Source organism: Pseudonocardia hispaniensis (genome assembly GCF_042658695.1).
Taxonomy (GTDB): domain Bacteria; phylum Actinomycetota; class Actinomycetes; order Mycobacteriales; family Pseudonocardiaceae; genus Pseudonocardia; species Pseudonocardia hispaniensis.
Genome location: NZ_JBHSQW010000035.1, coordinates 353118 through 410141, shown reverse-complemented (window position 1 = coordinate 410141; position 57024 = coordinate 353118). Strand labels below are relative to the sequence as shown.

52 protein-coding genes, 3 tRNA genes and 1 pseudogene (1 of these 56 cut by a window edge) are annotated in these 57024 nt (G+C 70.8%); 23 read left to right on the top strand and 33 right to left on the bottom strand.

Going from position 1 to position 57024, the window contains the following annotated elements; all coding sequences use genetic code 11:
- The 3 genes from alr to ACFQE5_RS18970 form a co-directional block, all read right to left on the bottom strand.
- Positions 1-351, bottom strand: partial view of an alanine racemase gene (alr, locus tag ACFQE5_RS18980; protein ID WP_379586832.1) — the 5' portion only. It extends 810 nt beyond the left edge of the window; the window shows 351 of its 1161 coding nt (coding positions 1-351); the start codon lies at positions 349-351; its stop codon lies off the left edge, out of view.
- A complete protein-coding gene (locus ACFQE5_RS18975) occupies positions 351-1610 on the bottom strand; it encodes an NAD(P)/FAD-dependent oxidoreductase (RefSeq protein WP_379586831.1) in 1260 nt (419 codons plus the stop codon). Before ACFQE5_RS18975 ends, alr begins: the two co-directional genes overlap by 1 nt.
- A 171-nt stretch (positions 1611-1781) precedes the next feature.
- Positions 1782-2546 carry an HAD-IA family hydrolase gene (locus ACFQE5_RS18970; RefSeq protein WP_379586829.1) on the bottom strand — a complete coding sequence of 255 codons (765 nt, stop codon included), beginning with the start codon at positions 2544-2546 and terminating at the stop codon, positions 1782-1784.
- A gap of 234 nt (positions 2547-2780) precedes the next feature.
- On the opposite strand from ACFQE5_RS18970, the gene ACFQE5_RS18965 reads away from it, so the two are divergent.
- From ACFQE5_RS18965 to ACFQE5_RS18950, 4 genes are all read left to right on the top strand, one after another.
- Complete coding sequence (locus tag ACFQE5_RS18965) at positions 2781-3674, top strand: LysR family transcriptional regulator (RefSeq protein ID WP_379586827.1); 894 nt, start codon at positions 2781-2783, stop codon at positions 3672-3674.
- 98 nt (positions 3675-3772) lie between these two features.
- A complete protein-coding gene (locus tag ACFQE5_RS18960) occupies positions 3773-3979 on the top strand; it encodes a heavy-metal-associated domain-containing protein (protein WP_379586826.1) in 207 nt (68 codons plus the stop codon).
- A 43-nt stretch (positions 3980-4022) separates the two neighbouring features.
- Positions 4023-4982: a hypothetical protein gene (locus tag ACFQE5_RS18955; RefSeq protein WP_379586825.1), complete on the top strand. Its 960-nt coding sequence runs from the start codon at positions 4023-4025 to the stop codon at positions 4980-4982.
- Between the two features lie 21 nt (positions 4983-5003).
- The gene (locus ACFQE5_RS18950; RefSeq protein WP_379586824.1) at positions 5004-7280 is read left to right on the top strand and encodes a heavy metal translocating P-type ATPase; all 2277 of its coding nucleotides are present in this window, start codon (positions 5004-5006) and stop codon (positions 7278-7280) included.
- A 39-nt stretch (positions 7281-7319) separates the two neighbouring features.
- Here the strand turns inward: ACFQE5_RS18950 and ACFQE5_RS18945 are convergent, their stop codons facing one another.
- Positions 7320-8018 (bottom strand): winged helix-turn-helix transcriptional regulator, encoded by a 699-nt coding sequence (locus ACFQE5_RS18945; RefSeq protein ID WP_379586823.1) that lies wholly within the window; start codon positions 8016-8018, stop codon positions 7320-7322.
- Positions 8019-8131: 113 nt separating this feature from the next.
- Between ACFQE5_RS18945 and ACFQE5_RS18940 the strand changes: the two genes are divergently transcribed.
- The 3 genes from ACFQE5_RS18940 to ACFQE5_RS18930 all read left to right on the top strand — a co-directional run bounded on the left by ACFQE5_RS18940 (position 8132) and on the right by ACFQE5_RS18930 (position 11411).
- On the top strand, positions 8132-9298 hold the full coding sequence (locus tag ACFQE5_RS18940) for an acyl-CoA dehydrogenase family protein (protein WP_379586821.1): 1167 nt from the start codon (positions 8132-8134) through the stop codon (positions 9296-9298).
- A 123-nt stretch (positions 9299-9421) separates the two neighbouring features.
- Positions 9422-10057, top strand: a complete 636-nt coding sequence (locus ACFQE5_RS18935) for a peroxiredoxin (RefSeq protein WP_379586820.1) — start codon at positions 9422-9424, stop codon at positions 10055-10057.
- Between the two features lie 364 nt (positions 10058-10421).
- Positions 10422-11411 carry a DUF389 domain-containing protein gene (locus ACFQE5_RS18930; RefSeq protein ID WP_379586818.1) on the top strand — a complete coding sequence of 330 codons (990 nt, stop codon included), beginning with the start codon at positions 10422-10424 and terminating at the stop codon, positions 11409-11411.
- A gap of 10 nt (positions 11412-11421) precedes the next feature.
- Here the strand turns inward: ACFQE5_RS18930 and ACFQE5_RS18925 are convergent, their stop codons facing one another.
- From ACFQE5_RS18925 to ACFQE5_RS18900, 6 genes are all read right to left on the bottom strand, one after another.
- The gene (locus ACFQE5_RS18925; RefSeq protein ID WP_379586817.1) at positions 11422-13773 is read right to left on the bottom strand and encodes an arylsulfatase; all 2352 of its coding nucleotides are present in this window, start codon (positions 13771-13773) and stop codon (positions 11422-11424) included.
- 168 nt (positions 13774-13941) lie between these two features.
- Entirely contained in the window at positions 13942-14589 is a 648-nt protein-coding gene (locus tag ACFQE5_RS18920) for an ABC transporter ATP-binding protein (RefSeq protein WP_379586816.1), read from the bottom strand.
- On the bottom strand, positions 14589-15395 hold the full coding sequence (locus ACFQE5_RS18915) for an ATP-binding cassette domain-containing protein (RefSeq protein ID WP_379586814.1): 807 nt from the start codon (positions 15393-15395) through the stop codon (positions 14589-14591). The genes ACFQE5_RS18920 and ACFQE5_RS18915 overlap by 1 nt, the downstream gene beginning before the upstream one ends.
- The gene (locus ACFQE5_RS18910; RefSeq protein WP_379586813.1) at positions 15392-16246 is read right to left on the bottom strand and encodes an ABC transporter permease; all 855 of its coding nucleotides are present in this window, start codon (positions 16244-16246) and stop codon (positions 15392-15394) included. Before ACFQE5_RS18910 ends, ACFQE5_RS18915 begins: the two co-directional genes overlap by 4 nt.
- Positions 16243-17292, bottom strand: coding sequence for an ABC transporter permease (locus tag ACFQE5_RS18905; RefSeq protein ID WP_379586812.1), 1050 nt, complete (start codon positions 17290-17292; stop codon positions 16243-16245). The genes ACFQE5_RS18910 and ACFQE5_RS18905 overlap by 4 nt, the downstream gene beginning before the upstream one ends.
- Before the next feature lies 1 nt (position 17293).
- Positions 17294-18904 (bottom strand): ABC transporter substrate-binding protein, encoded by a 1611-nt coding sequence (locus tag ACFQE5_RS18900; RefSeq protein WP_379586811.1) that lies wholly within the window; start codon positions 18902-18904, stop codon positions 17294-17296.
- A gap of 261 nt (positions 18905-19165) precedes the next feature.
- Here ACFQE5_RS18900 and ACFQE5_RS18895 point away from each other — a divergent pair, with 261 nt between their 5' ends.
- From ACFQE5_RS18895 to ACFQE5_RS18865, 7 genes are all read left to right on the top strand, one after another.
- Positions 19166-20035: an amidohydrolase family protein gene (locus ACFQE5_RS18895; protein WP_379586809.1), complete on the top strand. Its 870-nt coding sequence runs from the start codon at positions 19166-19168 to the stop codon at positions 20033-20035.
- Between the two features lie 95 nt (positions 20036-20130).
- On the top strand, positions 20131-20691 hold the full coding sequence (locus tag ACFQE5_RS18890; RefSeq protein ID WP_379586807.1) for a nuclear transport factor 2 family protein: 561 nt from the start codon (positions 20131-20133) through the stop codon (positions 20689-20691).
- 240 nt (positions 20692-20931) lie between these two features.
- Positions 20932-21450: a hypothetical protein gene (locus tag ACFQE5_RS18885; protein WP_379586806.1), complete on the top strand. Its 519-nt coding sequence runs from the start codon at positions 20932-20934 to the stop codon at positions 21448-21450.
- A 192-nt stretch (positions 21451-21642) separates the two neighbouring features.
- Positions 21643-21951 carry a DUF6907 domain-containing protein gene (locus ACFQE5_RS18880; RefSeq protein ID WP_379586804.1) on the top strand — a complete coding sequence of 103 codons (309 nt, stop codon included), beginning with the start codon at positions 21643-21645 and terminating at the stop codon, positions 21949-21951.
- An 11-nt stretch (positions 21952-21962) separates the two neighbouring features.
- Complete coding sequence (locus ACFQE5_RS18875) at positions 21963-22229, top strand: hypothetical protein (RefSeq protein WP_379586803.1); 267 nt, start codon at positions 21963-21965, stop codon at positions 22227-22229.
- A complete protein-coding gene (locus ACFQE5_RS18870; protein ID WP_379586802.1) occupies positions 22226-22384 on the top strand; it encodes a hypothetical protein in 159 nt (52 codons plus the stop codon). Before ACFQE5_RS18875 ends, ACFQE5_RS18870 begins: the two co-directional genes overlap by 4 nt.
- Before the next feature lie 50 nt (positions 22385-22434).
- Positions 22435-24492 carry an FtsK/SpoIIIE domain-containing protein gene (locus tag ACFQE5_RS18865; RefSeq protein WP_379586801.1) on the top strand — a complete coding sequence of 686 codons (2058 nt, stop codon included), beginning with the start codon at positions 22435-22437 and terminating at the stop codon, positions 24490-24492.
- Between the two features lie 214 nt (positions 24493-24706).
- Here the strand turns inward: ACFQE5_RS18865 and ACFQE5_RS18860 are convergent, their stop codons facing one another.
- The 8 genes from ACFQE5_RS18860 to ACFQE5_RS18825 form a co-directional block, all read right to left on the bottom strand.
- Positions 24707-25528, bottom strand: a complete 822-nt coding sequence (locus ACFQE5_RS18860; protein ID WP_379586800.1) for a hypothetical protein — start codon at positions 25526-25528, stop codon at positions 24707-24709.
- Between the two features lie 75 nt (positions 25529-25603).
- The gene (locus ACFQE5_RS18855) at positions 25604-27070 is read right to left on the bottom strand and encodes a terminase large subunit domain-containing protein (protein WP_379586798.1); all 1467 of its coding nucleotides are present in this window, start codon (positions 27068-27070) and stop codon (positions 25604-25606) included.
- On the bottom strand, positions 27067-27663 hold the full coding sequence (locus ACFQE5_RS18850; RefSeq protein ID WP_379586796.1) for a hypothetical protein: 597 nt from the start codon (positions 27661-27663) through the stop codon (positions 27067-27069). The genes ACFQE5_RS18855 and ACFQE5_RS18850 overlap by 4 nt, the downstream gene beginning before the upstream one ends.
- Positions 27656-27970 carry a hypothetical protein gene (locus ACFQE5_RS18845; protein ID WP_379586795.1) on the bottom strand — a complete coding sequence of 105 codons (315 nt, stop codon included), beginning with the start codon at positions 27968-27970 and terminating at the stop codon, positions 27656-27658. Before ACFQE5_RS18845 ends, ACFQE5_RS18850 begins: the two co-directional genes overlap by 8 nt.
- A 7-nt stretch (positions 27971-27977) precedes the next feature.
- Complete coding sequence (locus ACFQE5_RS18840) at positions 27978-28355, bottom strand: hypothetical protein (protein WP_379586794.1); 378 nt, start codon at positions 28353-28355, stop codon at positions 27978-27980.
- The gene (locus tag ACFQE5_RS18835; protein WP_379586793.1) at positions 28352-30601 is read right to left on the bottom strand and encodes a bifunctional DNA primase/polymerase; all 2250 of its coding nucleotides are present in this window, start codon (positions 30599-30601) and stop codon (positions 28352-28354) included. The genes ACFQE5_RS18840 and ACFQE5_RS18835 overlap by 4 nt, the downstream gene beginning before the upstream one ends.
- The gene (locus ACFQE5_RS18830; RefSeq protein WP_379586792.1) at positions 30598-31179 is read right to left on the bottom strand and encodes a hypothetical protein; all 582 of its coding nucleotides are present in this window, start codon (positions 31177-31179) and stop codon (positions 30598-30600) included. Before ACFQE5_RS18830 ends, ACFQE5_RS18835 begins: the two co-directional genes overlap by 4 nt.
- Before the next feature lie 70 nt (positions 31180-31249).
- Positions 31250-31489, bottom strand: a complete 240-nt coding sequence (locus ACFQE5_RS18825; protein WP_379586791.1) for a DNA-binding protein — start codon at positions 31487-31489, stop codon at positions 31250-31252.
- Between the two features lie 145 nt (positions 31490-31634).
- Here ACFQE5_RS18825 and ACFQE5_RS18820 point away from each other — a divergent pair, with 145 nt between their 5' ends.
- The gene (locus ACFQE5_RS18820; protein WP_379586789.1) at positions 31635-32381 is read left to right on the top strand and encodes a helix-turn-helix domain-containing protein; all 747 of its coding nucleotides are present in this window, start codon (positions 31635-31637) and stop codon (positions 32379-32381) included.
- Entirely contained in the window at positions 32374-33531 is a 1158-nt protein-coding gene (locus ACFQE5_RS18815; protein WP_379586788.1) for a tyrosine-type recombinase/integrase, read from the top strand. Before ACFQE5_RS18820 ends, ACFQE5_RS18815 begins: the two co-directional genes overlap by 8 nt.
- Positions 33532-33625: 94 nt before the next feature.
- Here the strand turns inward: ACFQE5_RS18815 and ACFQE5_RS18810 are convergent.
- The 4 genes from ACFQE5_RS18810 to ACFQE5_RS18795 all read right to left on the bottom strand — a co-directional run bounded on the left by ACFQE5_RS18810 (position 33626) and on the right by ACFQE5_RS18795 (position 36650).
- Positions 33626-33698: transfer RNA gene (locus tag ACFQE5_RS18810), tRNA-Arg, on the bottom strand.
- A 52-nt stretch (positions 33699-33750) separates the two neighbouring features.
- A tRNA-Ser gene (locus ACFQE5_RS18805) sits at positions 33751-33839 on the bottom strand.
- Positions 33840-33922: 83 nt separating this feature from the next.
- Positions 33923-35893, bottom strand: coding sequence for an acetoacetate--CoA ligase (locus ACFQE5_RS18800; RefSeq protein ID WP_379586787.1), 1971 nt, complete (start codon positions 35891-35893; stop codon positions 33923-33925).
- A 52-nt stretch (positions 35894-35945) separates the two neighbouring features.
- Positions 35946-36650, bottom strand: a complete 705-nt coding sequence (locus tag ACFQE5_RS18795; RefSeq protein WP_379586786.1) for a dienelactone hydrolase family protein — start codon at positions 36648-36650, stop codon at positions 35946-35948.
- 57 nt (positions 36651-36707) lie between these two features.
- Here ACFQE5_RS18795 and hisC point away from each other — a divergent pair, with 57 nt between their 5' ends.
- Positions 36708-37760, top strand: a complete 1053-nt coding sequence (hisC, locus tag ACFQE5_RS18790) for a histidinol-phosphate transaminase (protein ID WP_379586785.1) — start codon at positions 36708-36710, stop codon at positions 37758-37760.
- 82 nt (positions 37761-37842) lie between these two features.
- Here the strand turns inward: hisC and ACFQE5_RS18785 are convergent, their stop codons facing one another.
- Both ACFQE5_RS18785 and ACFQE5_RS18780 read right to left on the bottom strand, forming a co-directional pair.
- On the bottom strand, positions 37843-38115 hold the full coding sequence (locus ACFQE5_RS18785; RefSeq protein ID WP_379586784.1) for a GlsB/YeaQ/YmgE family stress response membrane protein: 273 nt from the start codon (positions 38113-38115) through the stop codon (positions 37843-37845).
- Positions 38116-38250: 135 nt separating this feature from the next.
- Positions 38251-38943, bottom strand: a complete 693-nt coding sequence (locus ACFQE5_RS18780; RefSeq protein ID WP_379586783.1) for a response regulator transcription factor — start codon at positions 38941-38943, stop codon at positions 38251-38253.
- A gap of 484 nt (positions 38944-39427) precedes the next feature.
- Here ACFQE5_RS18780 and ACFQE5_RS18775 point away from each other — a divergent pair, with 484 nt between their 5' ends.
- Positions 39428-40366: a glycoside hydrolase family 16 protein gene (locus tag ACFQE5_RS18775; RefSeq protein ID WP_379586782.1), complete on the top strand. Its 939-nt coding sequence runs from the start codon at positions 39428-39430 to the stop codon at positions 40364-40366.
- A 66-nt stretch (positions 40367-40432) separates the two neighbouring features.
- Here the strand turns inward: ACFQE5_RS18775 and ACFQE5_RS18770 are convergent, their stop codons facing one another.
- Together ACFQE5_RS18770 and ACFQE5_RS18765 are read right to left on the bottom strand one after the other, a co-directional pair.
- Positions 40433-41185, bottom strand: a complete 753-nt coding sequence (locus tag ACFQE5_RS18770; protein ID WP_379586781.1) for an IclR family transcriptional regulator — start codon at positions 41183-41185, stop codon at positions 40433-40435.
- Positions 41182-42648, bottom strand: coding sequence for an APC family permease (locus ACFQE5_RS18765; RefSeq protein ID WP_379586780.1), 1467 nt, complete (start codon positions 42646-42648; stop codon positions 41182-41184). Before ACFQE5_RS18765 ends, ACFQE5_RS18770 begins: the two co-directional genes overlap by 4 nt.
- 215 nt (positions 42649-42863) lie before the next feature.
- On the opposite strand from ACFQE5_RS18765, the pseudogene ACFQE5_RS18760 reads away from it, so the two are divergent.
- The 3 genes and pseudogenes from ACFQE5_RS18760 (at position 42864) to ACFQE5_RS18750 (ending at position 47352) form a co-directional block, all read left to right on the top strand.
- Positions 42864-44809 (top strand): annotated as a pseudogene (locus ACFQE5_RS18760) (primary-amine oxidase).
- Positions 44799-46334, top strand: a complete 1536-nt coding sequence (locus ACFQE5_RS18755; protein ID WP_379586778.1) for an APC family permease — start codon at positions 44799-44801, stop codon at positions 46332-46334. Before ACFQE5_RS18760 ends, ACFQE5_RS18755 begins: the two are co-directional and overlap by 11 nt.
- Before the next feature lie 124 nt (positions 46335-46458).
- A complete protein-coding gene (locus ACFQE5_RS18750; RefSeq protein ID WP_379586776.1) occupies positions 46459-47352 on the top strand; it encodes a slipin family protein in 894 nt (297 codons plus the stop codon).
- Here the strand turns inward: ACFQE5_RS18750 and fmdA are convergent.
- The 4 genes from fmdA to mftG all read right to left on the bottom strand — a co-directional run bounded on the left by fmdA (position 47325) and on the right by mftG (position 53513).
- Positions 47325-48578 carry a formamidase gene (gene fmdA, locus ACFQE5_RS18745; protein ID WP_379586775.1) on the bottom strand — a complete coding sequence of 418 codons (1254 nt, stop codon included), beginning with the start codon at positions 48576-48578 and terminating at the stop codon, positions 47325-47327. The two genes, ACFQE5_RS18750 and fmdA, sit on opposite strands and share 28 nt — an antisense overlap.
- A 125-nt stretch (positions 48579-48703) precedes the next feature.
- Entirely contained in the window at positions 48704-49345 is a 642-nt protein-coding gene (locus ACFQE5_RS18740; RefSeq protein WP_379586774.1) for an AmiS/UreI family transporter, read from the bottom strand.
- 638 nt (positions 49346-49983) lie between these two features.
- Positions 49984-52032 (bottom strand): M3 family metallopeptidase, encoded by a 2049-nt coding sequence (locus tag ACFQE5_RS18735; protein WP_379586773.1) that lies wholly within the window; start codon positions 52030-52032, stop codon positions 49984-49986.
- The gene (gene mftG, locus ACFQE5_RS18730) at positions 52029-53513 is read right to left on the bottom strand and encodes a mycofactocin dehydrogenase MftG (RefSeq protein WP_379586771.1); all 1485 of its coding nucleotides are present in this window, start codon (positions 53511-53513) and stop codon (positions 52029-52031) included. Before mftG ends, ACFQE5_RS18735 begins: the two co-directional genes overlap by 4 nt.
- Positions 53514-53531: 18 nt before the next feature.
- Here mftG and ACFQE5_RS18725 point away from each other — a divergent pair, with 18 nt between their 5' ends.
- A complete protein-coding gene (locus ACFQE5_RS18725) occupies positions 53532-54785 on the top strand; it encodes a M18 family aminopeptidase (RefSeq protein ID WP_379586770.1) in 1254 nt (417 codons plus the stop codon).
- A gap of 310 nt (positions 54786-55095) precedes the next feature.
- On the opposite strand, the gene ACFQE5_RS18720 is transcribed toward ACFQE5_RS18725, so the two are convergent.
- The 3 genes from ACFQE5_RS18720 to ACFQE5_RS18710 form a co-directional block, all read right to left on the bottom strand.
- Positions 55096-55183 (bottom strand) — tRNA-Ser (locus tag ACFQE5_RS18720).
- 120 nt (positions 55184-55303) lie between these two features.
- Positions 55304-55501 (bottom strand): hypothetical protein, encoded by a 198-nt coding sequence (locus ACFQE5_RS18715; protein WP_379586768.1) that lies wholly within the window; start codon positions 55499-55501, stop codon positions 55304-55306.
- A gap of 344 nt (positions 55502-55845) precedes the next feature.
- Entirely contained in the window at positions 55846-55995 is a 150-nt protein-coding gene (locus ACFQE5_RS18710; protein WP_379586766.1) for a hypothetical protein, read from the bottom strand.
- Between the two features lie 121 nt (positions 55996-56116).
- On the opposite strand from ACFQE5_RS18710, the gene ypfJ reads away from it, so the two are divergent.
- Positions 56117-57024: KPN_02809 family neutral zinc metallopeptidase (ypfJ, locus tag ACFQE5_RS18705; protein ID WP_379586764.1), on the top strand; the 908-nt coding region annotated here is incomplete at its 3' end.

Genomic DNA, 57024 nt, shown 5'->3' with positions numbered 1-57024 from the left:
GATCTCGGCGAGCTGCTCCACGCTGTAGGCGGCCACGTCGACGTGCTCCGCGATCGCTCGGCGGAAGTCGGCCCCGGGCGCCGCCAGCCAGGCGAACACGGGGACGGTCACGCCCGCGGCACGCAGTGCGAACGCCTCTGCGAGCACGCTCACCCCAAGGCTCGTGGCGCCCCCGTCGAGGGCGGCCCCGGCGGCCGGGACGAGGCCGTGTCCGTAGCCGTCGGCCTTCACCACGGCCATCAGCTCGGCCGCGCCCGCCCGGCCCCGCAGTGCCGCCACGTTCTCCCGGATCGCGTCGAGATCGACGGTGCAGAATGCCTGCGGCGCCCCGGCGGCCTCGTCCGGCACCATCAGCGCAGCGGGTCGAACGGCACCAGCTCCGTCGGACGACGGCCGGTGGCGATTCGCTCGGCGAGCAGGTGGCCGGTCGCCGGCCCCAGGGTGATGCCCCACATGCCATGGCCACCGGCCACGAACACCCGCGGCGAGCGGCTGGCACCGATCAGCGGCAGCCCGTCGGGGGTGCAGGGTCGGGCCCCGACCCATTCGTCGAGCCGGGCGTCGAAGTCCGCCCCACGCAGCAGCGGACGGGCGGCCTCGACGATGGCGCGGATCCGCCGGGGATCCAGCGGCGCGTCCGGGGCGCGGAACTCCATCATCCCGGCGACCCGGAGCCGGTCCCCGATCGGCGTGCAGGCGACCCGTTGCGACGGGAAGTAGACCGGCCCGGCGGGGACGTGCTCGATCGGAACGCTGAAGCTGTAGCCGCGGCCGGCCTGCACGACGGTGCGGACCCCGAACGGCCGGACGAGATCACTCAGCCAGGCCCCGTTGGCGACCACCACGGCATCGAACGGCTCGGCTCCCGTGGCCATCTCGACCTCGACCCGGCGGCCGGCGTCGCGGATCCCGGTGACCGTGACGCCCTCCCGGATCTCGCCGCCACGCCGACGGACCGACTCGGCGAGCGTGTGCACGTACCGGCCCGGGTCGATGAACCGCTGCCCGTGCAGCCGGATCGCGCAGCCGATCTCGTCGGACAGCGAGGGCTCGACCTCGCGAGCCTCGTCGCCGGTGAGCACCTCGAACTCGATGCCCTGGCCGGCGGCATGGATGTGCTCGATCTCCTCGAGGAGCACGGTCCGCTCGGCCTCGGTGCGGTAGGCCGCGAGGAACGACTTCGCCTCGACGGTCTCGCCGCCCACACCTCCCTCGGCCAGCGCGTCGAAGCCCTCGAGGGCGCGCCGGTTGATCGGGACCAGGGCGGCCATCGCCCGCTTCCACCGCCCGGCCGTGCTGTGCCGGGCGAAGCCGGTCGCGAACCTGAGCAGCCGCGGGTCGGCGCTCGGCGGCAGGTACACCGGCGAGGACGGGCTGAGCACCGCGCGGATCCCGTAGCGCAGGACGGCGGGTTCGGGCAGCGGAGTCGTGATGCCCGGGGTCAGCCAGCCGGCGTTGCCCCACGACGATCCGGCGGCGACGCCCGTGCGGTCCACGACCGTCACCGCGATGCCGCGCTCCTGGAGAAACCAGGCGGTGGCGAGGCCGACCATGCCGGCCCCGACGACGGCGACCCGTTCGGGCGGACGTGCTGTGTCGGCGGAAACCATCGCGCGAGCTCCTCTCAGGTGGTCCGACCTGCCGATCCTGACCCCTGAGCCCGCACCTCGGCTTCATGTATTACGGACAACCTGACTGGAGCAGATAGTGCGCCTAGGACAACACCGCCGGGCACCGCGAGGTGGCTGCCGCGCCGGGCACGGCGACCGCACCGGGCATGCTCATCCGGCCCGCCGCTCGGTCCACCAGGACTCGTGCAGCGCACGGCACCGCTGTGCCGACATCGGCTCCGGGCCGTCGAACGCGGATCGCACCGCCGCTGCGCCGCTGAAGTCCTGATCCGCCGTATACGCATTGGTGACAACGACGGTCGCCAGCCCGGCGGCCGTCGCGGACCGCAGGCCGATCGCCGAGTCCTCGACGGCGAGCGCCTCGTCCGCACCCAGGCCCAGCTCCTGCAGGGCGAGCCGGTAGGCCGCCGGATCCGGCTTGAGTCTGCTCACCGCGTCGCCGGTGACCAGGACCTCGACGACATCGGCCCCGAGCAGTCGGGTGACCAGCGGCTCGGCCCAGGAGCGGCGGCCGGTGGTCGCCACGGCGATCCGGATCCCGGCCCCGCGCAGGTCCTCGACGAGCCTCGGCACCCCCGGGCGGGCGGTGAAACCACCACTCGTGACACGCTCTCGAAACAGCGTCGTCTTGGTCTGGTGCACCCGCATGGCGAGGTCCTCGGCCTCGGGACCGTAGCCGTGCTCCCGCAGGTAGGTGGCGATCCGTCGGCGACCGCCGGTGATCTGCAGCAGCCGACCGTACTCCGGTACGTCCCAGGAGATATCGAGGCCGTGCCGGCGGAACGCCTCGTTGAAGGCGGGGCGGTGGCCGTCACGCTCGGTGTCGGCGAGCGTCCCGTCGACATCGAAGATCACCGCACGCAGCTGCGGCCGGATCCATCCGGGCCGCGCCGCCGACGGTCCTCGATCACCCATGCCACTCACTCGCGCTCACTTCCGCCATTCGATCGTCCGGTCCCCGGCTCCGCTCGAACCGGCATCGACGACCGAGTCTGAGCGGGCGGCCGGGTCCGGCTCATCCCCCACGCGGGGGGACAACCGGGGAGCCCATGGCGGCGTCGGTCCGGTCGTACGGTTCAGCCGCGGGGCGGCTCGGCCTGCCGGGCGCCCGTGACCCCACCACATCGCCGGTCGCGGCAATATTGACCTGTGACGACCAACGCACGGCTGCGCGCGCTCGTCGAGCTGGCCCAGACCGGCTCGGTACGCGCTGCCGCGCAACGACTGGTGGTCACCGAGTCGTCGGTCTCGTCGGCGATCAGCGCGCTGGCCACCGAGATCGGCGTTCCGCTCGTCGATCGCGACGGTCGCGGGGTCCGGCTGACTCCGGCGGGCGAACGCTATGTCACGTACGCCCGGCGCATCCTCGGACTGCACACCGAGGCGATCGCCGCCGCCCGCGGCGAGGCCGACCCCGAACAGGGGGCGATCCGGCTCGGTGCCGTCACGACCGCGGGCGAGCATCTGATCCCCGCGCTGCTCGCGTCCTTCCGGGCCAAGCATCCGAACGTCGTCCTCGGGCTCGAGGTGGCGCCGCGCGGAGCGGTGTGGCCGATGCTCGCCAACCACGAGGTCGATCTCGTGGTGGCCGGGCGCCCACCCGACGACCTCGCGGCCGTCGTGCGGGCCGTGCGGCCCAACACCCTGGTCGTGGTCGGGCCACCCGCGGCCGCTGCGGGGTTCGACCCGGCGACGGCGACCTGGCTGCAGCGCGAACCCGCGTCCGGTATGCGCGCCACGACCACCTCGCTGCTGGCCGGGCTGGACATCGCGCCGACCCAGTTGACGCTCGGCTCGAACGGCGCCGTGGTCGCCGCGGCCGTTGCGGGACTGGGGGTCACGCTCGTCTCCCGGGAGGCCGTGCGTCAGCACCTCTCGTCCGGGTCGCTGGTCGAACTGCCGGTGCCGGGCACTCCGCTGCAACGACCCTGGCACGCCGTGAGCCAGGCCGATCCCTCCGCCAGCACCCAGCTGCTGATCCGGCACCTGCTCGCCAACCCCGATCTCGGCTGGCGACGGCCCCACCGGGCCCCGAACGGCTGAGCTCCGCACGGGTCCGTCGCACACCAGCCGTGCGCGTACGGTACCCCCCCATGGTATCCTTCGGGCAGGCTCGGAATCGCTCGGGAGGGGAGAACCAGATGAGCACCAGGACCTACACCGTGACCGGCATGACGTGCGGCCACTGCGTCGCCTCGGTCACCGAGGAGCTCAGCGAGATCGACGGGGTCACCGACGTGGCCGTGGACCTGCCCACCGGCGCCGTCACCGTCACCAGCGACCTGCCGGTCGACGAGACCAGGGTCCGCGCGGCGGTCGAAGAGGCCGGCTACCAACTCGCCAGCTGAGCGGCGGGCGGGTCGCGCTCCGCCCATTCAGACGGGATACGTCATGAACTCGAAAGTGTTGCTCACCGCCTACGGTGTGGCGCTCGTCCTGCTCGTCGCGGGGGCGTACGCCATCGGCACCGCCGTCGGTCCTCTTTCCGCCCCCGCCGCTGACGGTGGGCACGGCGCGATGTCCGGCACCGCGGACGCCGGGCCCGGGGACAGCCACAGCGGCACCGTCGCGGGGGCATCCGACCAGCCCGGCGGGCTCGCGTCGAGCAGGGGCGGCTACACCCTCACGCCCACCGACCCGACGCTCATCCGCGGCGCCACCCACCCGTTCTCCTTCCGCATCACCGGCCCCGACGGCGCCCCGGTCACCGCATTCGACGTCGAGCACGACAAGCGGATGCACCTGATCGTCGTGCGCCGCGATGCCACCGGCTTCCAGCACGTCCACCCCGAGATGGCCGCCGACGGCACCTGGAGCGTCCCGCTCACGCTGCCCGCGGCCGGCTCGTACCGGGCGTTCGCCGACTTCACCCCCGCCGGGGGCCCGGCCACCACGCTGGGTGTCGACCTTGCGGTCCCCGGGGAATTCGAACCGGTCACCCACCGGCCGAGCCGGGTCGCCCAGGTCGACGGCTACACCGTCGAACTCACCGGCGACCTCGTGCCCGGCACGGCCTCCCCGGTCACGCTGACCGTCAGCCGCGACGGACGGCCGGTCACCGACCTGCAGCCCTATCTCGGCGCCTACGGCCACCTGGTGGCGCTGCGCCAGGGCGACCTCGCCTACCTGCACGTCCACCCGGACGGCGCCCCCGGCGACGGGCGGACCTCCGCGGGCCCACAGATCCAGTTCGTGACGGAGGTCCCGAGCGACGGAACCTACCGCCTGTTCCTGGACTTCCAGCACGACGGCACCGTGCGCACCGCGGAGTTCACCATCGCCACATCCACGGCCGCGACCGCGCCACCCGCCACGCACCCCGATGCGGGCGCACCCGGCCACGGCCACTGATCGCACCACGAGGAGATCGGCATGGGCACCACGACGACCGGCTCCGGCACGGCGGTCACCGATATCGAGCTGGCGATCGGCGGGATGACGTGCGCATCGTGCGCCAACCGGATCGAACGCAAGCTGAACAAGCTCGACGGGGTCACCGCGACGGTCAACTACGCCACGGAGAAGGCCCGGGTGAACGCCCCGCAGGGGGTGGACCCCGCCGTGCTGGTCGCTCAGGTCGAGGCCGCGGGCTACACGGCCGAACTGCCGCCACCCCCGGTGTCGCCCACCGAGGCGGGCGCCGAACCCGCCGGGACGGGCGAGGAGGCGGACCCGACCCGGGCGCTGCGACAGCGGTTGTTGATCAGCATCGCGCTGTCCGTCCCGGTGATCGCGATGGCGATGGTACCGGCGCTGCAGTTCACGTACTGGCAGTGGATCTCGCTGGCGCTGGCCGGACCGGTCGTGGTCTGGGCGGCGTGGCCGTTCCATCGCGCCGCCTGGACGAACCTGCGTCACGGCACCGCGACCATGGACACCCTGATCTCGCTCGGGGTGCTGGCCGCGTTCGGGTGGTCGCTGTGGGCGCTGCTGCTGGGCACCGCCGGGGTACCCGGCATGACCCACCCGTTCGAGCTGACGGTCGCCCCGTCCGACGGCGCCGGCAACATCTACCTCGAGGTCGCCGCCGGGGTCACCACATTCATCCTGGCCGGGCGCTACTTCGAGGCTCGTTCCAAGCGCCGGGCCGGAGCCGCGCTGCGCGCCCTGCTCGAGCTCGGGGCCAAGGACGTCGCCATCCTGCGCGACGGCGTCGAGACCCGGATCCCGATCGGGCAGCTCGCCGTCGGTGACCGGTTCGTCGTCCGCCCCGGCGAGAAGATCGCCACCGACGGGGTCGTCGAGGACGGCAGCTCCGCGGTGGACGCCTCGATGCTCACCGGCGAGTCCGTGCCGGTCGAGGTCGGCCCCGGGGACCCGGTCGTCGGCGCGACCGTCAACGCGGGCGGCAGGCTCGTCGTGCGCGCCACCCGGGTCGGTGCCGACACCCAGCTCGCCCAGATGGCCGAGCTCGTCGAGCAGGCCCAGAGCGGCAAGGCCCAGGTGCAGCGGCTCGCCGACCGCATCTCCGGCATTTTCGTGCCGATCGTGATCGCGCTGTCCGTCGCCACCCTCGGGTTCTGGCTCGGCGCCGGCGTCGGGTCGGCGGCGGCGTTCACCGCGGCGGTCGCCGTGCTGATCATCGCCTGCCCGTGTGCGCTCGGACTGGCCACCCCGACGGCGCTGCTCGTGGGCACCGGCCGCGGCGCCCAGCTGGGCATCCTGATCAAGGGCCCCGAGGTGCTGGAGTCCACCCGGCGGGTGGACACGGTGGTGCTGGACAAGACCGGCACCGTCACCACCGGCCAGATGAGCCTGGTTGAGATCCACACCGCCGACGGAGTGACCGAGACCGAGGCACTGCGGCTGGCCGGTGCGCTGGAGCACGCCTCCGAGCACCCCATCGCGGCGGCGATCAGCCGCGGCGCCCAGGAGCGGGTCGGCGACCTCCCGCCGGTCGAGGAGTTCACCAACCACGAGGGCCTCGGCGTGCAGGGCGTCGTCGACGGGCACGGGGTGCTCGCCGGCCGGCCCGCCCTGCTGGAGCAGTGGAGCCAGCCGCTGCCCGCCGGCCTCGCCGCGGCCAAGGAGGACGCGCAGGAACGGGGGTACACCGCGGTCGCCGTCGCGTGGGACGGCGCGGCCCGCGCGGTGCTGGTCGTCGCCGACACCGTGAAGCCGACGTCCGCCGAGGCCATCACCCGGCTGCGCGATCTCGGGCTCACCCCGGTGCTGCTCACCGGCGACAACGCCGCCGCCGCCCGCACGGTTGCCGCTCAGGTCGGCATCGACCCCGGCCCCGACACCGTCATCGCCGAGGTGCTGCCCGCCGACAAGCTGGACGTCATCAAACGGCTGCAGGACCAGGGCAAGGTCGTGGCCATGGTCGGCGACGGGGTCAACGACGCCGCCGCGCTCGCCCAGGCCGACCTCGGCCTGGCCATGGGCACCGGCACCGACGTCGCCATCCAGGCCAGCGACCTCACCCTGGTGCGCGGCGACCTGCGCGCCGCGGCCGACGCGATCCGGCTCTCCCGCCGCACCCTGAGCACGATCAAGGGCAACCTGTTCTGGGCGTTCGCCTACAACGTCGCCGCCCTGCCGCTGGCCGCCGCCGGGCTGCTCAACCCCATGATCGCCGGCGCGGCGATGGCGTTCAGCTCGGCGTTCGTCGTCGCGAACAGCCTGCGGCTGCGGCGCTTCGCCTGACCCGGTCCAGGTGAGCGGCGCGGGCGTCCCGCGCCGCTCCTACGGCAGGCGGACGGTGGCGCGTCCGGTACGCGGCACCGTCGCATAGGCCGACAGGGTGAACCATGCGGGCAATGCCCGCCGGATCGACGCCGGGCCGTGCAGGACGACCTCGCCCGCGCGGATCGCGGCGGCCCAGTCGACGTCGCCGCGCCAGATCTCGACCAGCCTGCGCAGGGTCGTCTCGACGGACACCGCCACCGGATATCCCGGGTCGGAGTCGCAGACATCCACCTCGTCGGGGGTGATCACCATCCACCACTCCCGGGTCGAGGCCGGCGCATCGGGGAAGACGAACCGCACGACCGTCCGCCCGCCCGGCACGACGGTGTGATCGATGTGCCGGTGCATGTCCCACAGCAGCAGGTGCGGGTCGAGGTCCTCGTCGCCGAGTTCCCCGATCCACCGGGTGCCCCAGGTGCCGAGCGCGTCGACGATCGGTCGCAGCTCGCGTCCGGCGTCGGTGAGCACGTAGTCGACCCGGTTTCCGCAGGGGCGGCGCTCCACGACCCCGGCCCGGATCAACCGCTGCAGCCGCTTGGACAGCAGGGCCGGCGACATGCGCGGCACCCCGCGGCGCAGCTCGTTGAAATGCTTGCTGCCACAGACCAGCTCGCGGATCACCAGCAGGGTCCAACGCTCGTCCAGCAGTTCCATCGCCTTGGCGACGGGGCAGAACTGGCCGTAGCGCGAGCCCATCCGGCAAGGGTACGGACGGCACCGAACCCCGACCAGCCTCGGTTCGCCGGCGGCGGCCGCAGTACAGATCGAGCACTAGGGCGGGGGCCGGTGCGCTCCCTACCGTCCCCGCCATGACCACAACGATGACCCCCACCACGACCGAAACCGCCTGGACGGACGAGCAGTTCGTCACCCTCGCCGCCGAGGCGGGCCGCCGCTGCGGGCCCACCGAGGCCCCGCACGACCGCGACGCCACCTTCGTCAGCGAGGGCTACCGGATCCTGCACGACAGCGGCTACCTGCGCATGGCCGTCCCCACCGAGCTGGGCGGGCTCGGGGCCGGGCTACGCCAGGTGGTGCTCGCCGAGGGCGAGCTCGCCCGCCGGGCGCCGTCCACCGCGCTGTCGGCCGCGATGCACCTCTACCTGACGCTGGTGCACTGCTGGCGTCGACGACGCGGGGCGGCCGACGCCGAGGGCGCGCTACGCAAGATCGCAACCGACGGTCTCGTGATGGCCACCAGCGGCGGCTCGGACTGGGTCTGCCCCACCACGATCGCCGTCGAGGCCGACGGCGGCTTCCGGTTCACCGGACGGAAGGCCTTCTGCAGCCAGGCCCCGGCCGCGACCGTCATCTCCACCTCGGCCGTGCTCGGCCGGCCCGGGCCCGACGCGGTGGTCCTGCACGCCGGCGTGCCGCTGTCCAGCCCCGGCGTCTCCATCCTCGAGACCTGGGACACCCTCGGCATGCGCGGCACCGCCAGTCACGATGTGGTGTTCGACGATGTCTTCGTTCCGGCCGAGCGGATCATGGGGCGCAGGCCGTACGGCCAGCTGACCGGTCCGCTGCTGGTCGCGGCGATCCACTTCGCGCCGGTCGTGGCCGCGGTGTACCTGGGCATCGCACGCGGCGCGCAGGACGAGGCGCTGCGGATGGCGGGCCGTCGGGGCGAGCCCGCACCGGCCGCGATCCGGCAGCTCGGGGAGATGCAGGCGCGTCTGCGGGTCGCCTGGTGGGCGCTGCGCGCGGCCGTCGAGGAGATCGGCGACGATCCGGCCGCCGACGACGCCACCCTCACCGCCGTGATGGTCGCCAAGCGGCACGCGGTGCTGGAGGCCAAGGCGGTGGTCGATCTCGCGCTGGAAGTCGTCGGCGGACCGGCCTACTTCCGGACCTCGCCGCTGGAACGTGCCTACCGCGACGTGCGGGCCGGGTTGTTCCATCCGCTGACCCCCGAGGCGACGCTGGCGCACCTCGGGGCCGCGACCGTCCGGGCCTCCGCGGGTACCGAAACCTAGATCACAGACCAATGGCCTTAGCCGAGCCGTTCGCGCCCAGCATCATGGAGATAGGTGCCGTAGGACTTGGGCAGGGTCCGGAGGCCCCATGACGATTCGCGAACGACTGGAGGACAACACAGAATGCCCGCTATTCACCTGGGCGACGAGGCGCCGAACTTCACCGCCGACACCACCGACGGCACGATCGACTTCCACGAGTGGAAGGGCGACCGTTGGGCGGTCCTGTTCAGCCACCCGGCCGACTTCACTCCGGTCTGCACCACGGAGCTCGGCCGCACCGCCGGTCTCAAGGCGGAGTTCGACAAGCGCGGCGTCAAGGTCATCGCGCTGTCCGTGGACCCGGTCGAGGATCACCACGGCTGGGCGCCCGACATCGCGGAGGTCACCGGCAACGCGCTGAACTTCCCGATCATCGCCGACCCGGACAAGAAGGTCTCGCAGCTCTACGACATGATCCACCCCGGCGAGGGCGACACCTCGACGGTGCGGTCGGTCTTCGTCATCAGCCCGGACAACAAGGTCAAGCTCACCCTGACCTACCCCAAGTCCGTCGGCCGTAACTTCGACGAGATCCTGCGCGTCGTCGACGCTCTTCAGCTCACCGAGCGCATGCCGGTGGCGACCCCTGCGGACTGGACCAGCGGCGAGAAGCTCATCGTCTCCCCCGCGATGTCCACCGATGACGCCCGGTCGCGCTTCGGTGCGGTCGAGGAGGTCAAGCCCTACCTGCGGTGGATCGAGCAGCCCGCAGGCTGAGACGGACCGTCGGGCCTGCCTCGGCCGCGGATCCCCAGGGGATGCGCTCCGCCGGCCGAGGCAGGCCCGTCCGGCTCCGGCCCGGACCCGGCGGGTGCTCGCCGCCTCGATGCGCTCATGCCGCGGGGACGGCTACCACGATCTCAGCCACGAGCTGCCCCGTGGAGGAAGATCGGATCGGCTTCACCTGATCGGGGTGAGGCGTTCTCCGGGTACGCCCCCGTTCACTGTTCGCCGATCGGGAGCACGCTGCCGGACTCCCGTCGTCCGAGCAGACGACCACGTCCGGGCTTCTCGCCGCGCCCGACCGTCATCGCCCGGAACGACAGCCGAGGGGTCGATCATGGCCGTGAGGATTGGGTCGGTGACCGGAGCCGATATCGACCGGATGACGGCCAGGGTCTACACCGCAGGGCGCGGGCCCGCCGGTGCCGCGAAACGATCGGCATTCTGGGCCTTGCTGGCGTTGGCCGCGGTCATCGCCGGCGCGGGGGTGGTTGCGGACTCCACCGCCACCGTCATCGGTGCGATGATCGTGGCACCGTTGATGACGCCGATCCTCGGCACCACCGTGGGTCTCGTCCTGGCGCACCGGCATCAGGTCGTCTCCAGCGTCGTCCTTGTCCTCGCCGGAGCGCTCCTCGTGGCCGCCATCGGCTACGCCCTGGGTCTGCTCGTGGACTTCCCGGTCGTCGCGGCCAACAACAGCCAGGTGGCGGGGCGTGTGAGCCCGCGGCTGATCGACCTCGTCGCGGCGCTCGCGACGGGCATCGTCGGCGCGTTCGCCCTGGTCCGGCCCGACGTGTCCGACACCCTTCCCGGCGTCGCCATCGCGATCTCGCTCGTCCCCCCGCTCTCGGTGGTCGGTCTGACGCTGGAGTCCGGCGCCCCCGCGGAGTCGTTCGGCGCCCTGGTCCTGTTCGGCACGAACGTCGCGGCCATCATCGCGACCGGAACGGTCATCCTGCTGGCCTACCGCGTCCGGGACGTCGCCATCGAGACGGGGCGGCCGGTCGGCAAACTGAGCGGACGCACCCTGGTCGCGGTCGGCGGCCTCGTCGTACTCGTGACGATCCCCCTCACCTACGGCAGCATCGAGCTGTCCGACCAGCAGCAGGCGACGGCGCAGGCCCGACCGGTCGCCCAGCAGTGGGGCGAGCGGTCGGGGTGGGCCATCACGGAGCTCGCCTACCGGCAGAACAGCCTCTACATCACCGCTCTGGGCCTGCCGCCGAAGCCGGATGAGGCGGCCCTGCGGCAGGCCCTGAACGAGGCCGGGCTGGCCGAGGTGGACCTGCACCTGAGCCTCGTCGCCGGGACATCCCTCGACCTCCCCGGAGGGCAGCCCGGCTGAGCGGCCGGCGCTACTGCCGGGCCATGACCGCGCGCATCTCGGCCTCGCTGTCGGTGATGACCTCACCGCTGAGGTCGACCGTGACCGAATGCAGCGTCCCGGTGAAGCGGAACGGGGCCTGATAGTCGGGGATGACCGCCGAACCGTGGTTGGCGCCACAGGTCAGGAGACCGGGGTTGAACAACACCGGCGTCGTGACGTCCATGTCGGTCTGCCCGACGAGGACGTCGTCGATGTAGAGCTGCGCGCGTCCGGGCGCCCCGCGGCCCTTGGCGATGTCGGGTTCCCCGGTGGGCTCGAACTCGAAGCGCAGCCGACGGCGACCGGCCGGCACCGGATCGGTCGAGGCGACCCGATGGACGATCCGTCCGACGTAGTTGTGGGCGTAGTGCAGCCTGCCGTCCTGCAGGTAGAAGGTGTATCCGGCCGTGCTGGCGCCATGGCACAGCAGGACGCCCTCGGCGCCGGACTCGGGGATCTCCACGTCGGCGGTGATGCTGTGTTGACGGTTGTACACCCGCGGCGCGACCGCGCCGGGCAGGGACGAGGTCCCCGGCCAGAACGTGTAGCGCTTGCGGTCCTCGGTGATCTGTGGCCGCTCGACCATCAGACGGGTGAGTGCGCTGCCGTCGATCGGCAGCACGCCGTAGCGGCCTGCCTCGACATACCACTGCGCGACCATCGCGATGAGCGTGTCCCGGTGTTCCGCGGCGAGATCGCGCGTCTCGGTGGGGTCCTCGTCGATGCGGTAGAGCTCCCACTGGTGGGCATCGAGGTCGCCGAGCACCGCGGAGGTGATGTCGGTTCCGAACGGTATTCCGGCCTCGGCGAACGACGGGCCGGGCCACGGACAGACCGCCCGCCAGCCGTCGTGATCGATGGCCCGGTGGCCGAACATCTCGAAGTACTGGGTGCGGCGCCGGGTCGGAGCCTCGGCGTCGGCGAAGGTGTGCGCGAAGCTGACCCCGTGCAGTGGTGCCTGTGTGACGCCCCGGATCGTGGCAGGCGGTGCGACTCCGAGCACGTCGAGGACGGTGGGCACCATGTCGATGAGGTGCGCGTACTGCCTGCGGACCTCACCACGGGCCGCGATGCCGGCCGGCCAATGCACCAGGAACGGGGCGGAGACGCCACCCCGGTAGGTCTCCCGCTTCCAGCGGCGGTACGGCGTGTTCCCGGCCCAGGTCCAGCCCCACGGGTAGTGGTTGAAGGTGGTCGGTCCGCCCAGCTCGTCCAGCTTGGCGAGGCTCTCCTCGAGCGACTCCGGGGCGTTGTTGAAGAACTGCGTCTCGTTGGTGGTTCCGGTGAGGCCGCCCTCGGCGCTGGCACCGTTGTCCGAGACCGCCATGATCAGTGTGTTGTCGAGTTCGCCGGTGGTACGCAGGAATTCCAGCAGCCGCCCGATCTGATGGTCGGTGTGGCTGAGGAACCCCGCGAAGACCTCCATCATGCGCGCCGCGACCCGACGCGCGTCGGGCGAGAGCGTCTCCCATTCCGGGACGTCCGGGTCGTGCCGGGACAGCCGCGCATCCGCCGGGACGACCCCGAGCTGCTTCTGCCGGGCGAACACCTGCTCGCGATAGGCCTCCCATCCCGCGTCGAAGCGGCCCGCGTACCGGTCCGCCCACTCGCGCGCGACGTGGTGCGGCGCGTGCATCGCACCCGGGCAGAAGTGCAGGTAGAACGGCTTGTTCGGGGCGACCTGCTTCGCGTCGGCGATGAAGGCGATCGCGCGGTCGGCGAGGTCCTCGGTCAGGTGGTAGCCGTCCTGCGGACCGTACGGCGGGCTGACCTGGTGGTTGTCGTGCACGAGGTCCGGATACCACTGGCTGGTGTCACCGCCGAGGAAGCCGTAGAACCGGTCGAAGCCGCGACCGAGCGGCCAACGGTCGTACGGCCCGGCCGCCGACTCCTGCTCCGAGGGCATCAGATGCCACTTGCCGATCATGTAGGTGTTGTATCCGTGCTCGCGCAGCATCTCCGAGAGCATCCCGTTCTCGAACGGGATGTTTCCGTTGTAGCCCGGGTACCCGGTCGCGAGCTCGGTGATCGAGGCCATCCCGTTGGAGTGGTGGTTGCGGCCCGTCACGATGCACGAGCGGGAGGGCGAGCACAACGCGGTCGTGTGCATGTTGGTGTAGAGCAGCCCACCCTGGGCGAGCGCATCGAGGTTCGGGGTGGCGATCGGGCTCCCGTAGCATCCGAACTGCCCGAAACCGGTGTCATCGAGAACGATCATCAGCACGTTCGGCGCACCCGGCACCGCCCGGACCGGTCGCGGCCACGCGGGCGTCGACTCCTCGGCTGTCCGCCCGATCACGCCCGGGAACGCTGTGCCCGGCTCGTATTCGATCAGTCCCATGGAACCCCCTCCGGTCACGAGCCCGACGGTCGGCAGGCCCTGCCGGGCGACCGAAACACCGTGGCCCGGGCGAGGTCATCATCTGGACAGGGTGATTCGATCCCGGACGAAGCGCCCAGCGCCTCGACCGCGACACCGCGGGCTCGACCGGCGACGGCCTGATCGCCGTCACACCGTCGCCACCGAGGCCCACCCCCGGTCGGCGAGGTCGTCCCACTCCAGGACACGGTCGGCGACGGCGTCCAGCAGCGCGAGGTCGTGCGAGATCGCGAGGACGCCGATGCTGTCGCGGCGCACCCGATCGATCAGCAGGTGCCAGAGCCGGGCCTGGGTGAGGGCGTCGAGGCTGGCGCTGATCTCGTCGGCGACGAGGTAGCGGGGCGCGGTGAGCAGCGCGCGGGCGAGGTTGACCCGCTGCAGCTCGCCCCCGCTCATCTCGTGCGGATAGCGGTCGAGCCAGCGCGGCGAGACCAGCTGCGGGTCCACGGAGGCGAGGGCCGCCGGGTCGGCTCCGGTCTCGGCGAGGGACGCCCGGATCCGGACCCGTGGGTCGAAGGCCCGTTCGGCGTGCTGCAACACGAGCTGGACGGGGTTGGGTCGGCCGCGGCCCGGCGCCGGTGGCTCGCCGTCGGCGAGGATGCGACCGGACGCGGGCCGGAGGAACCCGGCGACGAGCCGGGCGAGGGTGCTCTTGCCGGTGCCGCTCGGCCCGTGCAGGCCGAGGATCGCACCCGGTGGGATCCGCAGGTGGGCGCCGTCGACCACCCATGGCAGCCGCGGACCGTAGCGGAACCGGACAGCATCGACCTCGAGCATCACGCCTCCACCGGGAGCCGGAAGCCGTGCGCGGGCAGCGCCTGCCAGAGGGCCCGCGTGTACGGATGGGTCAAGCATGCGCCGTCGCCGGTGAAGTCGGCGGGATCGGCGGTGTCGACGGTGCGGCCGTCGCGGCAGATGACGACGCGGTCGGCGACCTCGACCGCACCGGCGAGCTCATGGGTGATCAGCACGACGCCTCGGCCCTCGTCGGCGAGCGCCCGGAAATCCGCAAGGACCGCGCGTACGGTGTCGGCGGGCAGCCCGGGCGTGGGTTCGTCGGCGAGCACGAGCCGAGCCCGGCCCATCGTGGACATCGCCAGCAGGACCCTGCGCGTCATGCCACCGGACAGCTCGTGCGGGTACCGGCGAGCCACGTCGGGCTCGAGCCCGCGACGGGCGAGGGCGTCGGCGGCCGCGACCCGGGGGGCGGCGGCACCCGCGAGCCGGGCGGAACGACGCACCTGGCTCCCGACCGTGGCGACCGGGTCCAGGAAGGTCACGGACTGCGGCAGGATCGTGATCGCCCGTCCGGCGAGCCGTCGCCGCGCCCGCGGGGCGACGGGCTCGCCGTCGAACCGAACGAGGCCGGTCTCGCGGGCGTTGGGCGGCAACATGCCCAGGACGGCGTGCGCGAGCAGGCTCTTGCCGGCACCACTGGCCCCGACCAGCGCCACGACCTCGCCGGCCCGCACCGCGAGGTCCATCCCGGACAGCGCGGTGACGGTGCGTCTGCGCAGGCCGCGTTCGTACTGCCGGAACGAGACGACGAGGTTCTCGACGGACAACAGCTCAGGTCCGGTCACAGGTGGTGGCTCCTCGGGTCGACGAGGGCGCGGGCGTTCTCCCCGATCGTGTCGACGAGCTTGACGACCACGAGCAGACACAGACCGGGCAGCAGCGCCAGCCACCATGCCCCGGCGGTGAGGTAGCGCATCGACTCGGCCAGGAGCACCCCGATGGACGGCTCGGCCGGATCGACGCCCAGTCCGAGGAACGACAGCGCGGCCTCGTGCAGGATCGCGTGCGGGAACAGCAGCACGGTGCCGACGGCGACATGCCCCAGCAGATGCGGGAGGACGTGCCGGCGGGCGATCTGGGTGCGGGTGCGGCCGAGCTGACGGGCAATCTCGACGTGGTCGGAGGCGATGACCTGGCGGGCCTGGCCGCGCAGAACCCGGGTCAACGTCGGCCAGTGGGTGACGGCGACGGCGATGATCACGGCCTGGGTGCCGCCGCCGAGCGCGAAGGCCAGCAGGATGAGCAGGACCAGGTGAGGCAGCGCGAGGAACAGGTCGACCAGCCAGTTCACCGCCCGGTCGACGACGCCACCGAAGATCGTCGCCGCGGTGGCCAGCGCGGTGGCGACGACGGCGGACAGCACGGCCGCCGAGGTCCCCACGACGAGCGAAAGCCGCAGCCCCGCGAGAGTGCGATCGAGCAGGTCGCGGCCGAGGCGGTCCGTACCGAACGGGTGCGCCGCGGACGGGCCGAGGTTGCGGTCGGCCAGGCTGGTCTGCTGGGCGGCGTCGGCGACCAGGCCGCCGACGACGACGACGCCGACGACGACGGTCAGCGAGACGACGATCCAGAGGATCGTCCGGGTGCGACGGTCGGCAAGGCGCCGGGCGGCAGGAAGAGCGGCGATCGCGGTCATCGGGCCTCCGTCGGCACGGTTCCGGCGACCGGTGGGCCGTCCGGGGCCGGGGCGGCGCGGTGGCGGCGACCCGATGGGCGGATCCGGACACGCGGATCGAGTCGACTGTGCACGAGGTCTCCGAGCTGGTTGCCGACGAACACGAACACGGTCGTGAACAGGGCGATCCCGAGCAGCAGCGGAACGTCCTGCGCCAGCGCCGCGGCCGTGGTCGCGGCGCCGAGGCCGGGATAGGAGAAGACCTGCTCGGCGAGGATCGAGCCGCCGAACAGCTCGCCCAGCGACGCGAACTGAAGCAGCAGCGCGGGAGCGACGGCGTTGCGCAGCACCCGGTGAACCACGACACCGAGGCTCGACTCCCCCTGCGCCCGGGCGAACGCGACGTGGTCCGCGGCGAGCGCCTCGACGACGGCCTGGCGGGTGTGCAGCACCACCGGGGCGACGCCGATCACCGACAGGGTGAGCGCGGGCAGGAGCAGATGGTGCAGCCGCTCCAGGAGGGTCACGTCCCCGGCCAGGGTGCCCACCGGGACCGCGCAGCACAGTGGGGTGACGCCCCAGGCCACGGAGAACACGTAGAGCAGCAGCAGGCCCACCCAGAACGTCGGTGCCGAGGCCAGGACGTAGGCCCACCACGTCACGACACGGTCCGCGAGCCGGCCCCGCCGGACCCCGGCGAGCACGCCGAGCGCGAAGCCAAGGATCCCGGACAGCAGCCAGGCCACCGCCATCAGCGCCAGGCTGGCGCGGAACGTCTCCCCGATCACCTGCGTGACCGGCGCGTTGAAGGTCGCCGAACGGCCGAGGTCGCCGGTCGCAACGTTGCCCAGCCAGTCGAAGAACCGCTCCAGCGGCGGGTCGTTCAGGCCCCAGCGCTCGGCGATCTGTGCGCGCTGCTCGGGGCCGATCGCTGCGATGTCGGCACCGACGTAGGCGTTCACCGGATCCACCGGGGAGGCCGCCATCAGCGCGAACGACGCCACGGCGACGGCGAACAGCAGCAGGACCAGCCGGACGAGACGCCCGCCAAGACTCGTGAGCAGCACGTCAGCAGGACCAGCGCCAGCCGGTGATCCCGGCGGTGATGGGCCAGCCGTGGCCGTGCGGCTCGATCTGCGGGCGTCCGATGTCCAAACAGGAGTTGACGTAGTAGGTGTGCTTCAGGTTCACCAGCCAGGCCCAGGCGGCGTCGGCGCTCGGGCCGAAGCCGGCGCCGTCCGCGTCGAGCTGAGCGGCCCGCCAGTGCTGGTCGGCGACAGCCGGGTCGGTGGCCCGCATCGCCGCGTCGAGGTGCGCGTCCACGGCGGGGTTGGCGTAGAAGCCGGGGTTCCAGTACTCGGTTCCGGCCCGCTTCGAGGAGTACAGGTTGTACATCTCCGTCGGGTCGTGGCTGCCCCAGCCGAACAGGATCGCGTCGGCGTGCAGCCGGGTGTTGATGACGTCCCAGCTCTCCCCCTTGGCGGTGACCGCGATCCCGACGGGCTTGAGCTGGTCGGCCACCGCCAGCGCGAGCCCCTGCCGCAGCGAGTCGGAGGACGGATAGATCAGCGTGAACGCCGCGGGGGTCCCGTTGCGCTCCCGGATCCCGTCGCCGTTGGTGTCGACCCAACCCGCGGCGTCGAGGATCTGCCGGGCCTTGGCCGGGTCGTTGCCGGCGATGGCGGACCGCGGCTCGTACCAGGGCAGCCCGTCGACCGGGCCGGTCGCGGGCGAGCCGAAGCCCTCCAGGACCCCGTCCACCAGCTGCTGACGGTCGATCGCCCAGTTCACGGCCTCACGGATGGCTCGGTCGGAGGTGACGTTGTTGCCGATCGGCAGGCCGTCGGTGGTCTTCGTGCCGGTGTCCGGCACATAGGGGAACACGATCCCCCGGTTGTCGACCGAGGGCACCGGCACCAGCCTCATTCCGGGCACCTGGGCGAGAGCCAACGAGGAGGGCACCGCGGCCATGTCGACCTGACCGGCCTGCGCGGCGGCCATCGTGGCGTCCTCCTCGGTGAACTGGAAGACGATCCGGGAGAACGCGGGCTTGGTGCCGTAATAGTCCTCGTTGCGTTCGACGATCAGTTGCTGGCCGCGGTCCCATTGGACGAACGTGAACGGGCCCGAGCCGATCGGCTTGCTCGCGTAGTCCGGGCCGTGCGCGTGCTCGGGCACGATGCCGAGCGAGACGAGCCGGTTGACGAAGGTGCTCTGCGGCGCGCTCAGCCGCAGTTCGACGGTGTCGGCATCGACCGCGACCGCCTCCTTCAGCGCGGTGACGTCGGTCAGGCCGCCGCTGCGGCTCGCGGTGTTGAAGGTGTAGGCGACGTCCTGCGCCGTGACCGGGGTGCCGTCGCCGAATTTCGCATCGCCACGGATGTCGACCGTCCACACCAGCCCGTCGGGGCTCACCCGGTACCCGGTCGCCAGGTCGTTGACGATATTCATGTCCGCGTCTCGGGCGAGCAGGGTCGACTGGAACAGCGGCGAGCCGTAGCGGCCCCAGCCCAGGGTCGGGTCGTAGCCCTCCGCGGACTCTCCGCCGATCGCGAGCCGCAGCTCGGCGGGCGCAGGCCCGCCGGTACCGCGCTCCGCGCTGCCGCACCCCACCAGGGCAGCGGCTGCGGCGACGACCGCCACCCATCGTGCGGCCCGACGTACTCCCCTGCCTGCCATCGTGCGGCTCCTGCGTTCGGCGACGTGACTGTTGCATCTAATCTGTAATCGCAACATATTCGCAAGAGACAATTCGGACAGCCCGGACGCTCCGGCCACAACGGCCCGGTCGGTCCGAGGTCTCGCGCGCCGGCCGCCGGCGGAACGGAGACACCTTCGCTCGGCGGCAACCGGCACATCATTTGCCCAGTTGTTCAGATGCGGCTACGTTTAGCATCCGATACGTCGATCGACGATCGTCAACGGACGGGAGGAGGCCGGATGGCATCGCAGGAACGGGTCCGGGGGAAGGTCATCGACGCGCACAGCCACATCGGGACGATGGAGCCCTGGCGCTACTACAACCTCAAGGAGCCGGTGCGCCCCACCGTCTACGAGTTCGAGAACGCCAAGGGCTACCTCGACCACATCAACGCGCTGGGCGTCGAGCGCGGCCTGGTGCTGCCCAACTACGGCATCCCGGTTCAGGAACACGGCTTCTCGCTGAACCCGTTGATCCTCGACTCGGTTGCCGGGGACGAGCGCCTCGTCGGCGGGCTGTGGGTGTCGTTCCTGCCCGTCAACAAGGAGCGCACCCTCGCCATGCTCAAGCACGCCGGCGAGTCCGGCATCGTCGCCCTGAAGACGACATTCCTGCTGGGCGGCAACCCCGACCCGGCCACCTGGGACGAGGACACCCGCGAGATCGCCGAGGCCTGCTTCGCCGCCTGCGAGGCCCACGATCTGGTGTTCCACTTCCACACCAGCGCCGGCGGGTCCTCGGACATCAACAACTTCGTGCCGATGATCGAGAAGTACGGCAAGCGGATCAAGATCTACCTGGTGCACTTCGGCGGCGGCGTCTCCGGCCACATCAAGCTGGTCCCGCAGTTCCTCGACTGGGTCGAGGAGGGTTACAAGGTCTACTGCGACACCACCTGGACCATCGGATTCGGCGCCCGCTGGCTGCTCGACGAGATCGAGAAGCGCGGCGTCGGCGCCGACCGCGTGCTGTTCGCCAGCGACGAGCCGTGGAGCGACTTCTGGAGCGAGTACTGGAAGATCTACGGCGCCCCCGTCGGCGACGAGCTGAAGGAACGCGTCCTCTGGCGCAACTACGAGGAACTCTACGGCGACCGCACCCGCCGCTGACGCCGGAATCGTTCAGCGCCGGGCGGCCACCCATTCCCCGTCGCGATACCGATCGCCCTCGTCGCCGTGGCGAAGCTGTGGAACTCCGGTGTCGGATGGGGGTCCGGCTCCGCCTTGGTGGCAGCCCGGCGCGCTCGACTGGCCCGGATGTGCTCCTGAGGCAGGCGCGTGACGTTCTGCGCCACGAACGCGAAGTCTTGGGGGAACCCCGTCGGGGACGGGAGACTGAAGCCGAACATGCCTGCCGGCAGCGGCTGGTAGATCAGGTTGATCGGGCGCTCGCCGGGCCGGCGGAGGTCTTCGAGGAGCTGGCGCGCCGTCTGGCCGCACGGGAATGGGACGACGCGGCCGAGCTGTACGCCGCCGACGTCGAGATCACGAACCGGTTCTCCCCCGACGGGCCCATCACCAGCAGGGGCCGCGACGCCGTTCGCGAATTCTTCACCGGTCTCGGCGGTCGACTCGACAGCCTCACCGTCATCGACGCGGCCCTGACGCCCGGTGCCGATCCGGAGATGCTCACCGCCGAGTTCTCGTTCGCGGCCACGGCAGGAGGCGGCGGTGTTCACTTCAGCCTGCCTGCGGTGTTCGTCATGCGCGTTCGGAACGGTGAGATCGTCGCTTCCCGCGACTACATCGGTCCGCGACAGGTCTAAGTAGACGGTATGGAGGTCCGCGCGGGGGCCTCCAAGCCGGTGACCTTGGTGACGATCCGGTGACGGGTCGTCACACGACATATTTGGTGCACGACGGTCTGATATCCGCCCTAACCGTTCGGAGCCCCATGATGCGCCGTGCCGCGCCCACCCTGATCGCCCTCGCCTTGAACCTTGCTCGTCGCCGCCTGCTCAGCTGACACGGCGCCGACGATCCCCGCGGGCCCACCCCCGCCATCGGTGGTCCCTGCGACCGCGACAGCCCATCCGACGTTCGGCGACCAGACCACCAACTCCCGCGGCAACCTGAGCAAGAGCATTGGGCAGCCCGCGGCGATGTTGAACGCCGCGGGTGACCGGACCGTCGAGTTTCGGGTGGACGCGATCCGGACCGGCGCCAAGTGCGCCACCAACGGCTACACCGAGAAGCCGCAGAACGGGCAGTTCGTCGCGCTCGACATCTTCGCGACGACCCACCCGGTCTTCGACCCGACCTCCGACGACGCCGAGTTCCTGACGGCCGGGTATGCGTGGCCGGTGGTGACCGCGGACGGAATGCGGCACATCGTCGACACCACGCCTGCGTGGAGCTGCTCGCCGCCGAATCGCAAGAACCTCGGCGGGCTACGGGGGTTGACCGTGCAAGGCACCGTGTACCAGTTGGTGATCAACCCCGCTGAGTCAGCGGTCGAAGTTCGGACTGAAAGGAGGATATTCCCAGGTCAGAACTGGTGCGCCCGAAGGGATTCGAACCCCTAACCTTCTGATCCGTAGCCGCGTGAATTAGATCCTATGTGGACCTACGGACTCGTTCGCGCAGGAAACGTCTAGGTCAGACCCTCCAAATCCCGCCCCGTCCACGCAGTCTGTGAGACGAGTGTGAGACGGGCGGCCCCGGGCACGGTGACTAGGACACCGGCCGGGGCCTTGATCGGAGAGAGGTTCCGACCCGTGAACAGTGTCCAACACGACCCCACCCCACCCGTGTGCCCGCCGTGGTGCGCGACCCATCAGGTCACGGTTGACCCAGTCGACGGCACACGCTTTGTCACCCATCGCGCGCTGGTGACCGCCGCCGCCGGGCGACGGCTCGACATCGAGCAGACCGTCACGATCCACCCCGACAGTCGTGTGCAGACCAGCCCTGCGCTCGTGGTCGTCGACGGCCGCCCCGACGACGCACTGACCGTCGACGAGGCACGGGAGTTTTCCGCCGCGCTCTCGGCGGCCGCCACCCTCGTCGCCGGGGGTGCCCGGTGAGCCTCGCCTGCGTGCTGCTAGTGGTCGCGGTGTGGGCGTTGCTCGCGCTGCCGGTGGCGCTGATCTGGGGGCGGGGCCGCTGCCGCCACGCACCCCGCCAAGTGTTCCCGACCGCCCGGCCCGCGGGTGGCGAGCTCGTGGTCCACCACGTCGTGCAAGTGGTGCACGAGCACCACATCACGCACGAGCACGTCTACCGCGGGTGGATCGAGCGCCGCCCGGCCGCCCTCGACGTGCCCCGGATGGTTGTCCCGGTGGCGCGGGAGGTGGGCCGGTGAACCGCCCCGACCAGTACGTCACCGCCCCAGCCGACTGGGGTGACCTGAAACTGCTCGCCGCTGTCGTCCGTGACCTGCGCGGCCGGCTCAACGAGGCCGGGCGGGCCGTGTTGGAGGCGGTGCTCGACGAGCGCGGGGTGGAGGTCGAGCGGTGACCGCCCGCTCGGGGAGCCGCCCCGCACAGAGCAACACAGCGCCCGCTGAGATGCCCGCAGAGGCCCTGGCTCACCGGGGAGTGGGTGAGGGGCTGGCCGAGGCGCTCCCGGTGGACCCGCCCGCGCCGCCGAAGACGGTGCACGCCACGGTCACCGGGTGGGCGACCGCAAAGCACCGACCGATCGTGCCCGCCTATCTGCGCAGCCGGAACGAGGCGCGCCAGCTGGCCGGGTGGCTGGCCCGACACGGCGCCCATGTGGTCGGCTACCAGCTGAGCCGCACCCCGGTCTACGGGGCCCGGTTGGTGGTGCGCGCCCCGGCCGGGCTGCTGGTCGCGCTCGTCGCTGTGTGGCGGTGGGTGTTCGACGCCGAGGCCGCGCCGCTGCGCGCCGACGCGGTCGGCCGCAACGCCGCCGCCGAGTACCTGAGCCTGTCGCGGCAGCGCAACACCCGGGTACGACAGCGTGGCCTCGCCGCCGCTGCCGGGCTGGCCGTTCTGCTGGTCGCGGCGGTGCTGGTCGCCACGGTCGGGCCGTGGTGGCTCGCCACCCTCGCGGCGCTCGTCGCCGTGGCGGTGTTGGGCAAGCTGGGCACACCACCCGATCGGCGAGTCACCGACCCGGCCACCGTCGCCGCGTCGGCGCCGCCCCGGCTGACCGCCGACGTGGTCACCCGGGCGTTGCAATCGCTGGGCATCGCCGCCATGTCGGCGAAGGGCGCCACGATCGGCTACGTCGCCCCGATCACCCGCGACGGCCCCGGGTGGCGCGCCGAAGTGGACCTACCGCACGGGGTGACCGTCGCCGATGTGGTCGAACGCCGGGACCGGCTCGCCTCCGGGCTGCGCCGGCCGCTGTCGAGCGTGTGGCCCGAACCAGCCGCCGACCAGCACGCCGGCCGCCTGGTGCTGTGGGTGGGTGACCAGCCACTCAACGCCGTCAAACCCGCGGTGTGGCCGCTGACCAAGGCCGGCGCGGTGGACCTGCTGGGCGGGGTGTTCCCGTTCGGGGTCGACCAACGCCAGCGTCCGGTCACGATCAGCATGGCGGAGACCAACGCCCTGATCGGGTCCCTGCCCGGCGGCGGCAAGACCTCGGCGGTGCGGGTGCTCGCCCTGGCCGCCGCGCTCGACCCGCACGCCGAGATCCGGGTGGCCGAACACAAAGGGTCCGGGGACCTGTCCGCGCTGGAACGGGTTGCGCACCGCTACGTGTCCGGGCCGGCTGACGAGGCGATCGCGGCCACGGTCGAGAGCCTGCGCGAACTGCACGGCGAGCTACAGCGCCGCGCCGAGGTCATCGCCACGCTGCCGCGCCAGCTCGTCCCGGACGCCAAAGTCACCCCCGAGTTGGCCGGCCGCCGGTCGCTGCGGCTGTGGCCAATCGTGCAGATCATCGACGAGGCCCAAGAAGTTTTCGCCCACCCCGAGCACGGCGACGAGGCCGGCCGGCTCGCCGAGAAAATCATCAAACGGGGCCGCGCGCTGGGCATCATCCTCGTGCTGGCCACCCAGCGCCCCGACAAGGACTCACTGCCCACCGGGGTGAGCGCAAATGTGGGGGTGCGGTTCTGCCTGCGAGTGATGGGACAAGTCGAAAACGACATGATCCTCGGAACCTCGGCGTACCGAAACGGGGTGCGAGCAACCCTGCTCACCCCCCGCGACAAGGGGATCGGCTACCTCGTCGGGGCCGCTGACGAGCCGCTCGTGGTCCGCACCTACTACGTGGACCGGCTCGCCGCCGAGCGGATCACCGAACGCGCCCGGGTCACCCGTGAGCAAGCCGGCACCCTGACCGGCTACTGCGTCGGCGACGAGCCGCCGCTCACCCCCGAGGCGTCGCTACTCGACGACCTGCGCACGATCTTCGCCACGATCGAGGTCGACAAAGTGTGGTCGGAGACAGTGTGCGAACGGCTCGCCGAACTGCGCCCCGAGCACTACCACGGGTGGGGACCCGAGCAGCTCGCCGCCGCGCTGCGCCCCTACGGCATCCACACCGGGCAGGTGTGGGGCCGGCTCCCGAATGGGAAGGGAGCCAACCGGCGCGGGCTGACCGTGGCCGATGTGCTCGCCGCGGCCGAGCGTCCACAGATCGGTTCCTAGCGGCCGGGGGTGCTAGATCTAGCAGGCCCGCTAGCGTCCCGTACGGTCGCTGACCTGGGCGTCTAGCAGCTAGCACCCCTGGCCAGCCGCCACGTGCTGAGCGTGTCGCTGGCCAGGGGCTGCCCCGGCAAACCCGCTAGACCGTCGTTCCGCGACGAAGGAGAGCCGCCCGTGACCGACACCTACACACGCGCGCTGCCCCCCGCTGTCCGGGTCAGGCCGCGCCGCTACCTTCCCCACCGGCGCCGGCCTCGATGATCCGCCCGTCGGCGATGTGCCGTCCCTGGCCGTCGGCCGCGATGTCGGCGGCCAGCCACGCCTTGCGCAGCGACCGCGGCACCTCGGGTCGGCCTGCCCCGGTCACCTGGTCCAGGGGCGGCGTCCAGGCGTCGGTGTCGCGGTCGGCCGCGTCCAGCGCCCGGATCGCGGCGGTCTCGGCCTCGTCGAGCGTGACCCGGTCACGCAGGGTTTTCGCCTCCGCCTTGGGCAGGACGGCGATCAGCGCCTGGTCGATCTCGGTCAGCAGCGACCCGAGGTGGTGCGGTTCGGGTACCCCGGCGCGGATACCGCCGTCGGTGCCGACCCGGCTCGCGGCGTAGGCGGGTAGTTCGGCCCGCAGCGCCCGCAGGGTGGGCACGTCCCCGGCGGCCCGGGCGGCGGCGATGAGCTCACTGACCTGCCGGTTCACGCCCAGCTGGGCGGTCACCCGCTGCCAGGCGCGGTGTTCGCGCAGCTCGTCGAGCAACTGCTGTTCAGTGCTGCGCGGGTCGGGAGTGTTGGCCAGCCGGTCACGTAGCCGGCCGGCCGTCGCGGTGGTGGCGCGCCGCAGCTCACCCAACGCGGTGGTCGCGGCGTGCTGGGCGGTGGTGAACGCGCGGCGCACCGCCTCGGCGCCAGCCTCCACCGGGTCGATCCCGTAGGCGGCCCGCAGCGCAGCCAGATAGGCGGTACAGGCCTGTGCGACCTGTTCGGGCACCCGGCGCAGCGCGTCGAGATCCTCGCGGGCATCCATCGCAGCCCCCCACTGGTCAATCATGACGTTTTACCTCTTACCTCTCTGTTAGGTGGCCCGGTCGGCGCTCAGGCGCCGCCGAAGGCCTGTTATGGGGTCTCACCAGCCGTCGCCGGTCATCTCCCCGTCCGGCGCGTCGATCCACGAGACCGACTCGATCGGCCACGGCCGCCGCGGCAACCGCACCCCGGCCGGGGTCGACACCGTGTCCGTCTCCGGTTGCCGGTGCGGGTCGTCGTGCCCGTCCCGCAACCGGCCGGTCTGCACACACGACACGGCCTGCATCGCGGCCATGGCGAGGTCGTCGTGTCCGGCCCGTTCCGGTACCGCGATCCGCAGCCCACCAGCCGACGTTTGCTCGAATTGCAGCCCGCGTAGCTGTTTCAACAGTTCCGGATGCCGCGGCAGAATCAACCGGTCCGACTGCAACAAGGTTTTGATCTTACTGAACCCGGACGTTTTCCGGCGCTGATCGGTCCACACCGGACGAACCTGGGTGCCGCACCCGTTGCGGCGCAACCGATCCTGCAACTCATCGGTCGGGTACTGTCCGACGCCGTTCACCTCGGACGCGATGACCCGCAGCCCGAACCGGCCGGCCACCCCACCCACCCGATCAATAAACGCCGAATACGGCATCCGGTGATGCACCTCAAGCCACGGAATGAACAGCCGCCAGCGCAGATCCTCCGCCCGGTCCGGGTCCAGCACCGACACCACGACCAAGGCGTTGCCGTCCCGGGCAAGACCCCAGTCCACACCGCCCACCGTCGGCCACAACCGGCGCCGCGACCGCGGAATCGTGCCGGGGTCGGTCAACGTGTAGTCCGCCGTCGCGGCCATCAGCTCGCCCTCGCTGAAATAGGCGCCCGCCTCGTCCGGCCACTCGGCCAGATACTCGCGGTCGAAGTAGTCGGCCGGCTCCCGCTGCCGGATCTGCGCCAGCAACACCGCATCCGTCAGCGGGCTGATGGCCGACGGCCAGTGCCACGATTCGACGTGCTCATCAGGCGAGTCCATCCCGCGCTGCCACAACGCCCGAAAGAACGCCTCCGGCCCGCCCCACGGCGACGACGCGAGGATCACCCGCGACCCGGGGCGAGCAATGATCGACGGCTCCGCCGCCCGCCACAACTCGTCGCCGATGAACCCCGCCTCGTCCACGATCAACAAATCGACCGGCCAGCCCCGGATCTGCCGCTGACTCGCAGGCACCGACAGAATCCGCGACCCGTTCGACCAGGTCAGGGTGGCTTTCGACTCGTCGACCACACCGCCCGCCAGGGCACCGGACGCCAGATCCGCGCAGTCAGCGAGCAGCCGTTTCGACGCTTCCTCGCCGGCCGACACGAGCAGCACCAGTGCGCCCCGCCGGGTCGCGGCGGTGTGCAGCGCCGCCGTCGCCAGGGTGGCGCTCTTGCCGGACTGCCGACCCGCGCACACCACCCGATACCGGGCCGGCGAGCGCAGCAACTCGCGCTGGTGATCCCACAGCGGGCGGCGCAGCACGCGGGCGGCGAACTGCTCGACGTCGAGAGCCTCTGAGATGACCTCCGGCGTGCTCACCGGCTAGCCCCCTTCCCGCCATCCTCGGACGGTGCCGAACGACCGCCCACGGCCGCATCGGGCGCCGATGCGGCATCCCGGTCCCGCTGCTCAGCCGCGCGGGTCAGCAGCTCCACCAAATCGACCCGCTGCGCCGTCACGTCCCGGCCCAACCGGGCCCGGGACAACGGATCGAGCCCGAGGCGCTGCCGCTGCCGGGCGGCTGACGCCTCCCATAAACGCAGCTGCTCCAGCACCGACCCGACCCGACGGGCCCGCGTCCGGGTCCGGGCGCCGCCCTCGAACTTCTCGGTGTCGGTGGTTGAGTCCACCGTCGACACCATCCACGCGTCGATGTCTTGGGCGTCGAGCCACGTGCCGAGCAGATGCACGATCGCCTCTGAGCGGGCCCACGACCGGACGGCCGCCGTGTAGGCGGGATCGTCGAGGTAGCCAGGCCAGGCCGGATCGGTGCGGGCGGTCTGCTCGATCTCGGCGGCCACCTTGGAGACCCGGCGCTCCGAGTTCGCGCCGTGCGTCAACGCCGCGGTGTTGCCCGGCCGGAACGGGGGGCGCTGCCCGGGAAACGCCGGAGTCCAGTCTTGGTCAGCCATCGCCGCCCGCCTCGACGAGCCGGACCTGCCCCGCGCACAACGTGCAGGGGTCCCCCCGCCAGGCCATCGCCTCCCGTGTGGAGCCGGTCGGCGCGTAGTCGGCGAGGAACGCACTCAGGGCGCGGACGAGGCTCTCCGCCCCCCGTGGTAGACCCTCGTGCTCGTCGGCGAGCCGCTCCAGCTCGACGAGCGCACCACCGAGCCCCCACGTTGCGGCGAGGTCGAACAATGCCCCGTGACCATCGAAACCACTTGATCCCGCATCAGATGACAATCCGTTGACCTGCGGATACTCGGTGCCTCTCACGCGTATCTCACGCTCCGTTCGTGTGGTGCGCGACGAGGAACAGGTGGTCCCGCGCGGCGTTGTGTGATCTTGAAAACGAACCGGCGACAGCCGGCCCCCGCCCGGTTCGCGTGTCCACCTTGAGGTGGTTGGGATGGATCTCGTACCGCTCGGTGGGGCGGCCGGGCCCGTCTTGCCGGTGTTCGGCGAGCACTGCCTCGATGGTCGACGAGGACGGCGGCATCGCTTTGTCTCTGCCCTCACGACAGAAACGACAGAACGACAGAACGCGCTGACCTGCAGCGATGTGTGGCGATTCCGTCGTTCTGTCGTAGAGGTACGACGTAATGGAATCGCCGTTTTCGCAGGTCAACGGATTGTGTCGTTCTGTCGTTTCTGTCGTCATGCGTAGTACCTGACGGCCCGTCGGCCGGGTCCGGTCCGCTGCTCGGTTTCCTGCCGGATGCGCCCGTCCTTGATCAGTTCGGCGAGCACTGCCTCGATCTCGGCGACCGGTTTGTTCCTCTCGTAGAACCCGCGGGTGATCTCCGATTTGGTTCGCCCGGCCTCGCCGGCGGATGCGATGAAGGAGACGAGTGGGTCGAGGTCGGCCGCAGCGACGTGAGGGCCGAACAGCCATTCCGCCGTGTCCTCCGCGTACGTCCAGATAGCGAGGGCGGCGGCGATGTGGGGGCGGTCGATGACCGGCGAGCGGTCGGCGAGGGCGTAGCAGAGTGCGATCCGTAGAACCTGCGGGGCGGCGCGGGCGAGGATGGTCGCGACCGGCCCGTCGGGGCGGGAGCGGCGCAGATGGGCGTAGCTGGCGCGCCACAACTCCCGGGCGTCGTCGGTCTGCTCGACCTCGCCGGCCCGGGAGCCGCGGTCGATGGCCTCCGCGAGGGCTGGCCCGTACTCGGCGAGTAGTTCGGCGGGCAGGTTCCCACCCTCGGGTAAAAGCTTGGTGCGCCGCGATGCGACCGGCAGGAACCGGTTCATGGTGCCGCCGAGCATGGCGGCGTCGTCGAGCTTGAGCCGAAGCTCGCCGGGGGTCGCGTGCCCGACCACAGTGACGTGCGGGCGGGTGGCGTGCAGGGGGCTGTGGCGGGTGAGGGTCTGGAGGTTCTCCCCATCCCAGGCCGCACGCAGTGTGCGCGGGAGCGTGGACCCGTCGCGACGGCCGACGGCGAGGGTGCCGACGAACTCTTCTTCAACGACTAGGAGCCGCTTGTCGTCGACGCCGCCGGGGTCGTCTTCGTCGACGGGGTCACGGACGAGTTCGATCAAACCTTCGCCGGTGGACAGGCCGGACACCTGCCGTGGCAGGTCGACGAACACGAGGGAGTCGATCGGCCCGCGCAGCGCCCCGTCTTCGGGGCGGGCGGGGATCGCGGCGCGGAACAGGGCCCGGACCACGCCGAAGGAGGTGCCCTTAGCGCCGTCGGAGGTCTTGCCGAGCACGAGCGGGTACAGGCGGGCGGCATGCTCGCGGTTGTCGACCTTGATGTGTGCGCCGGCGCCGATCGTGCAGCCGAGGACGGCGAGGAGCTGCACGAGGATCGGCACCGGGTGGGCCTCGGTGTGCGGGGCGACGGCGGCCACGATCTTGCCGGGCAGCCCGTGGAGGGCGGCGTCGTCGAGTCGGGGGAACGGCGCGACGGGGATCGGCTCGTCGTCGAGTAGCGGTGTGGTCCGCCCGGGGAGTGTCTGCGGCGGCTTCCCGTCGAAGTCGAGGTTGTGCCGCACCATCGCGAGCGCGTCGTCCTGGTCGTCGATCAGGTCTGCGAGCGGGTCCGGCTGATACCGGGTGTAGATGTCGCGCAGCTTGGCGAGCGCCTCATCCCAGGTGACTGGGTAGTTGCAGTCCGCTGGGGCCTGCTCGTGGTGGTGGGCCTCCGGGATCTGCCCGAGCGGCTGCACGCAGTCGAGCCAGCGAACCCGGAAAAGGGTCTCAGCCTCGGTGAGGCTGAGGCCTTTGTGGCGCAGCCGACCGGCGTAGGAGACGAGCGCGTTGTGTCGGTCACCCCACCCGATGCGGCCGGTGTGGTCTCGGCCGGCGGTGCGGGTGGGCGCTGTCGTGTCGTCCTCGGCTGGCCGTGCTGGCTTCTCTTTGATGGCGGTGGCGAGCCACGCGGGCAGTTCGGCAACCTCGGCGTGCGGGTCTTCTGCCTCGTAGACGTGTCCGCTGGCGTGGACGGAGCCGGCGGCGACGACGTAGCCGCCGCGGCCGCGCACGTTGACGTGACGGCCACGGAGCGCGCCCTCACTATTGCCGTGCTCGAGCCCCGCCGGGGTCGTGAAGTACCAGTGCCAGCCGCGGCCGGTGCGAACACGGTAGGTGCTCGGGAGGGTTTCGCCGCGTTCGGCGGCGAACGTTTCGAGCGCGCCGAGCATGTCCTCGTCGAAGACGATCAGCCCCGACGGGCCGCAGGCGACGCCGATGTTGCGCGGCCCCCTGTTGAACCAGTGTTCCAGCTGTTTGTCCGCGGGTTCGGTGGCGGTGGCGGTCGTGAAGGCAACGGCGGGGTGTTTGCCGCGCTGCCCGTCGCAGGGGGTGGTTTTGTGTAGGCCGACGCAGTCCGGCGACAACGGGCTGTCGACGGGGAAGGGACGCCAGCCGCGGTTTCGCGCCGCGACGGCGTGCTGGAAGCTCACGGGGTGCCCTCGCTCGTGTCGGCGGGCCACCATCGGCAGTGCTCGCACACCCCGGCCATCAGTGTCATGGGGCCCGCGGAGACGCACACGGGGCGGATCCCGTCGTGGTGTTCGGGTCCGGTGGTGATGTGCCCGCAGCCGTCGCAGGTGCGGTCCGCGGTCGAACCTGGCCGGCATGTCAGAAGTAGCGTGCACGCGGTGCAGGCGACGGTCCCGGGTCGCCACGCGGCCGCCATCACCGGCCGGGGGCGGTCGGGGTGGGGGTTGTGCATGCAGGTGGATGCGGTGCCGACCTGCCAGGCCGCGAGCGCGCGCAGCAGCGCGAGCACGATCCATTTGGGGAGGGTCGCGGCGGCGTCGGTGAGGTAGCGGTAGCCCGTGAGGGTGGCGAGGCGCTGGTTGGCCCGATCGGTGTCGGCGGTGGCGGCGTCGATCTGGTCGCGCAGCGCCACGGGGAGCTGTCGCTGCGTCTCCGCCAGCACGGTTTGACCGGCGTGGCCGGCGCGGATCAGCCGGTACGTGCTGTCGGCGAGCTGCACAACCTGGGGGGTGTAGGCGTCGCATGTGGGTGTCGTCATCGGGTATGTTCCGTTCGTCGCGTTGTTGTTGGTTGCGGGGCCGGGCGTGGGTGCGCCCGGCTTCCGTGTTTCATGGGGTCTCCAGTGCGGCGATGATCGACGCGGTGATGACGCGGTAGCGTCCGCCGACTTTGAGGACGCGGGCGGGGAACGCGTCGCGGCCGGCCAGCTCGTAGCCGTGGGAGCGGCTGATTCCGAATGGGCGGCACGCCTGCGGAATGTCGACGGTGGCGGGCCACTTTTTGATCTCGTCGAGCGTGGGGACGTCGGGCGCATCCGCTGCGCGCGCCTGGTCGAGCAGATCGGGCATCTGGACCTTCCTCATGCAAGGTGAAGTTGGATTATCCGGAGCCAGGCCGAATAATCCGGCGCAACGTCAGCATGGCACGACGCTGGGAGAACGCGCAAGGACGGCACAGATTGCCAGTTTTTCCGGAGTGACGTAGCTTGACGTCGTGCCTGAATCTCGCCCCAAGCCCTGGCCCGAGTCACTTGCCGCCGCTGTCGGTCAGCGCGTCGCCTACTACCGCAGGGAGCGGGGCCTGACGGCGCAGCAGCTCTCCGACGAGCTGAAAACGCGCCTGGGAGTCAACATGAAGCGCACCGTGCTCGGCGGGCTGGAGAGCGGGGCCCGTAAGGCCGTGGGTCTGGCAGAGATTCTGGCGATCGCTTACGTCCTGGGAGTGCCGCCGCTGCTGCTCATGACCCCACTCGGCGAACGGGCCGACATCGAGTTGCTCCCGGGGGTCGACGCCGACCCGTGGGATGCGGCTCAGTGGATCACTGGCGAGGGCAAGCCGCCCAGCGGATCACCCGACGCACTGTGGCGCCGAAATGCCGACCTGCTAACGCTCTACCGCGAGCACACGGCGAAAGAAGCCGAGTGGCGGGCACAGACGCGCATACCCCCCGACCTCTCGCCCGAGGAAGCTAACCGACTGTTCGAGCGCGCGGCCGCCCGGCGCGCCGAGATCGAGGATGCCCTGCGGTACATCCGACGCTCTATCCGTGGCCGCGGTGACCTGCCGCCTGCGCTACCACCGGAGCTAGCGCACCTTGACGCCGACGAGCCGGAGCCGCGGCTACGCCCGACCGCCGACGTCGTGCCAGCTCGGAGCAATGAGGCGGAGAGCGAACGAGTGCTAGCTGAGGTCCGGTTGCGACGCCAGACCCGACGAAAGGATGGGAGCACGGGTGAGTGACCCGATAAAGAGAATCGTCTTGAAGGACGGCAGGATCCGATATCGGTTCGTCGTCGACGTCGGCCGCGACCCGCAGACCGGTAAGCGGATGCAGCTCACGCGGACGTTCGACACGTTGCGGGAGGCGCGCGCCGAGCGGGCCCGGATGATCTCGGAGACCGCGCAAGGCACGTTCGTGCGGCCAAGGAAAGTCACTGTCGCCGAGTACGTCGATGAGTGGCTCGTCGGCGCCACGCGCAACGTGCGGCCGTCGACGGCACGTTCGTACCGCGACGCGCTCGCCCCGGTGCGCGAGCGGCTCGGCGCGCGGAAGCTCCAAGACCTCACCAAAAGCGACGTTGAGCAACTGGTGACGTGGATGGCGACGGCCGGGCGCAAACGCGGCGGCAAACCCGGCACCGGGCTCGGGGCACGGTCCATCCGGCTCACCCTCGGCCGGCTCACCGCCGCGTTGGAGATGGCGCAGGCTGAGGGCCTCGTCGTGCGCAACGTCGCAAGGCTGGTCACCCCGCCGAGGTACGTGCCGGCTGAGCGGGAGACGTGGACCGCTGAGGAGGTGCAGCGGTTTCTCGGCGAGGCGGGCAAGGATCGGCTGCATGCCGCCTGGCGGCTCTCGCTCTACGGGCTGCGCCGCGGCGAGGTGCTCGGGCTGCGGTGGGGTGACGTGGATCTCGACGCTGGCACGCTGTCGGTTCGTGGGGCACGCGTGCTGGTTGAAGGGCGCGTGCTCGAGCAGGCCCCGAAAACCCGTAACGGGGTGCGCACCCTGCCGATGGACGGGGAGCTGCTCGCCGCGCTCAAGGCGCTCCGGGCAGCGCAGGCTCGGGAGCGGCTCGCCGCGGGTGAGGCGCACGAGTCGAGCGGGTGGGTTGTCGTCGACGAGCTGGGCGTACCGGTGCATCCCGAGTGGTACTCCGACGAGTTCGGACGGGTAGCGAACCGGGCGGGGGTGAAGCGGATCGTGCTGCACGAGGGCCGGCACACCGCGCTCTCGCTGATGGAGAAGGCCGGGGTGCCCATCTCTATCGTGTCCCGCTGGGCGGGCCACTATGACGCGGCGTTCACTTACCGGCAGTACGTGCACGCCGACCACGCCGAGGATCTGGCGGTGGGCGCCGAGATGCTCGGACAGCTCTACAAGATCAACTAGCGAGTGTGAGAAATCGGTGAGAAACCGGGCCTAGAAACGACTCAGGCCCTCGCCTCGCCGAAGCGAAACAAGGGCCTGACCTGGGCTTTCTCTGTGCGCCCGAAGGGATTCGAACCCCTAACCTTCTGATCCGTAGTCAGATGCTCTATCCGTTGAGCTACGGGCGCGTGCTCTTCAGTTGTCCGGTCGCAACCGACCCGGGAGTCGGCCACGCCAGCGCGGAGGCTCCGGGATTTGAACCCGGGATGGGGGTGACCCCAAACCGCATTAGCAGTGCGGCGCCATAGACCAGACTAGGCGAAGCCTCCCGGGGCCTCTCGGCCTCCAGCACGGCTAAGAGTACACAGCGCCCAGGAACGGGTTCAAAGCGGCCCGTCCCCGGGCGCCGCGATCAGGATCTGGCCAGGTCGAGGAAGGGCGCGAGGGCGTCGGGGTTCTGCAGCGCGCCCCGGCTCACCGCCTTGTCCGGGGCGACGCCGGCGAGGATCTTCTTGACCGGAACCTCGCACTTCTTGCCGTTGAGGGTGCGCGGGATGGCATCGACGACGACGAATCGGTCGGGAACGTGGCGCGGCGACAGCTCCGAGCGCAGTGCCTTGCGCAGGCCGGGCTCGACGTCCTCCAGCGCGACACCGGGCGCGAGCACCAGAAAGCACAGCAGCGCACCCTCGTCGCGGGCGCCGAGTTCGGTGGTGTCGATCACCAGCGAGTCCGCCACCTGCTCGAAGCCCTCGACGACCGCGTAGAAGTCGGCGGTGCCCATCCGGACCCCGCCGCGGTTGAGCGTCGAGTCCGACCGGCCGTAGATCACATACGAACCGCGCGGGGTCAGCCGCACCCAGTCGCCGTGCCGCCACACCCCGGGGAACTCGTCGAAGTAGGCCTCCCGCAGCCGGGTGCCGTCCGGGTCGTTCCAGAACGACACCGGCATCGACGGCATCGGCTTGGTCACCACGAGCTCGCCGACCTCGTCGATCAGCTCGTGCCCCTTCTCGTCATAGGAGACCACCGCCGCCCCCAACGCAGCGCAGGAGATCTCCCCCAGCCACACCGGCACCGTCGGGGCGGCTGCGACGAACGCCGCGCACAGGTCCGTCCCGCCCGACACCGAGCAGATCTGGATATGCGCCCCGACGGCGTCGCCGATCCAACGAAATCCCTCCGGCGACAGCGGCGCCCCGGTCGAGCCGATCGCCCGCAGCCCCGAGAGGTCGAGCTCCTCGCGCGGGCGCAGGCCCGCCTTCAGGCACGCCTGGATGAACGGCGCCGAGGTGCCGAAGAAGCTCACCCGCTGCGCGGCGGCGAGGCGCCACAGCGCCGCGAGGTCGGGGTGGCCGGGGTTGCCGTCGAACAGCACGATGGACGAGCCGACCAGCAGCCCGCCGATGAGGAAGTTCCACATCATCCAGCCGGTGGTGGTGAACCAGAAGAACCGCTCACCGGGCCCGAGGTCGCACTGCAGCCGCAACGCCTTCATGTGCTCCAGCACGATGCCGCCGTGCCCGTGCACGATGCCCTTGGGCAGCCCCGTGGTGCCTGAGGAGTACAGCACCCACAGCGGGTGGTCGAACGGCACCGGCTCGAACTCGAGTGGCCCGGGCTCGGCGGTCAGCTGAGCCCACGGCAGCGTCTGCTCCAAATCCCCGTCACCGAGGTAGGGGACCAGGACGGTCGCGCGCAGCGTCGGGAGCTGCCGCTGCAACGCGGACACGGTCGAGCGAATGTCGTAGCGCTTGCCGCCGTACACGTATCCGTCGACGGCGAGCAGCACCGACGGCTCGATCTGCGCGAACCGGTCGTGCACGGCGCGCACGCCGAAGTCCGGGGAGCACGACGACCACACCGCGCCCAGGCTCGCCGCGGCCAGGAACATCACCAGCGTCTCGGGCGAGTTCGGCGCCAGTGCCACCACCCGGTCGCCGCGTCCGATACCCAGGCGCACGAGCCCGGCCCGCGCTCGGCCCACCAGGTCCCGCAGCTCAGCATGGGTGATGATCCGCTCGATCCCGTCCTCGCGGATGAACACGATCGCGACGTCGCCGTCCTCGCGGCCTGGTCCAGGAGTGAGCGCATGCTCGGCATAGTTCAGCGTCGCCCCGGGAAACCACTCCGCTCCGGGCATCGAGGACGACCCGAGGGTCGCGCTCGGCGCGTCGTGGAAACGGACCCCGAGGAACTCCGCGGCCGCAGACCAGAACCCCTCGATGTCACGCACGGACCAGGCGTGCAGCGCCGCATAGTCATACTCGGGCACGTCGACGCCGCGATGCGCGCGCACCCAGCGGGTGAACTCGGCGATGGCGGTCTGCTCGACCGTGTCCGGGTCGGGCGTCCAGAGAACGTCGGGGGTTCCGGTTGACATAACAGGCAGCATCCCCTGCCCGAACCTCGGCGCGCCAGGCCCCGTCGGAGACCTACCGCAGGTGCGAGTCGAACCAGTTGAGCATGCGCTGCCAGGCGTCGGCGGAGGCCTCCGGATCGGCATCGAACCGGTACCCGGACTGCGGATAGGTCACCAGGTTCGTCGCGACCCCCGACGACTCGGCCGCCGCACTCAACCGCTGCAACTCGGGATCGGTCGTCCCGTCTGCGGGCGTGCCATAGATCCCCAACCACGGACACGTCAGCCCCGGCGCCGCCGCCACCAGCGAGGGCAACCCCTCGGACAACGGCGAGCTGATCCCGCCGCCCGCCACCGTGACGGCGGCACCCAGCGTGCGTTTCGCCGCGACCAGCAGGGCCACCGACCCTCCGAGGTCGAAACCGACGACGCCCATCCGATCGGCGGTGATACTGCGTTCGGCGAGCCAGCCGAACGCCGTGTCGGTGTCGGCCATGACCTGCTCGCCGTCGAGGCGGTTGATCTGATTCCGCACCTGCTCGTCGGTCTCGGCCGGATCGAGTACGTCAGCACCGTCGCGGTGGTACAGGTGCGGCGCGACGACAAGCCAGCCGTCGGCGGCGATGCCGGCCACCAGGCGGCGCACGCTGTCGGTCACCCCACGAGCCTCGTGCAGGACGACGATGCCGCCACGCACCGAACCGACCGGTTCCGCCACGGTGAGCCGTAGCTCACTGCCGTCGACCAGGGGTACGGTCTCCGTCCGGATCTCGGTCATGCCGCCAAGCGTCGCACGCCCGACGCCGCCGTACCGATCCGGTCTACGGTGAACGTCATGAGCCTGATCCGCGCCGACCTCGACAGCCTGCCGGCCTACGTACCAGGTCGCGCCATTCCCGGCGCGATCAAGCTCTCCAGCAACGAGGTTCCACTGCCGCCCCCGCCCTCGGTGCTCGCCGCGGTGGCCGAGGCGGCCGCGACCGGCAACCGCTACCCCGATCTCGTGGTCGGTGCGCTCACGGCGCGGCTGGCGAGCGAGTTCGGCGTCGACCCGGGCCGGATCGCGGTCGGCTGCGGCTCGGTGAGCCTGTGCCAGCAGCTCGTGCAGATCACCTGCCGAGAGAGCAGCGACGAAGTACTGTTCGCCTGGCGCTCGTTCGAGGCCTACCCGATCGTGACCCGGATCGGCGCGGCCACCGCTCGCACCGTGCCGCTCACCGAGGACTTCCGGCACGACCTCGACGCGATGGCCGCCGCGGTCACCTCGAACACACGCTTGATCATGGTGTGCAGTCCGAACAACCCGACCGGCACAGCGGTGAGCCGCACCGAGTTCGAGCGGTTCCTCGCCACGGTGGGGCCCGACGTGCTGGTCGCGCTGGACGAGGCCTACCACGAGTACGTCACCGATCCGGACGCCGTCGACGGGCTCGCCCTGGTCGACGCCCACCCGAACCTCGTGGTCCTGCGAACCTTCTCCAAGGCCTACCGGCTGGCCGGACTGCGGGTGGGCTACGCCGTGGCCTCGGCGGATGTGGCACAGGCGCTGCGCAAGGTCTGCTCGCCGTTCAGCGTGAGCTCGGTCGCTCAGGCAGGCGCGATCGCCGCGCTGGAGGTGAAGGACGAACTCCTGGCGGCGTGCGCGGAGGTCGTCGACGAACGGGTACGGGTGCGCGAGACGTTGCTCGGCGCGGGTTACACCGTCCCACCCACCCAGGCGAACTTCGTGTGGGTCGCGTTGGGCGAGCAGACCGCGGCGTTCGCGGCGCACTGCCTCGAGCAGAAGCTGATCGTGCGGCCGTTCGCCCCGGACGGGGTGCGGGTCACGGTCAGCACCCCCGAGGAGAACGACCTGCTGCTTGCCGCCGCCACCACGTTCACCGGCTGATCGGGGTTCGCCGGCTGATCGGCCCCGGACGCACGACGGCCCGGATCGGCCATGGCCGATCCGGGCCGCGTCGCTGCGCGGTTCAGCTCTTGATGGATCGCTTGCTGTAGACGCTGGCCACCGCACCCACGGCGACGAGCGCGACGATGAGCTGGATGATGTGCTCCCACCAGTCGATGCCCGGGGTGTCGGCGATGCCGATGAGGCGGGCGATCCACGTACCGATGTAAGCCGCCACGATCCCGACGACGATCGTCAGCCAGAGCGGGATGTTCTGCTTGCCAGGCAGGATCATCCGGGCCAGTACGCCCAGGATCAGGCCGATGACGATGGCGCCGATAATGCTGCCGATCATTCTGTTCTCTCCCGACGTTGATCGGATCGCGTCCGATGTCGATCCGCGTCGGCCCTGGTTAGCACAGGTCTACGGGAACCGCAGCACGACGGAGCCAGTGGTCGCTCAAGAGTTATCGGGCCGTTTCCGTGCGTGTCATCCTTCGAGGACATACCCGGCACCTCGGACGGTTCGGATTCGTTCCGGACCGATCTTTCGACGGAGATAGGAGATGTAGACCTGAACCAGATTGGCCGAGGCCGGCTCGGACCACACCTCCCTGGCCAGTCGCCCTTGTGAGACGACGGCACCGGGTTCGGCGAGCAGCGCCATCAACAACGCGAACTCGGTGGGCGACAACGCGACCGGTTGGCCGTCGACCGTCACCTCACCGAACTCGGTGTCGACCGCGATCTCGCCCTGGCGCAGCACGGCCGCGGCCGTTTCGGCGCCGAGCCGCAGCCGGAGCCGGATCCGGGCCGCCAGTTCGTCCATGGCGAAGGGGCGCAGCAGATAGTCGTCACGGTCAGCGCGCAGCAGGCCGAGCAGAGCGCTGCGGCGCTCTCGCGGGGTCACCGCGATCACCGGAACATTCGGCGCCTCGGACTGCAGTGCGGTGAGCACCGCGGTCTGGTCGGGGCCGGGGAGCTCGACGTCGAGCACGACGAGCGCCAGGTCGCCGCAGCGCACGGCGTCGAGGACGCCGATGCCATCGCTGACCAGGGTGACCCGCACCCCTTCGGAGCGAAGACCGCGCAGCACGGAACCCGACGCCGCCGTCGGAGGCAGCGCCAGCAGGACATGGTCGTACGGGGGCACGGACGAGCGCGCCGGCACGGATGTGGGCACGACCGTAGACGCACCCCCCGGGGGAGCAGCGGGGAGCATCGCCGCAAGCTTCTCGCGCGAACCGCTAAATAACAATCGGCTAACGGTACGACCGGCGGTGGTTGCGCGACGAACGGTCAAACCTGAGAGGAGCGGTGCTCCGTTCGGTGGGAGTTTCGTGCCCAGAAGGGGGGTTGGCGGCTTTCCGGCGCCGCCTGATGTCCTCTCACCGACCGCGCGCAACCGAGACTCTCAGGATTGTCGATCACGGCCCGTGACCTTCCTACTGTTCGGGGCCATGCGACGGAAATCCTCCGCTGCGGACGATCGGCTCGACCCCCGCGAGCTGGTCGCGCGGATCACCGCAGAGCACGGTTCCCCTCTCGTGCCCTCCGGCCGTCACCACCGGCGAGGATCCGCCCCCGAGACGCAGGTCGAGACGACTCCCCCCACACCACGCTCCGCCCTGCGCAAGCTCGCCCCGCTCGCCGTCGGCGCCGCCGCCATGGTGCTGGCCACCACGATCATGACCGCCGTCCGGCCTGCCGGGCAGGACAGCCCCGACCTCAATGCCGCACTGCTCTCCAGCGGCACTGCGACCAGCGTCTCGGCCAGCAGCACCGCCGCGAGCACGACCTCACAGGCCGCTGCGCCGCCCAGCTCGGAACCCCCACCGCAGGCCACCGCGACGACCGAGGCCCGCGAGCGGACCACGCCCCGAACCCCGAATCCCCGCCCCCCACGAGAAAGCACCGCGGCCGCGAACGGCGCCACCGCCGGTGGCGGGATCGCCGCGGGCGTGACCACGGCCGGCGCCGGCGTCCAGGCGGCCGTGAAAAAGGGCTGGAAGCTCGTCGGTGGCGATGAGTTCAACGGCGGCCTCTCCAGCACATGGGTGAAGTACGACGGTGCCGGGCACGCCGGCAACGGCCGTCGCTCGCCCAGCGCGATCAGCGTCGAGAACGGCGCCCTCGTCATTCGAGGCGACTCGAACGGCACGACCGGCGGCCTGGCCTGGAGCGAGGGCCAGCGGTACGGCAAATGGGAGGTGCGCGCGAAGTTCCCCGCGGGGGATTCGCAATACCACCCGGTGCTCATCCTCTGGCCGAGCGACATGGCTTGGCCGGAAGGCGGCGAGATCGATTTCGCCGAGACGACCAGCGCGTCGAAGGACGTGTCGTTCTTCCTGCACTACAGCTCGAGCAACCAACAGAAATACGCGAAAAAGGCCCTCGACATCACGCAGTGGCACAACTACGCCGTCGAATGGACCCCGCAGGGGGTCAAGGGCTACATCGACGGCGAGGAGTGGTTCTCCAGCACCGAACAGCACACACTGCCGCCCGGCAAGATGAACCCGACCATCCAGCTCGACTACTTCCCGAGCGGTGGCTCGCCCAAGCCGACCGAGATGTACGTCGACTGGATGCGGGTCTATGCATAGTCGCTGCTCCAACCCCCCTGTGAGTGCGTAACAGTGTTAGAACACTGTTACGCACTCACAGGGAGGTCAGGCCAGCAGCGGGGCCAGACGATCGGCATGGTCGCGCAGCAGACCGACCAGCTCGTCGTTGGACTCGGCCACCCGCTGCACGGGGCCACAGAGCGCGAGACCGGCCACCAGTGAGCCGGTGCCGGGCCCGCGCACCGGAACAGCCAGACACCCCCGGTCCGCGCGCAGCTCCCCGCACTGCCGGGCCAGCCCCACCTTCGCGATCACCTTGAGCTGCGCGGACAACTCCGCCGAGCTGGTCACGGTGTACTCGGTGAACGGGCGCAGGTCCCGCACCAGGGCCCGCCAGTCGGGCTGCTCCGCGAGCAGCAACTTGCCCAGCGCGGTGACCTGCGGGTACCGAGCGAGGACGTGGCCGTCGCTGGGCGGATGGTCGGGATCCGGATCGATGAGGATCACCTGCCCGGTCGAGAACGACGCCAGGTGCACGCCCCAGCGGACCAGCCCACGCAGGTGGTCGACGACCGCCCGCACCGCCGTCGACAGCGCCGGTGTCACCGGCAACGCCAGTCGGGCAGCCCGCCGCCCGAGGGCGAACCCGCGCAGGTCGGGTAGGCGCACCAGATACTCCTCGGCGACCAGCAGGTTCAGGACCCGGTACGTCGTGGCCTGCGGCAACTTGAGAGCGGCGGAGATCTCCTTGGCCGTGACCCCGGGTCCCGACGCGATGACCTCCTCCAGCACGGCGAGCGCATTGCGCACCGCCCGCGGCTGGCGCCCGGACAACGGCACCGGATCGAGCGACGTCACCGGATGCCCACCCGCCGCTCACCGAGCACGTCGGCCGCGACGGTCTCGTCGTACACGCCGATCCCGGCCAGTTGGTCCGGGCGCCGCAGCCGCAGCCAGACCAGCCACACCACACCGATGAGGGCCAGCAGCCCGGTCACGATCGGCAGCGGCCGCCCCAGCGCCGAGACCACGAACGCGACCAGCACGACCAGCAGGATCGGCACGATCACCGCAGTGACCGCCACGGGTGCCGTGGTCAACTCGCCGATCCGCCGAAGGAACAGCGGCGCGGCCAGGCAGACCAACAGGTACGCCACCAGATAACCGACGGTCGCCACGGTGAGCAGCTCACTGAGCACCCGGTCGGGTGGCAACCCCAGCGTGAGCAGCAGCACGGGCACACCGGCCGCGATCGGCAGCGCGACGGTGATCGCGACATGCGGGGTCCGGTAGCGGCGGTGCGTGGCGCCGAGACCCCCGGGTGCGATCCCATCTCGAGCCATCGAGAACAGCACCCGGACCAGCGCGCTGCCGGTGGCCAGTGTGCAGGCGAAGAACGACATCGCGATGCCGAGATCGAGCAGCACTGACAGCCACGGCTGGCCGTGCGCGGCGGCGAGTTGCAGGACCGGCTCGGTCTGCCCGGCCAACCCCCCGGGGGTCCCCGAGAAGCTCACCACCTGCGTATAGGCGGCGAACAGGTACAGCAGCCCGGACACCCCCGCCGTCCACTGCACCGCGCGCGGGATCGTCTGGAAGGGCCTGCGCGCCTCGACGCCGAGCGCGGTGGCCGCCTCGAACCCGATGAACGCGCTCAGCGCGGGCAACACCCCGGCCGCGATCCCGCCGAAACCCGGGTCCACCGCACTGCCGGTCGAGCCCGCGGCCGGATTCTCGCCGCCGAGCAGCACCGCGAAGATCAGCACCATCAAGGAGATCGAGATCGACTCCACCAGCAGCACCACGCGGGCCGAGAGCCGCACCCCGACCAGTGCGAACGCCAGGGCCAGCGCCGCGAACGCACAGACCGCGACGACCAGCAGCGGTCGCGAACCCGGCGCCCCCAGTCCGATGCGGGCGATCAGCGTATTGAGATAGATCGCCGCGCCGGTCAGCGCGGCCATCGCGAGGGCGCCGTACCCGACCAGCAACGCCACCCCGCAGCCGAACGCCCAACTCGGCCCCAGCCCCTTCGCGGTCAGGCTGTAGAGGGATCCGGCCGCGGCCATCCGCCGGGTGAACCGGCCGATGCACGTTCCGATGAGCAGCGCCAGCACCGTGGCCACCAGGAACGACCAGGTCGTCGCCGGACCGGCGGTCGCGGCGACGATCACGGGGGTCGCGGACATCGCGGCAGCGGGTGCAGCGCCGGAGACCGACTGGGCGAACACGTCGAGCGGGCCGAGATGGCGCCGGGCCAGCCCGTGAACGGGCGAGCGCAGCCGTAGCCCGGCCAGCACCCCTCCGGCATCTCGCTGCATCGTTGCTCCTCGCGCCCCCGTCGGCGGGACACGCTAACCCGACGACGCCGCACGGTTACCGCCGTCCTCGTCAAATGAGAAATCCCATCCGGACGTTCCCGAGGAGTGATAGTGATCACAGTCACGTTTTCGCGGTGGGCGATCGGCGTTTGACCTCGCCCGGCCGGGCGGCGACCGTCTGCGACCAGTCCCGTCGTCGCATACGGAGGATTCCCATGACCATCGCCGAAGCCCCGGCAGCCACCGGTGTCGGCGCCACCCACCCGCTCGACCTCACGACCGAGGCCGAGGTGGCACGGCCAGGGAGGTGCTCGCCGACGCGGGTCTGCTCGACGAGAACGTCCGGTTCGCGTTCTTCGCTCCCGAGGAGCCGGCCAAGGCCGAGGTGCTCGCCCACCGCCACGGCGACCCGGTGGATCGCCGGTTCCGCGCGGTGCTGCTGGACCTCGCGAGCGGCCGGTCGACCGACAACGTGGTCTCGGTGACCGGCGGTCGGGTGGTGAGCAGCCGCGAGATCGACCCGCCACGCGACGGCCAACCGCCGATCATCGACGCCGAGTTCGAGATGATCGAGGGCGTTCTCAACGCCGACGCCGACTGGATCGCCGCACTGCGCCGCCGCGACATCGACCCGGCGACGGTGCGGGCGGTGCCACTCTCGGCCGGCGTCTACGACTATCCCGACGAGATCGGCCGCCGCGTCGTGCGCGCCTTCGGGTTCCGCCAGGACCACGAGCGCGACCGCCCGTGGGCGCATCCGATCGACGGGCTGGTCGCCTACGTCGACCTGACCAGGCGCACGGTCACCCGCGTCATCGACCACCAGCAGCTGCCGGTCCCGCAGACCCCCGGCAACTTCGACGACCCGCAGCAGGTCGGCCCGCAACGCACCACGCTCAAGCCCATCGAGATCACCCAGCCGGAGGGGCCGAGCTTCACCGTCGAGGGCAACCGGGTGCGCTGGGAGAAATGGGACCTGCGGATCGGGTTCAACGAGCGCGAGGGCCTCACCCTGCACCAGATCAGCTTCGACGGCCGTCCGATCATCTACCGCGCCTCGGTGGCCGAGATGGTGGTGCCCTACGCCGACCCGTCTCCGGTGCGGTTCTGGCAGAACTACTTCGACTGTGGCGAGTACATGTTCGCCCGCTACGCCGACTCGCTGCAGCTGGGCTGCGACTGCCTCGGCGAGATCCACTACATGGACACCGTCATCGCAGACGATCTCGGCAACCCGAAGACGATCACCAACGCGATCTGCATGCACGAGGAGGACTACGGCGTCCTCTGGAAGCACTCGGACATGTTCACCGGTAGCCACGAGGTCCGCCGCCAGCGCCGCATGGTGTTCTCGTTCTTCACCCCGATCGGCAACTACGACTACGGCTTCTACTGGTACCTCTACCTGGACGGCACGATCCAGCTGGAGGTCAAGGCCACCGGGATCGTGTTCACCTCGGCCTACCCGCAGGGCGGTTCGCCATATGCCACCGAGGTCGCGCCAGGGCTGGGTGCCCCCTACCACCAGCACCTGTTCTCCGCGCGGCTGGACATGACCGTCGACGGGGTACGCAACGCCGTCGAGGAGGTCGAGGCGCTGCGGATGCCGATGGGGCCGGACAACCCGTACGGCAACGCGTTCCAGCAGTCCCGGACCCGGCTGCGGCGCGAGTCGGACGCCCAGCGCACCGCCGACCAGTCCCGCGTCCGGACCTGGCACATCATCAACCCAGAGGTGAGAAACCAGTACGGGAAGCCGGTCGGCTACGCGCTGCTGCCGGAGGGCAAGGCGGCGCTGCTGGCCGACGACGCCTCGTCGATCCACGCCAGGGCCACCTTCGCAACCCGCCATCTCTGGGTGACGCAGTACGACCCGGCGCAGCGCTACCCCGCGGGCGACTTCGTCAACCAGAACGCCGGCGGGGCCGGACTGCCGGCCTGGGTGCAGGCCGACCGATGCGTCGACGGCGAGGACATCGTCGTCTGGCACAGCTTCGGCACCACGCACTTCCCGCGACCGGAGGACTGGCCGGTGATGCCGGTCGACTACACCGGGTTCACGCTCAAGCCGGTCGGGTTCTTCGACCGCAACCCCGCCCTCGACGTTCCGCCCAGCAGCAACGGGCACTGCGTGATGACCGGGGACGGCGATGGCGACTGAGATCGGCGCGCCACCGGGCGTCGCGGAGCCGACCCAGGCGTTCCACAAATCGCTCGGCCTGCGCGACGTCATCGCGCAGAGCCTCTCGGTGATCGCGCCGGCGATGTCGGGAGCGTTCCTGACCTACCTGGCCTCCACCAAGGCCGGCGGCGCGACCCCGCTGGCCTACCTGCTCGGCACGCTCGCGATGCTGTGCGTCGGATCGGTGGTCGCCCAGTTCGCCCGCTCGCTGTCCTCGGCGGGCTCGATGTACACCTACATCACCCGGGGCGCGAACCGCGGACTGGGGTTCCTCGGCGGCTGGTGCTACGCCGCCGCGTTCCTGATCCTGGGTGGCGCCGTGCTGTGCGGCTTCGGCTTCTTCGCGGCGAGCCTGGTCGAGCTGCTCGCCGGAACCAGCCCGCAGTGGTACTGGTTCTCGCTGGCCGGGCTCGTCGTGATCGCGCTGATGAGCATGTTCAACATCCAGGTCTCGACCCGGACCCAGTTGGCGATCCTGCTGGTCACGATGGCGGCGCTGCTGATCACGGCGTTGGTGGTGATCTCCATCGGCTCGCCGGCGTTCAGCGTGCTGGACAGGGCGACTCCGGTGGCCGATGCCGGGGCACGGCTGGATCTTGGTGCGTTCTGGCCGTCGGCGGCCGGGGTGCCCTGGACCGGCGTCCTGTTCGGGCTGAGCTTCGCGATGCTCTCGTTCACCGGCGCCGAGGCGAGCGCGGTGCTCTCGGAGGAAACCCGCAACCCGCGGCAGGTGATCCCGCTGGCCGTGGTCGGTTCCATCGTGGTGGCCGGGCTGTTCTATCTGGTCGTCACCTACGCCACCGCGATCGGCTTCGGGGTGCGGCAGGCCGCGACCGACTGGCCTACCTCGGTGGCCGGGCTCGCGGCCGTCGCGCCGAACTCCGCGTTCGCCGCCATCGTGCTGGCCTGTGCCGCGCTGGCCAGCCTGTTCTGTGCGCTGGGCGTGCACATCGCGGTGTCCCGGGTGATGTTCGCGATGGGCCGGGAGCGGGTGCTCCCACGCTGGCTGGGTGTCCTGCATCCGCGGTGGAAGACACCATGGCGCGCGATCGGGCTGGACCTCGCGGTCTGGGTGCTGCTGGCCGGCGGATCGGTGCTGCTGACCGGCCGGGCGACCCAGGTCGCGCTGGCCGGCGGCGTCGACGGGCCGATCACCGGCGGCGTGTTCGTGTTCACCTTCCTGGCCGGTATCGGCACCCCGCTGGTGATGGCGGTGTATCTGATGCTGGGCATCGCGGGGATCACGCACGGTACGCGCACCCGCAGGCCGGGCTTCCAGGTCGCGGGGGCGCTGGCCGCGTTCGTCGGGGCGCTGGCAGTGTTCGGGAGCCTGTACTACTCGTTCGTGGAACCCGCCCCGGGAGTGGGCATCCCGGTGCTGGTGGCGATCGTGCCGTGGGTCTGCCTGGGGATCGCCGTGACCGGCGCGGCAGTCGCCGCCTGGCTCCGGCGCTTCCGCAGCGCCGACTGGTCGGACATGGGCGCGGTGTTCGACGAGGTCTAGCCCCGCTGTGAGTGCGTAACAGTGTTAGAACACTGTTACGCACTCACAGCGGGTGCTGACCAGGGGTACTGTCGACGGTGCCCGAGGGCCGGGCGCTCCCGTCCGGTGGGGCGCTGGAGGCGTCATGGTCGTCGTCGACGTCGTAGCGGGCCTCGCGGCCGCCGGGCTGGTCTGGTTCCTGGCCGGATTCCGCGTGATCCGGCAGTTCGAACGCGGTGTCGTCTTCCGGTTCGGCAAGGTCGCCGAACAGGTTCGTGGGCCCGGTCTGACCCGGATCCAGCCCGGGATCGACCGTCTCCGCAAGGTCAACATGCAGATCGTCACGATGCCGGTCCCGAGCCAGGACGGCATCACCCGGGACAACGTCACCGTGCGGGTGGACGCGGTCGTCTACTTCAAGGTCGTCGAGCCGGTGCGGGCGATCGTCGACGTCCAGAACTACGTGCAGGCCATCGCCCAGGTCGCCCAGACCTCGCTGCGCTCGATCATCGGCAAGAGCGACCTCGACGACCTGCTGTCCAACCGGGAGCGGCTCAACCAGGGTCTCGAACTGCTCATCGACAGTCCGGCGCTGGGTTGGGGTGTCCACATCGACCGCGTCGAGATCAAGGACGTCGCGCTGCCGGAGTCCATGAAGCGGTCGATGTCGCGGCAGGCCGAGGCCGAACGGGAGCGGCGAGCCCGGGTGATCAGCGCCGACGGCGAGCTGCAGGCCTCGCAGAAGCTGGCCACCGCCGCCGCCACGATGTCGGGTACCCCGGCGGCGCTGCAACTTCGGCTGCTGGAGACCGTCGTCGAGGTCGCCGCCGAGAAGAACTCGACGCTGGTGCTGCCGTTTCCGGTGGAACTGTTGCGATTCCTGGAAGCCTCGACCGATCGGCTACAGGCCGGCGAGCCCGCGAACGCGGTTCCCCCCGCCCAGGCCTCGGGGCCCGGAGACGAGACCGCCGGCACCGGCGAACCGGTGCCGGCGGATCCGGCCGAGAACGGTCAGAAGCTGGCCTTCGGCACACCCTGACCGGGATCGATCTGGTGCGGGCCGCCCGGTCCCGGGCGAACGTCGAAGTCGAAGATCGCGGTCGGGAGGTAGACGGTCGAGCACGAGTTGGGAATGTCGACCACGCCGGAGAGCCTGCCCTCGATCGGCGCCGCCCCCAGGATCATGTATCCCTGCTCGGGGGTGTAGCCGAACTTGGTCAGGTAGTTGATCGCGTGCAGGCAGGCCCGCTGGTAGGACAGGTGCGAGTCGAGGTAGCGCTGCTCGCCGTCGAGTGTCACCGAGGTGCCGGAGAACGCCAGCCACTGGCTGTACTGCGGCTCGGTGTTGCCCGGCATGAAGATGGCGTTCTCGGAGACGCCGTAGGTCTGCATCCCGCCCTTGATCAGGTCGACGTGCAGGTCGATGAACCCGCCCATCTCGATCGCCCCGCAGAAGGTGATCTCGCCGTCGCCCTGGGAGAAGTGCAGGTCACCCACGGACAGCTTCGCCCCGTCGACGAAGACCGGATAGAAGATCCGGGTTCCCTTCGACAGGTTCTTGATGTCCTGGTTGCCACCGTTCTCCCGGGGCGGTGCCGTCCGAGCCGCCTCCGCGGCGACCCGGTCGAACTCGGCACCGGACAGGCTGCCCAGGATCGCCGAGTCCGGGTTCGGCGGCAGCGCGAGCGGCGGAACGCGGTCCGGGTCGGTGTCGATGAGCGCCTGTTCACGGGCGTTCCATTTCGCCAGAAGCTCAGCTGACGGTGCGGTGCCCATCAGCCCCGGGTGGATGATGCCGGTGAACGACACCCCGGGGACGTGCCGGGACGTCGCGACCTGGCCGCGGAAGTCCCAGATCACCTTGTAGGCGTCCGGGAACTGGTCCGTGAGGAAGCTGCCGCCGTTCGCCTTCGCGAAGATCCCGGTGTACCCCCAGCCCTGGCCGGCCAGGGGACCGGAGTCCTCCTGCGGGATCGGCCCCACGTCGACGATGTCCACGATCAGCAGGTCACCCGGCTCGGCTCCCTCGACCGCGATCGGCCCGGACAGCGTATGCACGCTCAGCAGCGGGGCGTGCAGGATGTCCTCGGCGGAGTCGTCGTTCTGGATGGCCCCGTCGAACCACTCCCGGCAGTCCACCCGGAACACGTCGCCCGGTTTGACCCGAACCTGGGCCGGGATATCGGGGTGCCAGCGGTTGTGGCCGACGATCTGCTGATCGGTGAACTTCTTGTTCGAATCGAGCGGGAACACGACTTCGGGCATTGACAGTCCTTCAACTCGACGTTCGCGGCCGGCGGGACGCGGCCGCGTCTTCGGGACGCCCGGACCAGCGCGGTCCGGGCGTCGTCACGGACGCAACGCGTCCGCGAGACTGCGTCGCCGACGGGTCAGCTGCGGCTCTCGGCCACAGCATGGCTTCCGGTGGACGAGATCTCGATCGGGCCGGGACGCATCCGCACCCACAACAGGCCGAACACGACGACGCCGAAGATGGCGAGCGCGATCGCGGTCGCCGCGTCGGCTCGTCCCCACTGGCCGGTCATCAGCAGGAACGCCGGAATCGCCCCGGTCACCCAGCCCTGGATGGCGGTGACCGCGCCCGTGTACCGGGTGATCGTCTCCATCTTGAGGCCGAGCAGCAAGAAGAACAGGAACCACAGGAAGGCCCAGTACAGCCAGATGACCCCGAAGGCGTTGTCACCGAGCCGGAAAAAGTTCAGCCCGGAATACACCAGTGCGCAGACGGCGACAAACGCGGAGAAATAGCCGACGCCGGTACCGTCCAGGTCGGCGAGCAGATTGAACGCAACGTATAGGTAGGTGAAGCCGAACAGATACAACCCGGAGGCGTTGAGGATGACGTTCGCATCGCCTTGAGCCGTGAAGATCAAGTATGTCGGGGTGATGACCTGGAGCAGTCCGACGAATATGTTGAGCGGCGCGGCCGAACGAGCATCCACCCAGCCCAGCAGCATTGCACCGTTGAGAAAAAGCACCGCTCCGACATAGAGCAACCCCACGCTACCCATGGGCGCACACCTCTCTGGTCACGAGTACGGCATCCGGCCGGGCTCGACCGGTCAGGGCAGATGACGACACCGCACCCGACCCTCGACTCAGGGTTGCGGCGGTGTCGCCAGCGCAGGATTCAACGGGGGCACCGACGCCCGACTGCGCGTCTGGGCCGCGCGACGACGCGTCGCACGGTGTTTCTCCGCTCGAGCAGGGTCATTCCGGGATCGCCCCATGGATCGGTCTCATTGGGTCGAACGACCTCGTGGACGGCACATCGGTACAGACTCGTCGCCATATGCGGTCCAGCCCCCTAGACAATCCTCGGCAGCGCTGCCAAATGTGGATCTGCGATGAGTCTGGCCAGGCACCGCTGGCTGCGTCAATACGCCGTTTGATGTAGCACGAAGGATCAGCCCACCGGCCGGCGGGCGTGGAGAAACCGCTGGCAGCGAGGATGCAAAATGTGTGGAGCGAGGACCGGAACGCGCCGGGAACACGTATAATCCACATGCATGAAAACGGTTTTCAACAATGTGGCCGGATCGTTCTGCGCGACGCCCGCTCACCTGCTGCGCGAACCGCGCCCAGCACCGTTCCGACCGTGGACGCTCACCCGGCGGTGCAGATCACCGGGAGCTGAAGCCCAGGACACTCAGCCGAGGCCACGGCGGGTCAGCAACGGGGTGATCTCGGGATCGCGCCCGCGCAACGCGCGGAAGGCCGCCATGCCGTCCACACTGTTGCCCCTGGCGAGCAGCGTGCGGCGGAAGGTGTCGCCCAGCTCGCGGCGCAACCCGCCGTTGTCCCGAAACCAGTCGACGGTGTCGGCGTCGAGGACCTCCGACCAGATGTAGGAGTAGTAGCCCGCGCTGTAGGCGCCGGCGAAGACGTGGTTGAAGTAGGTGCTGCGGTACCGCGGCGGCACCGCCGCCAGTGCGACCCCGGCCTTGGCCAGCGCCGCGGACTCGAAGTACTGCACGGAATCGGCATCGGGGAGCGCGTCGTCGGGGCCGAGGGTGTGCCAAGCCAGATCGAGCAGCGCCGCGGCGAGGTACTCCAGCGTGGCGAAGCCCTGGCCGTACCGGCGCGCGGCCAGCAGCCGCTCCACCAGTTCCGGCGGCATCGGCTCGCCGGTCTGGTGATGCCGGGCGTAGTTGGCCAGCACCTCCGGCCACACCAGCCACATCTCGTTGACCTGAGACGGGTACTCGACGAAGTCGCGGGGCACCCTCGTGCCGGAGAACCGGGGGTAGCGCACGTCGGACAGCAACGCGTGCAAGGCGTGCCCGAACTCGTGGAACAGCGTCCTGACCTCGTCGAACGTCAGCAGCGTCGGCTCGCCCCCGGGCGGTTTCGCGATGTTGAGCGTGTTCATCACGACCGGCGAGGTGCCGAGCAGATGCGACTGCGACACCAGCGAGTTCATCCAGGCGCCGCCGCGTTTGCTCTCGCGGGCGTACGGGTCGAGGCCGAACAACCCGAGCGCGCCGTCGGCGTCGAAGACCTCCCAGATCCGCACATCCTCGTGGTACCGGGGCAGATCGCGTCGCTCGACGAAACGCAGCCCGTACAGCCGCCCGGCGGCGTAGAAGACGCCGTCGTGCAGCACTCGGTCGAGTTCCAGGTAGGGACGCAGCGTGGCCGCGTCGAGGTCGTAGCGCTCGCACCGGACCCGCTCGGCGTAGTACGCCCAGTCCCACGGGGCGAGCTCGTGCCCACCCCCGGCGGCGTCGATCGCGGCCTGCAGGTCGGCCGCCTCGGCCTCCGCGTTCGCGACCGCCGCCGGGACCAGCCCGGTCAGCATCGCCGTCACGTCCTCAAGGGACCGCGCCGTGCTGTCCGCGATCACATACTCCGCGTGGTTGGCAAACCCCAGCAGCCGGGCGCGTTCGGCCCGCAGTGCCGCCAGCCGCCGGACGAGGTCCCGGGTGTCGTTGTCGTTACCGCACGCACCCCGCGAGATCGAGGCGTCGAACAGCCGGGCCCGCAGGTCGCGGTCGGTGAGCGAGGCCAGCGCGGGCTGGCAGGTTGGCAGCGCCAGGGTGAGCAGGTAGCCCTCGCGCCCACGCGCCGCCGCGGCCGCGGCCAGCGCCGCGATCGCATCGGGCGCCAGGCCGTCGAGCCGGGCAGGATCGTCGACGGCCACGGCCGAGTCGTTCATCGCGGCCAGCAGCCGGGTACCGAACGCCGTGGCCAGCGTGGACAGCTCCGCGTTGAGCTCGCGCAGGCGCCGTTGGTCGGCCTCCCCGAGCTCGGCCCCGGCCCGGACCGCGTCCAGGTGATAGCGCTCCAGCAGCCGCAGCGACTCGGGGTCCAGGTCGAGCGAGTCGCGCCGGTCGTACAGGTCACGGATGCGCGCGACGAGCCGCGGGTCGAGTGTGATGGCGTCGCGGTGCGCGGCGAGCCGCGGCGCGATGTCGGCCTGAAGCTGGTCGATCGCCGGGTTCGTGTGCGCGCTGGCCCGGCCGAAGAAGACCGTGGACACCCGGGTCAGCACCTGCCCGGAACGTTCCAGGGCGACGACCGTGTTCTCGAACGTCGGCGGCTCCGGGTTCGCGGCGATGGCCTCGACCTCGGCCCGCTGCTGGGCCATCCCCGCCTCGAACGCCGGCGCGAAGTGCGCGTCGGTGATCCGGCGGTAGTCGGGCAGCTGGTAAGGCAACGGGCTCGGGGCCAGGAACGGGTTGTCCGCCGCGGTCATGCGCACCAACCTACTGCGGCCGCGTGCTCGCCCAGCGCGACCGCGGTGGCCGCCGGGCCACGGCGCGGCACCACCGGCAGCACGGACGTGTCCACGACGCGCAGCCCGTCGACCCCCTGCACCCGCAACCGTTCGTCGACGACCGCCTCGGGATCGCCGGCCGGCCCCATGGCCGCGCTGCCACACAGATGCGCCGAGGTCGTGAGCCGCTCGCGCAGCCAGCCGTCGAGCCGGTGATCGACGCCGAGCACCCCGCCGTCGAGTCCGACGCGCTCGCCGAGCCCGACGCGTAGCAGGTCGGCCGCGACGCGCACGGCGTGCCGCAACCGGCGCCGGTCCGCCTCCTCGCGGAGGTAGCCGTACCGGATCCGCGGCCGGGCGGCCGGATCGGGCGAGGTCAGCGTCAGCACTCCGCGGCTGCGCGGCGCCTGTAGCGCGCACATCAGATGCAGCGGGCCGCCGTCGGTGAAAGGCCGGGTGAACAGCAGGATCTCCAGGTCACCGGCGGGGTCGGCGCCCGAGTCCAGGTGCAGGGCCGCCTGCGCGGTGACGGCGTGCGGATGCGGCGCGGCGGCGACGTGCGGGCGGAAACCGAGGAACACGGCAGGATGGTCCGACCAGTTGCGGCCCACTCCCGGCCGGTCGTGGCGGACCTCGATCCCGATGGCCCGCAGATCATCGGCGGGACCGATGCCCGACAACATCAGCAGCTGCGGGGTGTGCACCGCGCCGGCCGCGAGCACGACCTCCCCGGCCTCGACCGGACCGTCGCGCGTCTGCACGCCGACGGCGCGGTCGCCGTCGAGCAGCAGCCGGGTGGCCGGGGTGTTGCCGCGCACGCACAGGTTCGGCCGGTCGAGCACCGGCAGCAGGTACCCGATCGCGGCGCTGACCCGCAGCCCGTCGACCACATTGGACGGCACCGGCCCGGCCCCCGGCGGGCCGCCGGCGTTCTTGTCCGGTTCGGCCGGAAAGCCGAGCCGCGCGGCGGCCTCGAGGAACGGACCGGTGGTGGGGCTACGCAGGTGATCCACGGGTCGGCGCACCGGGATCGGGCCACGTCGGCCGTGGCCGGGACCGGTGCGGTCGAGATCGCGCTCGGACCGGGCGTAGGCGGGCAGCAGATCGGCGTACGTCCAGCCGGGCATCCCCCAGCCGGTGGCGTCGGCCGGGGTGGCTCGGATGAAGTACCCGCCGTTGATCGCGCCCGAACCGCCCAGGATCCGGCCCCCCGCCACGACATCGGGACGGCCCGGGACCAGCTCGACCGGGTGCGCCCAGTTCAGCGGATGTTCCGGGGCGGTGGCGGCGAGCGAGGTGACGTCGCGGGCCGCCGGTGGATACTCGGCGACGCGCCGGGGCACGGGTCCGGCCTCCAGCAGCAGCACCCGGCGTCCGGGATTCTCCGACAGCAGCGCCGCCAGCACGCAGCCCGCGGAACCACCGCCCACGATGACCACGTCGAACGGCTCTGCGGGCACAGGGGGAGGATGCCTCACATGGCTGACCTCGCGCTGGATCTCGCGGAGTTCATCACGGCGAGCCCGACCCCGTACCACGCGGTGGCGGAGGCCGTGCGCCGGTTGACGGCTGCCGGGTTCACCGAGCAGCCCGAGGCGGGCGAGTGGGACACCGGTGTGGGCGGGCGCTACCAGGTTCGCGACGGCACGGTGCTCGCCTGGTGGCAGCGCGGCGAACCGGCCCCACTGCGGATCTTCGCCGCGCACACCGACTCACCGACGCTCAAGGTCAAGCCGCTCCCGGACACCGGGGCGGGTGGCTGGCGGCAGGTCGCCGTGGAGGTCTACGGCGGAGCGCTGTGGAACTCCTGGCTCGACCGCGATCTCGGACTGGCCGGGCGGCTGGTCTGCTATGACGGCTCGACTCACCTGGTCAACGTCGCCCGACCGCTGCTGCGGGTGCCGCAGCTGGCGATCCACCTCGACCGCTCGGTGAACAACGAGGGGTTGCGGCTCGACGCCCAGCAGCACCTGCTGCCGATCTGGGGCCTGGGCGCCGCCGAGGACGGCGACCTGCTCGGCTTCCTGACCGGGGAGGTGGACGTCGACCCGGACGAGATCGCCGCGCACGACCTCGTCGTGCACGACCTCACCCCGCCCGCGCGGCTCGGCGCGGAGGAGGAGCTGCTAGCCGCGCCACGGCTGGACAACCTCGCCTCGGTGCACGCCGGGATCACCGCGCTGCTCGACGCGGCCGCGCGCGAGCCCTCGGTGGTGCCGGTGTTCGTCGGGTTCGATCACGAGGAGATCGGCAGCGGTACCGCGACGGGGGCGGCGGGCCCGCTGCTGGAGACCGTGCTCACCCGCCTCGCCGGAGGCTTCGACGCCCGGGCCCGGCTGTTCGCGACGTCGCGCTGCCTGTCCGTCGACGTCACGCACGCCGCGCACCCGAACTACCTCGGCCACTACGACCCGACCCACCGGTCGCTGCCCAACCGAGGCCCGGCGATGAAGGTCAACGCCAACCAGCGCTACGCCACCGACGCCCCGGGCGCCGCGGCCTGGCACCGGGCCTGCCGCGACGCAGGGGTGCCGACCCAGTACTTCGTCGGCAAGAACACGGTGCCGTGCGGGAGCACCGTCGGCCCGATCATCGCGACCCGGCTGGGCATCCGCACCGTCGACGTCGGCATTCCGGTGCTGTCGATGCATTCGGCCCGCGAGTTGTGCGGGGTGGCCGATCCGGCACATCTGGCCGCCGCCGCGACGGCGTTCCTGACCGACGCAGGCTGACCGTCCCTTCAGCGGAAGGGTGGAGGACCATCGAGTTCGACATGATGGTCGGATGATCTAGAGATTTCGACCCTCACGTCGAACTCGGCGGCGGCCACTTTCCGGTCAGGGAGCCTGGAGGAACGAAAGCCCCGCAATGTGCGGGCGTCCCAGGCCGAGCGCGTCCACGAGGCCCGCGAGGCAGTCGGCGAAGTCCGCCATCCGGAACGACGCCTCGCCTCAAAGCAGCGCCCCTCGGGGGGTTGATGTCACCGGTTGATGTCAAGGCGCCGACCGACGGCAACGAGGGCAAGTGATCATGCCTCTGACCTGGCGGAAGCGGAGGGATTCGAACCCCCGGACCCGTGAAGGTCTCTCGCTTTCAAGGCGAGTGCATTCGGCCGCTCTGCCACGCTTCCGTACCGCAGCCTAACGCGCGATCGAGATGGGGCTCCTGGTCGCATACGCCGACACGACTCGCCGACGGAAGACAGCCGTTGCCGGACCTGGACTTCGTCCGGCCGCGTTGGCGCCCTGGGCTATCTGCCCGGACCCACGGTTTCGGGACCGAGGTCGGACAGGCGGACGAGGTTGATCTGTCCGGGCGCAATGCGGTCGGCCTCGATACGGACCGCGACCCCCGGGCCGAGGACCGCCGCCCGACCCACAGCATCGTCCAGCAGAGCGCCGCGAACCGTCCGTCCATCGACGACGACGTCGATCGGCTCACCGGACATCGTCGGCTCATCACGACCTACCAGGGTGGTTACCCGAACGAGCGGGCCACCCGGCTCACCATGATCCACGACAATTTCGTAGCTGCCGTCGGACGACTCACCGAGCCCACCCAGGCACCGCGGGCCATCCCAGTCGGCGAGTCCGTACGCCACCACGCGCCCGTCGCGTACCGCCGCCAGGACCTGCGTGGTCCGCCATTCGTCCTGGTTGGGAGCGTGCGCAGCAGCCCGCGCGGACGGCCGGTCAGCGGCAAGACGGACCGGCCGCCGAGGACGAACGGCAAGGCGAGGGTCAGTGCCGGGAACAGCGGCAGCGGTAGCCACCACAGCGCGACGTGTCTCGCTCAGAGGATCGATCCGACCGCAAGCCCGAGCACCGCGGCGAGCACATGGATGCGGGTGTGCAGGTGCGTCCGACGGCGAGAGTGTGCCCACTCGGCGAGGCGCAGGCGCAACGGCGAGACGGAACGGAGCACGGCATGATCGCGGGGCACCCGTCGAGTATCGCCCTGCCTCGGAGGCGGCACCGGTCGAATTCCCCCCGGGTCCCGACGACCGCGGGGGTCGGATGTGGTGGGATCTTCATCGCCGGAACCACGCGCGCGGGAGGCAGCGATGCGGTTCGACGAGAACGCCGATCTCGATACGTCACATATCGATGACTTGCGAGGCTCGGGCGGCGGCGGTGGGGGCCTCGGGGGCCGGGTGGCGATCGGCGGCGGCGGGGTGGGAATCGTCGGGCTGATCCTCTTCTTCCTGTTGTCGCAGCTGGGCGGCGTGGGTGGCGGAGGCGGAGTCCCGTTGCCCGGCGGTCTGTCCGGCCTTGCGAACGGGCAGAGCGCCGACAACACCGACATCGCCCAGAGCTGTCGAACGGGCGCCGACGCCAACACGAGGCTCGACTGCGAGGTCGTCGCCGTCACGAACTCTCTTGACGGCTACTGGTCCGACGCGTTCGCCCGGTCCGGGCAGACCTACCGTCCGCCACGCACGAACTTCTTCCGGGGCGGGGTCAACACCGGTGGCTGCGGCAGCGCGACCTCGGCGGTCGGGCCGTTCTACTGCCCTGCGGATTCCGAGGTCTACATCGACCTGAGTTTCTTCCAGGAACTCCAGACGCGCTTCGGCGCCCAGGGCGGACCGTTCGCCCGCGCCTACGTGATCGCCCACGAGTACGGCCACCACGTGCAGAACCTGCTCGGCACCAGCCGGCGGGTGCGCGCGGGCGACTCCGGACCCACATCGGGGTCGGTACGGCTGGAGCTGCAGGCCGACTGCTACGCGGGCGTCTGGGCCAACCACGCGACCAGCGTCCCGACCGCCAGCGGGCGGCCCCTGATCACCGACGTCACGCGGGACGACGTCAACGCCGCGCTCGATACCGCCGAGCGGATCGGGGACGACTACATCCAGTCCAACCTCGGCGGCGGTCGCGTCGATGAGAGCCAGTTCACCCACGGCAGCTCCGCGCAGCGCGAGAAGTGGTACCTGACCGGCTTCCAGACCGGCGACCCGGCACGCTG

Coding starts and splice junctions, on each gene's coding strand:
- ACFQE5_RS18975 (WP_379586831.1), bottom strand. CDS start 1,610: ATGGTTTCCGCCGACACAGCACGTCCGCCCGAACGGGTCGCCGTCGTC.
- ACFQE5_RS18970 (WP_379586829.1), bottom strand. CDS start 2,546: ATGGGTGATCGAGGACCGTCGGCGGCGCGGCCCGGATGGATCCGGCCG.
- ACFQE5_RS18960 (WP_379586826.1), top strand. CDS start 3,773: ATGAGCACCAGGACCTACACCGTGACCGGCATGACGTGCGGCCACTGC.
- ACFQE5_RS18955 (WP_379586825.1), top strand. CDS start 4,023: ATGAACTCGAAAGTGTTGCTCACCGCCTACGGTGTGGCGCTCGTCCTG.
- ACFQE5_RS18950 (WP_379586824.1), top strand. CDS start 5,004: ATGGGCACCACGACGACCGGCTCCGGCACGGCGGTCACCGATATCGAG.
- ACFQE5_RS18945 (WP_379586823.1), bottom strand. CDS start 8,018: ATGGGCTCGCGCTACGGCCAGTTCTGCCCCGTCGCCAAGGCGATGGAA.
- ACFQE5_RS18940 (WP_379586821.1), top strand. CDS start 8,132: ATGACCACAACGATGACCCCCACCACGACCGAAACCGCCTGGACGGAC.
- ACFQE5_RS18935 (WP_379586820.1), top strand. CDS start 9,422: ATGCCCGCTATTCACCTGGGCGACGAGGCGCCGAACTTCACCGCCGAC.
- ACFQE5_RS18925 (WP_379586817.1), bottom strand. CDS start 13,773: ATGGGACTGATCGAATACGAGCCGGGCACAGCGTTCCCGGGCGTGATC.
- ACFQE5_RS18920 (WP_379586816.1), bottom strand. CDS start 14,589: ATGCTCGAGGTCGATGCTGTCCGGTTCCGCTACGGTCCGCGGCTGCCA.
- ACFQE5_RS18910 (WP_379586813.1), bottom strand. CDS start 16,246: ATGACCGCGATCGCCGCTCTTCCTGCCGCCCGGCGCCTTGCCGACCGT.
- ACFQE5_RS18900 (WP_379586811.1), bottom strand. CDS start 18,904: ATGGCAGGCAGGGGAGTACGTCGGGCCGCACGATGGGTGGCGGTCGTC.
- ACFQE5_RS18895 (WP_379586809.1), top strand. CDS start 19,166: ATGGCATCGCAGGAACGGGTCCGGGGGAAGGTCATCGACGCGCACAGC.
- ACFQE5_RS18890 (WP_379586807.1), top strand. CDS start 20,131: ATGGGGGTCCGGCTCCGCCTTGGTGGCAGCCCGGCGCGCTCGACTGGC.
- ACFQE5_RS18865 (WP_379586801.1), top strand. CDS start 22,435: ATGCCCGCAGAGGCCCTGGCTCACCGGGGAGTGGGTGAGGGGCTGGCC.
- ACFQE5_RS18860 (WP_379586800.1), bottom strand. CDS start 25,528: ATGATTGACCAGTGGGGGGCTGCGATGGATGCCCGCGAGGATCTCGAC.
- ACFQE5_RS18850 (WP_379586796.1), bottom strand. CDS start 27,663: ATGGCTGACCAAGACTGGACTCCGGCGTTTCCCGGGCAGCGCCCCCCG.
- ACFQE5_RS18840 (WP_379586794.1), bottom strand. CDS start 28,355: ATGACGACAGAAACGACAGAACGACACAATCCGTTGACCTGCGAAAAC.
- ACFQE5_RS18830 (WP_379586792.1), bottom strand. CDS start 31,179: ATGACGACACCCACATGCGACGCCTACACCCCCCAGGTTGTGCAGCTC.
- ACFQE5_RS18825 (WP_379586791.1), bottom strand. CDS start 31,489: ATGCCCGATCTGCTCGACCAGGCGCGCGCAGCGGATGCGCCCGACGTC.
- ACFQE5_RS18800 (WP_379586787.1), bottom strand. CDS start 35,893: ATGTCAACCGGAACCCCCGACGTTCTCTGGACGCCCGACCCGGACACG.
- ACFQE5_RS18795 (WP_379586786.1), bottom strand. CDS start 36,650: ATGACCGAGATCCGGACGGAGACCGTACCCCTGGTCGACGGCAGTGAG.
- hisC (WP_379586785.1), top strand. CDS start 36,708: ATGAGCCTGATCCGCGCCGACCTCGACAGCCTGCCGGCCTACGTACCA.
- ACFQE5_RS18785 (WP_379586784.1), bottom strand. CDS start 38,115: ATGATCGGCAGCATTATCGGCGCCATCGTCATCGGCCTGATCCTGGGC.
- ACFQE5_RS18775 (WP_379586782.1), top strand. CDS start 39,428: ATGGTGCTGGCCACCACGATCATGACCGCCGTCCGGCCTGCCGGGCAG.
- ACFQE5_RS18765 (WP_379586780.1), bottom strand. CDS start 42,648: ATGCAGCGAGATGCCGGAGGGGTGCTGGCCGGGCTACGGCTGCGCTCG.
- ACFQE5_RS18755 (WP_379586778.1), top strand. CDS start 44,799: ATGGCGACTGAGATCGGCGCGCCACCGGGCGTCGCGGAGCCGACCCAG.
- ACFQE5_RS18750 (WP_379586776.1), top strand. CDS start 46,459: ATGGTCGTCGTCGACGTCGTAGCGGGCCTCGCGGCCGCCGGGCTGGTC.
- fmdA (WP_379586775.1), bottom strand. CDS start 48,578: ATGCCCGAAGTCGTGTTCCCGCTCGATTCGAACAAGAAGTTCACCGAT.
- ACFQE5_RS18740 (WP_379586774.1), bottom strand. CDS start 49,345: ATGGGTAGCGTGGGGTTGCTCTATGTCGGAGCGGTGCTTTTTCTCAAC.
- ACFQE5_RS18735 (WP_379586773.1), bottom strand. CDS start 52,032: ATGACCGCGGCGGACAACCCGTTCCTGGCCCCGAGCCCGTTGCCTTAC.
- ACFQE5_RS18725 (WP_379586770.1), top strand. CDS start 53,532: ATGGCTGACCTCGCGCTGGATCTCGCGGAGTTCATCACGGCGAGCCCG.
- ACFQE5_RS18715 (WP_379586768.1), bottom strand. CDS start 55,501: ATGTCCGGTGAGCCGATCGACGTCGTCGTCGATGGACGGACGGTTCGC.